At 61.1% G+C, this 56495-nt stretch carries 56 protein-coding genes and 5 pseudogenes (2 of these 61 cut by a window edge); 22 read left to right on the forward strand and 39 right to left on the reverse strand.

Going from position 1 to position 56495, the window contains the following annotated elements; translation table 11 throughout:
• Positions 1–850, forward strand: the 3' portion of a protein-coding gene (locus tag WMC41_RS29650) for a LysR substrate-binding domain-containing protein (protein WP_432350004.1). The gene continues 128 nt to the left of window position 1, outside the view; 850 of the gene's 978 nt are visible here — the last part of the coding sequence; its start codon lies off the left edge, out of view; the stop codon is at positions 848–850.
• Positions 851–981: 131 nt separating this feature from the next.
• Here WMC41_RS29650 and WMC41_RS29655 read toward each other — a convergent pair whose 3' ends face one another.
• Positions 982–1236: a hypothetical protein gene (locus tag WMC41_RS29655; RefSeq protein WP_432350006.1), complete on the reverse strand. Its 255-nt coding sequence runs from the start codon at positions 1234–1236 to the stop codon at positions 982–984.
• 123 nt (positions 1237–1359) lie between these two features.
• Between WMC41_RS29655 and WMC41_RS29660 the strand changes: the two genes are divergently transcribed.
• The 3 genes from WMC41_RS29660 to WMC41_RS29670 all read left to right on the forward strand — a co-directional run bounded on the left by WMC41_RS29660 (position 1360) and on the right by WMC41_RS29670 (position 3024).
• Complete coding sequence (locus tag WMC41_RS29660) at positions 1360–1701, forward strand: hypothetical protein (RefSeq protein ID WP_432350008.1); 342 nt, start codon at positions 1360–1362, stop codon at positions 1699–1701.
• A gap of 385 nt (positions 1702–2086) precedes the next feature.
• Positions 2087–2404 carry a PepSY domain-containing protein gene (locus tag WMC41_RS29665; RefSeq protein WP_432350010.1) on the forward strand — a complete coding sequence of 106 codons (318 nt, stop codon included), beginning with the start codon at positions 2087–2089 and terminating at the stop codon, positions 2402–2404.
• A 23-nt stretch (positions 2405–2427) separates the two neighbouring features.
• Positions 2428–3024 (forward strand): general stress protein, encoded by a 597-nt coding sequence (locus WMC41_RS29670; protein ID WP_432350011.1) that lies wholly within the window; start codon positions 2428–2430, stop codon positions 3022–3024.
• Positions 3025–3120: 96 nt separating this feature from the next.
• Here the strand turns inward: WMC41_RS29670 and WMC41_RS29675 are convergent, their stop codons facing one another.
• Entirely contained in the window at positions 3121–3420 is a 300-nt protein-coding gene (locus WMC41_RS29675; protein WP_432350013.1) for a hypothetical protein, read from the reverse strand.
• 370 nt (positions 3421–3790) lie between these two features.
• Here WMC41_RS29675 and WMC41_RS29680 point away from each other — a divergent pair.
• Positions 3791–4548: pseudogene (locus WMC41_RS29680) on the forward strand (IS5 family transposase).
• A gap of 51 nt (positions 4549–4599) precedes the next feature.
• On the opposite strand, the pseudogene WMC41_RS29685 reads toward WMC41_RS29680, so the two are convergent.
• The 8 genes and pseudogenes from WMC41_RS29685 to coxB all read right to left on the reverse strand — a co-directional run.
• Positions 4600–4845, reverse strand: a pseudogene (locus WMC41_RS29685) (hypothetical protein); the annotation flags it as partial.
• On the reverse strand, positions 4769–5176 hold the full coding sequence (locus WMC41_RS29690; RefSeq protein ID WP_432350015.1) for a GFA family protein: 408 nt from the start codon (positions 5174–5176) through the stop codon (positions 4769–4771). The pseudogene WMC41_RS29685 and the gene WMC41_RS29690, both read right to left, overlap by 77 nt.
• Positions 5170–5544 carry a GFA family protein gene (locus tag WMC41_RS29695; protein ID WP_432350017.1) on the reverse strand — a complete coding sequence of 125 codons (375 nt, stop codon included), beginning with the start codon at positions 5542–5544 and terminating at the stop codon, positions 5170–5172. The genes WMC41_RS29690 and WMC41_RS29695 overlap by 7 nt, the downstream gene beginning before the upstream one ends.
• 249 nt (positions 5545–5793) lie before the next feature.
• Complete coding sequence (locus tag WMC41_RS29700; protein WP_432350019.1) at positions 5794–6066, reverse strand: hypothetical protein; 273 nt, start codon at positions 6064–6066, stop codon at positions 5794–5796.
• 17 nt (positions 6067–6083) lie between these two features.
• Positions 6084–6773 carry a class I SAM-dependent methyltransferase gene (locus WMC41_RS29705; RefSeq protein ID WP_432350021.1) on the reverse strand — a complete coding sequence of 230 codons (690 nt, stop codon included), beginning with the start codon at positions 6771–6773 and terminating at the stop codon, positions 6084–6086.
• 6 nt (positions 6774–6779) lie between these two features.
• A complete protein-coding gene (locus tag WMC41_RS29710) occupies positions 6780–7097 on the reverse strand; it encodes a hypothetical protein (protein WP_432350023.1) in 318 nt (105 codons plus the stop codon).
• Positions 7094–9601 (reverse strand): cytochrome c oxidase subunit I, encoded by a 2508-nt coding sequence (ctaD, locus tag WMC41_RS29715; RefSeq protein WP_432350025.1) that lies wholly within the window; start codon positions 9599–9601, stop codon positions 7094–7096. Before ctaD ends, WMC41_RS29710 begins: the two co-directional genes overlap by 4 nt.
• Positions 9598–10167, reverse strand: coding sequence for a cytochrome c oxidase subunit II (gene coxB, locus WMC41_RS29720; protein WP_432350027.1), 570 nt, complete (start codon positions 10165–10167; stop codon positions 9598–9600). Before coxB ends, ctaD begins: the two co-directional genes overlap by 4 nt.
• Positions 10168–10329: 162 nt before the next feature.
• Here coxB and WMC41_RS29725 point away from each other — a divergent pair, with 162 nt between their 5' ends.
• Positions 10330–10830: a DUF2231 domain-containing protein gene (locus tag WMC41_RS29725; RefSeq protein ID WP_432350029.1), complete on the forward strand. Its 501-nt coding sequence runs from the start codon at positions 10330–10332 to the stop codon at positions 10828–10830.
• On the opposite strand, the gene WMC41_RS29730 is transcribed toward WMC41_RS29725, so the two are convergent.
• Genes WMC41_RS29730 through WMC41_RS29750 form a run of 5 tightly spaced genes read right to left on the reverse strand, consistent with a single transcriptional unit; the run spans position 10808 to position 15801 of the window.
• Positions 10808–11308, reverse strand: coding sequence for a CopD family protein (locus tag WMC41_RS29730; RefSeq protein ID WP_432350031.1), 501 nt, complete (start codon positions 11306–11308; stop codon positions 10808–10810). The two genes, WMC41_RS29725 and WMC41_RS29730, sit on opposite strands and share 23 nt — an antisense overlap.
• Complete coding sequence (locus WMC41_RS29735) at positions 11305–12039, reverse strand: cytochrome c oxidase assembly protein (RefSeq protein ID WP_432350033.1); 735 nt, start codon at positions 12037–12039, stop codon at positions 11305–11307. Before WMC41_RS29735 ends, WMC41_RS29730 begins: the two co-directional genes overlap by 4 nt.
• A 23-nt stretch (positions 12040–12062) precedes the next feature.
• The gene (locus WMC41_RS29740; protein ID WP_432350034.1) at positions 12063–13286 is read right to left on the reverse strand and encodes a cytochrome c; all 1224 of its coding nucleotides are present in this window, start codon (positions 13284–13286) and stop codon (positions 12063–12065) included.
• Positions 13283–15043, reverse strand: coding sequence for a GMC family oxidoreductase (locus WMC41_RS29745; RefSeq protein ID WP_432350036.1), 1761 nt, complete (start codon positions 15041–15043; stop codon positions 13283–13285). Before WMC41_RS29745 ends, WMC41_RS29740 begins: the two co-directional genes overlap by 4 nt.
• A gap of 35 nt (positions 15044–15078) precedes the next feature.
• The gene (locus WMC41_RS29750) at positions 15079–15801 is read right to left on the reverse strand and encodes a gluconate 2-dehydrogenase subunit 3 family protein (RefSeq protein ID WP_432350038.1); all 723 of its coding nucleotides are present in this window, start codon (positions 15799–15801) and stop codon (positions 15079–15081) included.
• A gap of 139 nt (positions 15802–15940) precedes the next feature.
• On the opposite strand from WMC41_RS29750, the gene WMC41_RS29755 reads away from it, so the two are divergent.
• Entirely contained in the window at positions 15941–16459 is a 519-nt protein-coding gene (locus WMC41_RS29755; RefSeq protein ID WP_432350040.1) for an MgtC/SapB family protein, read from the forward strand.
• Here WMC41_RS29755 and WMC41_RS29760 read toward each other — a convergent pair.
• A complete protein-coding gene (locus tag WMC41_RS29760; protein WP_432350194.1) occupies positions 16399–16665 on the reverse strand; it encodes a hypothetical protein in 267 nt (88 codons plus the stop codon). The genes WMC41_RS29755 and WMC41_RS29760 overlap by 61 nt on opposite strands.
• A gap of 440 nt (positions 16666–17105) precedes the next feature.
• Between WMC41_RS29760 and WMC41_RS29765 the strand changes: the two genes are divergently transcribed.
• From WMC41_RS29765 to WMC41_RS29790, 6 genes and pseudogenes are all read left to right on the forward strand, one after another.
• On the forward strand, positions 17106–18674 hold the full coding sequence (locus WMC41_RS29765; protein ID WP_432350042.1) for a sensor histidine kinase: 1569 nt from the start codon (positions 17106–17108) through the stop codon (positions 18672–18674).
• 215 nt (positions 18675–18889) lie between these two features.
• Positions 18890–20050 carry a GGDEF domain-containing protein gene (locus WMC41_RS29770; protein ID WP_432350044.1) on the forward strand — a complete coding sequence of 387 codons (1161 nt, stop codon included), beginning with the start codon at positions 18890–18892 and terminating at the stop codon, positions 20048–20050.
• Positions 20051–20646: 596 nt separating this feature from the next.
• A complete protein-coding gene (locus WMC41_RS29775; protein WP_432350046.1) occupies positions 20647–21444 on the forward strand; it encodes an alpha/beta hydrolase in 798 nt (265 codons plus the stop codon).
• Between the two features lie 9 nt (positions 21445–21453).
• A complete protein-coding gene (locus WMC41_RS29780) occupies positions 21454–21822 on the forward strand; it encodes a hypothetical protein (RefSeq protein ID WP_432350048.1) in 369 nt (122 codons plus the stop codon).
• A gap of 12 nt (positions 21823–21834) precedes the next feature.
• Positions 21835–24477 (forward strand): DNA ligase D, encoded by a 2643-nt coding sequence (gene ligD / locus WMC41_RS29785; RefSeq protein ID WP_432350049.1) that lies wholly within the window; start codon positions 21835–21837, stop codon positions 24475–24477.
• 32 nt (positions 24478–24509) lie between these two features.
• Positions 24510–24891: pseudogene (locus WMC41_RS29790) on the forward strand (DUF4112 domain-containing protein).
• Here the strand turns inward: WMC41_RS29790 and ligD (WMC41_RS29795) are convergent.
• From ligD (WMC41_RS29795) to WMC41_RS29805, 3 genes and pseudogenes are all read right to left on the reverse strand, one after another.
• Positions 24892–25950, reverse strand: a complete 1059-nt coding sequence (gene ligD / locus WMC41_RS29795) for a non-homologous end-joining DNA ligase (protein WP_432350051.1) — start codon at positions 25948–25950, stop codon at positions 24892–24894.
• A 52-nt stretch (positions 25951–26002) separates the two neighbouring features.
• Positions 26003–26815, reverse strand: a complete 813-nt coding sequence (locus tag WMC41_RS29800; RefSeq protein WP_432350053.1) for a Ku protein — start codon at positions 26813–26815, stop codon at positions 26003–26005.
• Positions 26816–26898: 83 nt separating this feature from the next.
• Positions 26899–27384: pseudogene (locus WMC41_RS29805) on the reverse strand (Ku protein); the annotation flags it as partial.
• Positions 27385–27588: 204 nt separating this feature from the next.
• Here WMC41_RS29805 and WMC41_RS29810 point away from each other — a divergent pair.
• Both WMC41_RS29810 and WMC41_RS29815 read left to right on the forward strand, forming a co-directional pair.
• Complete coding sequence (locus tag WMC41_RS29810) at positions 27589–27771, forward strand: hypothetical protein (protein ID WP_432350196.1); 183 nt, start codon at positions 27589–27591, stop codon at positions 27769–27771.
• Between the two features lie 18 nt (positions 27772–27789).
• Entirely contained in the window at positions 27790–28686 is an 897-nt protein-coding gene (locus WMC41_RS29815) for a hypothetical protein (protein WP_432350198.1), read from the forward strand.
• Here WMC41_RS29815 and WMC41_RS29820 read toward each other — a convergent pair.
• The 5 genes and pseudogenes from WMC41_RS29820 to WMC41_RS29840 all read right to left on the reverse strand — a co-directional run.
• Positions 28683–29210, reverse strand: a pseudogene (locus tag WMC41_RS29820) (exodeoxyribonuclease III); the annotation flags it as partial. The gene WMC41_RS29815 and the pseudogene WMC41_RS29820 sit on opposite strands and share 4 nt — an antisense overlap.
• A gap of 190 nt (positions 29211–29400) precedes the next feature.
• Entirely contained in the window at positions 29401–30456 is a 1056-nt protein-coding gene (locus tag WMC41_RS29825) for an ABC transporter ATP-binding protein (RefSeq protein WP_432350055.1), read from the reverse strand.
• 54 nt (positions 30457–30510) lie between these two features.
• The gene (locus tag WMC41_RS29830) at positions 30511–31380 is read right to left on the reverse strand and encodes a carbohydrate ABC transporter permease (RefSeq protein ID WP_432350057.1); all 870 of its coding nucleotides are present in this window, start codon (positions 31378–31380) and stop codon (positions 30511–30513) included.
• Positions 31381–31391: 11 nt separating this feature from the next.
• Entirely contained in the window at positions 31392–32297 is a 906-nt protein-coding gene (locus tag WMC41_RS29835) for a carbohydrate ABC transporter permease (protein ID WP_432350059.1), read from the reverse strand.
• Between the two features lie 71 nt (positions 32298–32368).
• A complete protein-coding gene (locus WMC41_RS29840; RefSeq protein WP_432350061.1) occupies positions 32369–33700 on the reverse strand; it encodes an ABC transporter substrate-binding protein in 1332 nt (443 codons plus the stop codon).
• A 199-nt stretch (positions 33701–33899) separates the two neighbouring features.
• Here WMC41_RS29840 and WMC41_RS29845 point away from each other — a divergent pair, with 199 nt between their 5' ends.
• The 3 genes from WMC41_RS29845 to WMC41_RS29855 are packed head-to-tail and all read left to right on the forward strand — an operon-like array spanning position 33900 to position 36545.
• Positions 33900–34607, forward strand: a complete 708-nt coding sequence (locus WMC41_RS29845; protein ID WP_432350063.1) for a FadR/GntR family transcriptional regulator — start codon at positions 33900–33902, stop codon at positions 34605–34607.
• 4 nt (positions 34608–34611) lie between these two features.
• Positions 34612–35817, forward strand: a complete 1206-nt coding sequence (locus WMC41_RS29850; protein WP_432350065.1) for a mandelate racemase/muconate lactonizing enzyme family protein — start codon at positions 34612–34614, stop codon at positions 35815–35817.
• Positions 35817–36545 carry a ribonuclease activity regulator RraA gene (locus WMC41_RS29855; RefSeq protein WP_432350200.1) on the forward strand — a complete coding sequence of 243 codons (729 nt, stop codon included), beginning with the start codon at positions 35817–35819 and terminating at the stop codon, positions 36543–36545. Before WMC41_RS29850 ends, WMC41_RS29855 begins: the two co-directional genes overlap by 1 nt.
• A 255-nt stretch (positions 36546–36800) precedes the next feature.
• Here WMC41_RS29855 and WMC41_RS29860 read toward each other — a convergent pair whose 3' ends face one another.
• From WMC41_RS29860 to WMC41_RS29915, 12 genes are all read right to left on the reverse strand, one after another.
• Entirely contained in the window at positions 36801–38288 is a 1488-nt protein-coding gene (locus tag WMC41_RS29860) for an FAD-dependent oxidoreductase (RefSeq protein WP_432350201.1), read from the reverse strand.
• Positions 38289–38313: 25 nt separating this feature from the next.
• Positions 38314–39312, reverse strand: a complete 999-nt coding sequence (locus tag WMC41_RS29865) for a Gfo/Idh/MocA family protein (RefSeq protein WP_432350067.1) — start codon at positions 39310–39312, stop codon at positions 38314–38316.
• Between the two features lie 20 nt (positions 39313–39332).
• Positions 39333–40433: an ABC transporter ATP-binding protein gene (locus WMC41_RS29870; RefSeq protein ID WP_432350069.1), complete on the reverse strand. Its 1101-nt coding sequence runs from the start codon at positions 40431–40433 to the stop codon at positions 39333–39335.
• 2 nt (positions 40434–40435) lie between these two features.
• Entirely contained in the window at positions 40436–41317 is an 882-nt protein-coding gene (locus WMC41_RS29875; RefSeq protein WP_432350071.1) for a carbohydrate ABC transporter permease, read from the reverse strand.
• The gene (locus WMC41_RS29880) at positions 41310–42269 is read right to left on the reverse strand and encodes a carbohydrate ABC transporter permease (protein ID WP_432350073.1); all 960 of its coding nucleotides are present in this window, start codon (positions 42267–42269) and stop codon (positions 41310–41312) included. The genes WMC41_RS29875 and WMC41_RS29880 overlap by 8 nt, the downstream gene beginning before the upstream one ends.
• Entirely contained in the window at positions 42266–43516 is a 1251-nt protein-coding gene (locus WMC41_RS29885; protein WP_432350075.1) for an ABC transporter substrate-binding protein, read from the reverse strand. The genes WMC41_RS29880 and WMC41_RS29885 overlap by 4 nt, the downstream gene beginning before the upstream one ends.
• A 109-nt stretch (positions 43517–43625) precedes the next feature.
• Positions 43626–44831, reverse strand: a complete 1206-nt coding sequence (locus WMC41_RS29890; protein ID WP_432350077.1) for an anhydro-N-acetylmuramic acid kinase — start codon at positions 44829–44831, stop codon at positions 43626–43628.
• Positions 44832–44890: 59 nt separating this feature from the next.
• On the reverse strand, positions 44891–45994 hold the full coding sequence (locus WMC41_RS29895; protein WP_432350079.1) for a LacI family DNA-binding transcriptional regulator: 1104 nt from the start codon (positions 45992–45994) through the stop codon (positions 44891–44893).
• Between the two features lie 149 nt (positions 45995–46143).
• Positions 46144–47001 (reverse strand): sugar phosphate isomerase/epimerase family protein, encoded by an 858-nt coding sequence (locus WMC41_RS29900; protein ID WP_432350081.1) that lies wholly within the window; start codon positions 46999–47001, stop codon positions 46144–46146.
• A 3-nt stretch (positions 47002–47004) separates the two neighbouring features.
• Positions 47005–47835 (reverse strand): carbohydrate ABC transporter permease, encoded by an 831-nt coding sequence (locus tag WMC41_RS29905; RefSeq protein WP_432350083.1) that lies wholly within the window; start codon positions 47833–47835, stop codon positions 47005–47007.
• Positions 47836–47843: 8 nt separating this feature from the next.
• Positions 47844–48746 (reverse strand): carbohydrate ABC transporter permease, encoded by a 903-nt coding sequence (locus WMC41_RS29910; RefSeq protein WP_432350085.1) that lies wholly within the window; start codon positions 48744–48746, stop codon positions 47844–47846.
• A 91-nt stretch (positions 48747–48837) separates the two neighbouring features.
• A complete protein-coding gene (locus WMC41_RS29915; RefSeq protein WP_432350087.1) occupies positions 48838–50127 on the reverse strand; it encodes an ABC transporter substrate-binding protein in 1290 nt (429 codons plus the stop codon).
• A 137-nt stretch (positions 50128–50264) separates the two neighbouring features.
• Here WMC41_RS29915 and WMC41_RS29920 point away from each other — a divergent pair, with 137 nt between their 5' ends.
• The 4 genes from WMC41_RS29920 to WMC41_RS29935 all read left to right on the forward strand — a co-directional run bounded on the left by WMC41_RS29920 (position 50265) and on the right by WMC41_RS29935 (position 54009).
• Positions 50265–51335, forward strand: a complete 1071-nt coding sequence (locus WMC41_RS29920; protein ID WP_432350089.1) for an ABC transporter ATP-binding protein — start codon at positions 50265–50267, stop codon at positions 51333–51335.
• A 105-nt stretch (positions 51336–51440) separates the two neighbouring features.
• Positions 51441–52586 (forward strand): Gfo/Idh/MocA family protein, encoded by a 1146-nt coding sequence (locus WMC41_RS29925; protein WP_432350091.1) that lies wholly within the window; start codon positions 51441–51443, stop codon positions 52584–52586.
• Positions 52583–53428: a sugar phosphate isomerase/epimerase family protein gene (locus WMC41_RS29930; protein WP_432350093.1), complete on the forward strand. Its 846-nt coding sequence runs from the start codon at positions 52583–52585 to the stop codon at positions 53426–53428. The genes WMC41_RS29925 and WMC41_RS29930 overlap by 4 nt, the downstream gene beginning before the upstream one ends.
• On the forward strand, positions 53425–54009 hold the full coding sequence (locus WMC41_RS29935) for a DJ-1/PfpI family protein (RefSeq protein ID WP_432350095.1): 585 nt from the start codon (positions 53425–53427) through the stop codon (positions 54007–54009). The genes WMC41_RS29930 and WMC41_RS29935 overlap by 4 nt, the downstream gene beginning before the upstream one ends.
• Before the next feature lie 65 nt (positions 54010–54074).
• Here WMC41_RS29935 and WMC41_RS29940 read toward each other — a convergent pair whose 3' ends face one another.
• The 3 genes from WMC41_RS29940 to aac(3) form a co-directional block, all read right to left on the reverse strand.
• A complete protein-coding gene (locus WMC41_RS29940) occupies positions 54075–55130 on the reverse strand; it encodes a LacI family DNA-binding transcriptional regulator (protein WP_432350097.1) in 1056 nt (351 codons plus the stop codon).
• Between the two features lie 655 nt (positions 55131–55785).
• Positions 55786–56328 (reverse strand): AAA family ATPase, encoded by a 543-nt coding sequence (locus tag WMC41_RS29945; protein WP_432350099.1) that lies wholly within the window; start codon positions 56326–56328, stop codon positions 55786–55788.
• A 12-nt stretch (positions 56329–56340) separates the two neighbouring features.
• On the reverse strand, positions 56341–56495 hold the final stretch of the coding sequence (gene aac(3), locus WMC41_RS29950; protein ID WP_432350101.1) for an aminoglycoside 3-N-acetyltransferase. 706 nt of this gene lie beyond the right edge of the window; 155 of the gene's 861 nt are visible here — the last part of the coding sequence; its start codon lies beyond the right edge, outside the window; its stop codon occupies positions 56341–56343.

The raw sequence follows: 56495 nt of genomic DNA on the forward strand, positions 1-56495 counted from the left end.
GGAACTCAACGTGTCCCGTGTTGCCGTCAGCCAGCAGATGCAGGCGCTCGAGAAGTTCCTGGGAGTATTGTTGTTTCACCGTCTGCAACGAGCAGTGAAGTTGACGCGCGTCGGTGAGCGTTATCATCTCGCGATTGCAGATGCCCTCGAGCGGGCCTTGCGCGCAACGGCCGAGATCAGCCGCAGGTCGGAGAGCAACATCGTCAACGTTGGAACGACACCTGGGTTCATGACCTACTGGCTTTCCCCGCGCCTGGGCGAATTCCGGACCCTCCATCCGGATATCGAGCTTCGCTTCATTGTTTCTGATGGAAATCTGGGGTTCGAGGATAATATCGACGTCGTGATCCGCTACGGTGTGCCGCCCTTCGAAGGGGCGGAGGCGACCTTCCTGGCACGACAGGCGATCGGCCCGACCTGTGCGAGTTCGTTCCTGCCGGAAGGGACCGTGCTCTCGCCTCGCGACCTGCTGGACCACCCCCTCATCAACCTGGAGGGGCCTTATGACGAGCACACGCGATGGTCGACGTGGTTTCGTGTCCAGGGCATCGACATGGGGAAAGTAAAGGCGGGGATCACCGTCAATTCCTATACCAACCTCGTCCAGGCGGCGCTTGAAGGCCAGGGCTTCGCCTTGATCGGACCGCCTCTCATCGAGCGTTTCCTGTCGAACGGGACCTTGATCCAACCGGTGAGCGCTCCGTTGGTCATTCGTCATGCTTTCCACTTGCTGGCACCCCAGAATTCCACACCGCCGATTGCCGCAGAGGCCTTTGCGACCTGGGTGAAAGCCGCGTTTCCCCAGTTGAAAATCAGCGGTGAGGAAGCGATTGAAGTGGATGAGGGCTGACAAGAGGATTTGACGTGTGGTGTAATCTGAGTTGTGCCGGTCGCTGGTTCAAATCTCCTCAGGAGCCCGTCCTATCCCGGTGCGTATACAACGCCGTTCTACTAGAAACCGTAGCCACGAGCCCACGAAAATCAGCCCCACGCCCGCCAGATCGCATCCAAGGCTACCAGTATCGTCGGATCTTGGGTGCGAGCCTCCAGGCAGAGAAAACTCAGCGTCGTGGAGATTTTGACGTTCTCAGCGATGACAAGACCGCGCGCGAGGTCGCGGAGCGCTGGCCGTCCGTCACGATCCTCGTCGCATCGGGCCGGATGAGGCCCGAGCCCGACGAGCTTCCGCCAGCCGCGGTCTTTATCCAAAAGCCCTTCAGCGCGGATGTTGTTCACCAGCGCCTGCTGGAACTGCTACCGGATGGCCTGAAGCCGGATCGCTCAAGCGCAAGCAAGTGTGACGCCAGACGCATCCACTGATCTAACCTCGGTGGTGGAGGGGCGGAAAGGGAACCGAGAATGACAGATGTAAAAGTCGCCTTCGATCTTTCGGGAAAGGTTGCGGTCGTGACCGGTGCGGCGCGCGGCATCGGTCGCGCGGCGGCAAGCGCGCTTGCGGATATTGCTGTTATCGACATAGCCGACCCCGTCAGCGCGACACTGAACTATGAACCGGCGACCGCTGCGGACCTTGCTGAGACCGCGCGCGCAATCGAGGCGCTCGGCCGCCGTTGGCCTACAAACTGGATCAGCGGGATTTTAGCGCGCTGCGAGAGGCGGTGGTCCATATTGAGCGGGAATTCGGTGGCGTCGACATTCTCTTTGCCAATGCCGACATCCAGGCGTTCAAGCCTATCCTAGACATGGAGGATGCCGACCGGACCGCTATGCTCAGGCGATCGATGTGGCTGGCGGCCAGCCGACAGGCAACGAGAGGGAGGATGAACGGACCGCACTGGCGGCTTTGGCGAAGAAGTCGCCGCTCGGTGTCCTGATGACTTAACCCGCAGACGTGGCGCCGATGGTGGTCTTCCTCGCTTCGGATGAGGCTCGGATGGCAACCGGCGGCACCTATTCGATCACTGCCGGTGACAGCGCGAACGCGCAAAGCTAAACGGCGTCAGATATTGAGTCGCCAACAACAGGCGCACGGTAAAATACTGATGCTACGGGATATTTTTAGGAACCAAACGCCGCCCTTTCCGTTTCTGAAATGCCTTTCACGGCCTGAAACGAGGACGACATCATGAACAAGCTACTGCTCGCCGCGGCCTTCGTCGGCGCATCAACCCTTGCTGCTTTCGCGCAGACTTCGACCGCTCCCGCCACCGATGGCGACACGCCGGCCATCGCAACTCCGGACGACACGAATGCCACCGCGCCTGTCGAAGGCGCCAACAGCTTCACTGAGGATCAGGCGAAGGAGCGCATTGTCGCGGCAGGTTATGCCGACGTCACGGGTCTCAAGCTTGATGACAAGGGCGTCTGGCGCGGTACGGCAATGAAGGACGGCAAGTCCGTCGCCGTCGCGCTCGACTACCAGGGCAACATCGTCACCGAGTGACATCTCAATTCGAGGAGCTTTCCATGACCAAGACCGTAACCGGACTCTATGACGATTATTCGGACGCACGCGCCGCCGTCAGCGCTCTTGAAGCGCATGGCGTTCCATCGGACGATATCAGCATCGTCTCGAACAATGCCGATGACCGCTACACGAAGGATACGAACGCCGCTGAAGGTGCTGGCACCGGCGCCGGGATCGGTGCGGCCGTCGGCGGTCTCGGTGGTCTGCTCACCGGCCTCGGCATCATGGCCATTCCGGGCGTCGGCCCTGTCGTGGCAGCCGGCTGGCTCGCCGCCACAGCAGCCGGTGCGGCCGCGGGTGCTGTTGCCGGTGGCGCAGCCGGCGGTCTCATCGGCGCGATGACCGAGTCGGGTGTTCCGGAAGAGCATGCCCATGTCTATGCCGAAGGCGTTCGCCGCGGCGGTACGCTCGTCACCGCTCGTGTCGACGAGAGCCTCTATGCCGAGGCGGAGGCGATCCTGCGCCAGTCGAACTGGGTTGACCCGACCGAGCGCCGCGCCGCCTATGCAGAACAGGGCTGGACGCACTTCGACGATACCCTCGATCCCTACGGCCCGGCGGAAATCGAGGAGGAACGGCTGCGCTATCGGCGCTAAGCAGATCCGATATCAATGTGAGAAGAGCGGCCGACTGGCCGCTTTTTTCATTTGCCGGGAGAGGCGATCATACCGTTGTCGTCTTCGACGAGACCTTTACGCCTCTTCGTCTGTGATTCCGTCGCCGGCTTGCGCGCCGCGCAGATCATGATCCGTGATATGGAGGAGATTGGTGCCAGTCACGCCGTCTCGCTCGTATTTTTCGCTCGCGAGGCGTTCGAGGAGCGGTCGGTGCCGTTTCAGCAATCCGACTGGACCAACCGGATCCGCATCGAACGCTTGAAGTGCGCTGGCAAAGATGAAGACGTCGATCGTCGCGCCCTCGGTCGTCTGCATTGGCCAGAACAGACCGAGTTCCTTCGGCGCCGATGCGCCGTTTTTCCTGATGAGAGACATTTGGTTTCCTGCATGCATGCCCACGTGTCGAGAAGGTCAAACGCAGCGGGGGCTACTCGGACCTTCCCCGTCCGCCCGCTTGAGTCGGACGGACGACGCTGATCTGGCGTATAACGACAGGAAGTCAATTGTCGCTTCGGTTAACCTCCGCGTCCTCCCGAAATGACGAAGGGCGCTCGACCCTTTCGGGGAGCGCCCTTCGAACCCGGACAACCGCGAACGCGCGAAAAGGCATCATCGCTGCAGGCAGTTATCGATCACGGGTAGTAAGCGTTAGGTCCTGTTGACAAAGTGGATTCCCAAATCAGCAGAAGCGTGATTCAAGACTGCTTTTTAGGAGGCAGTTTTGGCTCGCGGCGACCTGACAGATATGGAATGGCGGATCATCGAGGGGTTGTTGCCCACCGAACGCGGCAGGAAGTCCCGACCGTCGCACGATAATCGGCAATATCTGAACGGTATGCTGCATGTCCTTCGGGTCGGATGCCCGTGGCGCGACATGCATGAGCGATACGGAAAGTGGAATTCGGTCTATGTGCGCTTCCGCCGTTGGGCCGAACAAGGCGTTTGGGACGCCCTGCTTGAGACCCTCGTCGAACTGGGGCTGACGGATGACTGGCAGCACATGATCGACAGCACCACTGTTCGCGGCCATTCGCAGGCGGCGGGCGCAAAAGGGGGACTTATCAGGAGGCTTTTGGTCGATCACGCGGCGGCTTTACGACGAAAATCCACGCCCGAGCAGAGGGTCAGGGCCGCCCTCTTGGCTTCGTCCTGACAGGCGGCGAGGCTTCGGACTACAACGCCGTTCCTGACTTGCTGGCGATACCGGTCGGCAAGCCGAGGTTGTTCCTCGCCGACAAAGGCTACGACGGTGACATCCTGCGTGAAGAACTCCTGATCCACGGTATCCGGCCGGTCATTCCGCCAAAAACCAACCGAAAGAACCCGCCTGCCTGCGACTTTCGGGTTTACAAAGATCGAAACCGCATCGAGCGGATGTTCAACCGTCTCAAGCAGTTCCGGCGCGTCGCGACCCGATACGACAAGACACGAAAATCCTTCTCGGCATTCCTCGCCCTGGCAGCCGCAAAGATATGGCTGCCATACTTTGTCAACAGGACCTAGAACGGTCAGAGTATACATTCGAGTCGAAATTGCAGCGGTATCGCCGGTCTTGATGACCTTCAATGCCTGCGGAATGAAACTGCTCACCGAACAAAATGAGGCCAGGTAGCCAACGAATAAACCAGTATCCACAATACTCTCTCCGGTACACTTTGGATGAAAGCCACCATGCGGACATTTGACACGCGCGACCGCGCAATCCCGACCCGGTCTCTGGGGCTTAAAGTCGCTCTTTTGTCTCTTCTTCAGGAAGTCCGGGGCCGATATCAGCCCAAGCGAGCCGGCTTTCAATGCCATAGTGGCTTGCGGGTCGAATCCGCTCCGGTTGATCGAGCGAGCCCGCCGTCAATCGAACGAGGTCGTCACCGTCATACTGGAGGAAGAGCGGAGATCCGCACTCCCGGCAGAAGCCGCGTGTAGCTATTGGAGAGGAACGAAAGACGGCTGGCGCTCCGTTGATCCAGGTAAGCGACGCGCGAGGTGCCTGGACGAGAACGGCAAACCCGCCGCCGGTCGAACGCTTGCACATGTTGCAATGACAATAGCCGGAATGGGGCGGCTCGCCCTCGAATTCGTATCGACAGGAGCCGCAAAGGCATCCACCTGCCCAACGTTTCGCGGTCACCATCGGTCCTCCTCATATTGCTCCGCATCCTCGATCGGGTTAAGCCAATCCTCTCGTCGCTTAACCCAGAGTTCGTACGTCGGGGTGAGTGGGGTCGGTGCCTCGGAGAGGATGCCGAGCTTGATTTCCGCTTCCCTGTCATCAAAGGAGAACAGACGCGCCCCGCATCGGGGGCATAAGCACCGGCCGTCGAACTCGGCGATTTCGCCGTGATGTTCGAACCTCTTGATGGGCCAGATTGCAAAGAAAGTGAAGGCCGAACCGCTCTCCTGCCTACAGTCGGTACAATGGCAGATGCCAATGCGCAGTGGCTCACCGCGGACGGAAAGCTGCACTTGCCCGCAAAGACATTTCCCGGAAAGGATAGTCATGACCCGATCGCCTCGTCTGAATTCGATAGCGAAAAACGACCTTATCGCGTCTTCAGTTCCAACTCGCTGATCACTGAAATCCAGATCCTCGATCCGGCCATGTCGCTGCGAGATTCCGGCCTGAGCGCACGATACTCGCGTCAGCTCGCACTACTCTTGCCTCGAGGGGCGCATGATCACGAGTGCAACGTTCCAAGCGCAACGCGCCCAGCGTTCGTGTGCTGGGATCCTGTTAGCAAATGCCACGCCTTACCGTCGAAAAAGCCAAATGATCGTACTTCCAATCGGTCCGCCGAATAGTATCCCCATCCCTATGCCCGACAGTACCTTCAGGATTGCCGACACTTTATGATCAACGGTGAATTCCGGTAAGAACATTAGGCCTATGGCGCCGCCGATTGGCCCGAGCACCAGCGCGCCAAATGCCATGCCAGTATAAGGAACGGTGTGCCAGGATTTCCTATGTCGGACCGGCGGATCCTTCATCTCAAAACCCGCCTTTTCCTTCTGCGGCGATGACATGTGAACGCTCCTCTCGGTCAGGGCAGCTGTGCGTTGAAACTCTCCGTGGAAACCGGGGGACTGTTTACGACACGCAAGGAGGCAAGCTTGAAAAAGCCGGGCAAATCCAGGTTCTCGACCTCTTCAAGGCGGGCTAGCCTTTCCCTTTCGCACCAACGCTCGATACGGGAGAGGTGAAACGCTGCGCTTAGGCCAAAGTGCCTTGCAAGCGGCTGCAATACGCCCTCGACTCTTTTTTGAAGCGGGCCGCCGCGGCTTATGCGGCTCGCAACGAGGATAAGTCCACCCGGTCGAACAACCCTTGCGCATTCATACAAAACGACCTCGGGAGCTTCGACGAGCGTCAGGACGAACGGTAGCGTGACGACATCGAATGCGTCTGCCGGGAATTCGAGACGATGCGCGTCCATCACCTGAAGACTTTCGACATTTGGTAAAGACTGGCGCGCAGTCCTTGCCTTTGCCCTTTCGAGCATGTCCTCGGAGACGTCGATACCGGTAATCCGGCACGCCGGCGGATAGTAGGGCAGGCCGAGTCCCGTTCCCACACCAATTTCAAGGAGGTCACCGCCATGCCGGCCTGCCACTAGGGCCAGACGTTTGTGTGCCCGCTGCAGGATTCTGGAATAGATGGGGTCGTAGATCGGAGCCCATCGTCGGTAGATATCACGTTGTCGTTCTGTTCCTGACATTAAATCTTCTTTCATTCCGGGTTATGCGCACATGCTCAGCCCCAGAACGCCAGCAAAACACACGGTAGCAACGATTGCTGCGCCGTTTGCCAAGGCACCGATCCTTTCGAGGGGCGATGTCAATCCGTTTCGCCCTGTCTTCCAAGAAAGCAGGACGAGGACGAGGACGATTGCTGCGGTCGTCGCGATCAGCAGCAGGCGAAGCGTAGAGATCGGGCCAATCATGTGATGGTGCCAGTCCGCCCGGCATCCGGTCGCCTGAAGTGCATAAAGGACGAGGAAGCCCCCGGCCCAGCCGATCCAGACTGCGAAGAGGCCAAACAACGGCTTTCCGCTCATGCGCCAGCTCCACCGGCAAGGGTTTTGAGGATGAACGGGAAAGCCATGGCGGCAATGCCCGTGACCAGGGTGAATCTGTGCCAGAGCTGGGCGAGACGCAGGTCGAGATCCCTTCGGGTGGAGACGTATCCGCTTTTGACACGCCAGAAGCCGAATAATGAGAAGATAAGCCCGACGGCGATGTGAAGAGCAGCATAACTCTTGACGGCAAAGATGCTGGCAAAGGCGGCGTGTTGTGACGCCTCGCCGTGGATATCGATGAGAAAGATCACGAGGATACTCAGCGCGGCGCCATAGGCGAGCGCAACGCAGCACAGGCTTCTCGCTGCGCTGTCGTTCGCGGAAAGGGAATTGCGGCCGAACGCCGCCGCGACGATCAATGCAGCGGTGACCGCCAGGCACGTTATGTTGTCGACGGGGATGGCGAGGCCGGGCGGCCAATTGGGAGTGGACAGCCAGAGGAAGAGTGACCCGAAGAGGAGCGATGCATAGAGCGTAGCGTCAGCGGCGAGGGTGAAGACCATCGCCCAGTAGGATGGCGGTCTTTCGGCCTGGTAATGATGTGGCAGGTTCGGTCCATGCCCGACAGGCAGGTCGGCAAGATCGGATGTCAGGCCGCAATCGCGGGTCCATAGCATGAACAGCGCGGTGACGACGAGGAGAGCCAGCGGAGCGAGCCAATAGATCTTCAGGAGAAGAAGAGCAAAAACGCTGCCGCTCGCGAGCGCCGTCAGCAGAGGAAGATAGGATCTCTTCGGTAGGATGATGATCTGCTCAGGCAGACCGGTCACCATGTCGACGCCGAGAACCTCCATCCATCCGTGACGGGTGGAACCTAGATAGCCTTTTCCGGCCGCAAGCGCCGGCCCGAGCCGGTCTGGGTCGAGCTGGTCTGCGCGCGTCGAAATCTCGGGAAGCGAGGCGAAGGCATAGGCGGGCGGCGGGGTGGGCATTGCCCATTCCAGCGTTCCGGCCCGCCAGGGGTTGCGGCGGAAGGGCTTGCCGAAGACGGCAAGCAGCAGGAGGTCGAGCGCCACGAGGGCAAAACCCGTCGTCATGATGAAGCCGCCCATGGAGGAGACGAAGTTGAGCGTCTCCCAGCCGGCTTCCGGCGGATAGGTGGAAATCCGCCGGGGCATGCCGCGCAGGCCCGTGAGGTGCATGGCGAAAAAGGTCAGATTGAAGCCGACGAAGATCATCCAGAAGGCGGCGTGCGAGAGATGCTGCACGGACTGCCGGCCGAAAATGTGAGGCAGCCAGTAATAGGCTGCGGCGAGCATGGGGAAGACGACGCCGCCGACCAGCACGTAATGCAGGTGCGCGACGACGAAATGGGTATCGTGCGCCTGCCAGTCGAAGGGCACCATGGCGAGCATCACCCCCGTCAGCCCGCCCAGCACGAAGACGAAGAAAAAGCCGAAGACATGAAGCATGGGCACCGACATGCGTGGCTTTCCGTGCGCGAGCGTCGCGAGCCAGGCGAAGATCTGCACGCCGGTCGGAACCGCGACCAGCCCGCTCGCCGCCGAAAAGAAGGACAGGGCGACGTGCGGAATGCCGACCGTGTACATGTGGTGGACCCACAGGCCGAAGGAGAGGAAGGCGATGGCGATCACCGCTGCGACGACGACCTCGTAGCCTTCGAGCGGGCGGCGGGCGAGCGTCGGAATGATCGTTGACAGCGCGCCGGCGGCCGGCAGGAAGATGATGTAGACCTCCGGATGGCCGAACAGCCAGAAGAGATGCTGCCAGAGCAGCGGGTCGCCGCCACGGGCCGGATCGAAGAAGGGCATGCCGAAGGCTCGCTCGGCCTCCAGGAGGATGGAGCCGAGGATCAGCGGCGGAAAGCCGATCAGCATCATGCCCGCGACGATCAGCATGTACCAGGCGAAGATCGGCATGCGTGTCAGCGACATGCCGGGCGCGCGCAGCTTGAGGATGGAGACGAGGATCTCGACCGCCGCGGAAAGCGCGGAGATCTCGACGAAGGTGATGCCGAGCAGCCAGACGTCGGCGTTGACGCCCGGTGTATAGGTCGATGAGGAGAGCGGTGTGTACATGAACCAGCCGCCGTCGGGCGCGACGCCGGCGACAAGCGCGCCCACGAGGAAAATTCCGCCGAACAGGTAGCACCAGTAGCCATAGGCGGACATGCGGGGAAAGGCGAGGTCGCGGCTGCCCAGCATCTTCGGCAGCAGATACATGGCCAGCCCCTCGAAGAAGGGGATGGCGAAGAGGAACATCATTACCACGCCATGCATGGTGAAGACCTGCGCATAGGCGGCAGCGTCGAGGAAGGCACTTTTCGTCGTCGCAAGCTGCGTGCGGATCAGCATCGCCAGCACGCCGCCGATGGCGAAGAAGATGATCGCGGTCAGCATGAAGCGCTTGCCGATGACCGTGTGGTTGACCGCCTGCAGGCGGCCCCATCCCGGCGGCGTGGCCCAGATGTCCGTCAGTTCCCGGTGGAGACGCAGGGCCGTTTTGCGGGGGGCAGGGGTCATCGCGCCGCCCTCCGTTCGTCCGAAAGGCCGGCGAGCACCGCGTCGTATGCCTCGGCCGGATGCGCATGGACCTCGAAGCGCATCGTGTCATGGCCCGTGCCGCAATATTCCGAACAGACGCCGCCGTAGACGCCGGGGTGGTCGGCGAGGATGCGCACCGTGGCGGCGTGGCCGGGGATGGCATCGATCTTGCCGCCGAGCCGCGGCGCCCAGAAGCTGTGGATCACATCCTCGCTGGTCGCCGTCACCACGACCGTCCTTCCGACCGGAATATGAAGCACGCCGCGGCTTGCGCGCGCGCCGTCTGTATAGCGGAACTCCCAGTTCCACATGCTGCCGCGCGCCTCCACCTCGACGGGATCGCCGCCGATCCGCAGGTTGAGGATGTACTCGCCGCGCATCAGGCCGTGGCCGATGAGTGCGACCAGCGTAACGAGCGGAAAGACGACACCACCGACCCAGATCCAGCGGGAGGGCGATATCCGCCGTCCCGACCCCGGCCTGAAGATGACAAGCAGGAACAGCGCGAGGACGAGGAGGAAGATCGCCGCCCCGCCTGTCAGCATCAGCCACCAGAGATCTGCGATGGCGGCGGCGAAAGGGCCGGCGGGGTCGAGTGCGGAAAGATCGCCCGTGCAGCCGACGAGCGGGAGGACCGAGAAAAAGGCGAGCGCGCCGCGGAACCCGATGAAGCGCCGTATGGTTATCGGCCGGAAAGGAGAACGCGCATGGAAGAAACGCAGGATCAGGAAAATCCGGTAATCCAGAAGGTCGAGGAGAAGGACGCCAGTTCTCTGGTGGCGATCAGCGGCCATCCGCTGCATGCCATGAGCGTGCACTTCCCCATCGCATTCGTGTTCGCCACGTTCGGCGTGGACATACTCTACTGGTGGACCGGCGATGGATTCTGGCTTCGTGTCGGACTTTGGTCTTCCGGTGGCGCTTTCTTCCTCGGGATGGTCGCCGGTGCGGTTGGAACGGCGGAACTGTTGCTCGTCCCGGGCATCCGCGCTCGTGTTGCAAGCTGGGCACATGCCATTGCTGCCATGACCCTTATCGCCGTAATGGGCGCCAACTGGGGCGTGCGCGCTACCAACCTGCTTGACGTCCTGCCCCAGGGGCTGTTCCTGTCGGGGCTTTCCGCAGTTTTGACGGGTATCGCCGGCTGGCACGGTGGCAAGCTCATCTTCGATCACGGCGTCGGCCTCATGGTTTCCTCCAAGGACTGAACTCGTCAAAGAGGCGCTTGAGACCACCCGGCTCGGCGAGCACATCGAGGACGGCAAGGTCGACGGCCGGCTTGGCGAGGACGACGACGAAGATCGCGATCACGACACCGCCGCTGAGGACTGTCGCGGTGACGAAGCGCCAAACCGGATAAATCTCCCCCTCGCGGAAGAGCCGGATAACGACAAGCCCGGTGAGGACGTGCAGGATGGCGAGAATACCGACGAAGGCGAGCTTGACCGAAAACCATGGCTCGAATGTCTGGCGCAGGAAGATCAGCGCCGTTCCCGTTACAACAGCTAGAAAAGCGGCTGGCGAAATGATGGCTATGTATGCAAACCGCACCAGCCGCTGCAGTCGCAGAAGTGCATCCTCGTCCTTGACATGGGCTCTTTGCACGTAAAGCCCCGGCAAGCTGATCACGCCTGCGCTCCAAACCGCGATTGCTGCAATGTGCACGAACTTGACGAGCGCTATCATGGAGCCCGCCGATCAAGAGTGCGTCCCGAGAGGACGACCCTGATGCGCCACAGCACCGCGAGAAGATAGGGTCCTGCCGCCGGAACCCACATCAGGACGCCGGCAAGCTGCTGGTCTTCCAGCGGCGTCAGGCCGAAAGCCGTGGTCGTTGCGAAATGCGCCTCATAAAGCGGCGCGCGGGAGAAGGTGAGGAGGGCGGCGAGCATGCCCATCTGGAGCACGGTGCCAAACAGAAGGGCGCATGCGTTGCCGGCCGAAGTGCGGGAGTTGAGAGCCACCGCCCAGAGCCACATCGCCGAGCCCAGCAGGGAAAGCTGCATCAGCCAGTAGGCGGCATAGGAGGAAAGCGCAAATCCGTAGGCGGAAGGCGAATGCCAAAGCCAGAACAGAAGCGTATGAGCGGCGAAGGCGAAGTGCGGCGCGTGCGAGAGCCAGGGCGCACGGTTAAGCGACAGCACCAGGAAGGGTGATGCGGCGGCAACGAGAAGCACATGATGGAAAACACGTGCGGAAAAAAGCGCCGAGGCCAGCGCGCAGAGCGGCGAGATGAACGCGACGACGAGGACGGCAAGTCCCAACGCGGCAAAGGCGCGCTCGCTCTTGTCCCGAAAAACGACGAGCGTAAAGATGGTCAATGCGGCAAGCAGCACCGGGTCGAGGTTCCAGCGCCACGGCAGGGACACAAGATCAGGGGCGGGACCGCAATAGATCTCGTAAACGGTCTGCGGCATCGTCGTCTCCGCCAAGGTCAACATCATGGCAGCCCTTCGGCAAGCAGGTCTCGCAACTCGCGCACCTCGTCCGCCTGTACCTCACCGCCGGAATTGCCCCAACTTGACCTGACATAGGTCGCAACCGCTGCGATTTCATCATCATCAAGTTTCCAGCCGAAGGCGGGCATCGTGAGCGGCGAGGGGTGCGTCTTCGTGGGTACGGTCCGCGCACCTTCGAGCAGGACGCGGATGACCGTCGTAGAATCCGGGTTGTTCACCTTGCCCGAGCCCGCAAGCGGCGGGAAGAAGCGGGGAACGCCACTGCCATCGGAAACGTGGCAAGCGGTGCAATTGTCGAAATAGATCGCCGCACCCGCCTTCATCACGCCATCGTTCGGCGTCTCCGGCGCCGTGCGTTCGTCACCCTCAAGATCCTTGAGATAGGTGGCGATCGCCTTCAGGTCCGTCTCGGCCATATGCTGTGTGGAATAGGAGATCACTTCAGACATGATCGAGAAGGCGGCGCTGTGGGCGTTGCGTCCGGTTCGCAGGAACTCGACGATCTCCTCCGTCGACCATTTCTCAAGCCCGCCATGTCGCCCGCCGCGAATATCCGGCGCTGCCCAGTTCTCCAATTTGCCTCCAGCGAGATGCTTGCTCTTTTTGTCGGCCCCGAGCATGTTCTTTTCTGTGTGGCAGCCCGAACAGTGCCCCGGCCCCTCGACGAGATATGCGCCTCGGTTCCATTCTTCCGATTTCTGGGGATCGCGCCGAAAGACGCCGGGCTCGAAGAACGTCATGTTCCAGCCCTTAACGGTGAAGCGCCAGCTCAGTGGGAATGGCAGTTCGTTCTCCGGCTTCTTCTTGCGGAGCGGTTGGAGCGTCGCGAGATAGTCGTAGATCGCATCTACATCCTCACGTGGCATCTTCGTGAAGTGCGGATAGGGGAAGGCGGGATAAAGCTGGGAGCCATCCTTCGCTTTGCCCTCGTGCATCGCCCGCCAGAAATCGTCCTTGCTCCAGCGGCCGAGGCCGGTCTCAGTGTCGAACGTGATGTTGGGGGTATAGATCACGCCGAAGGGTGTCTCCAGCGGGCGGCTTCCTGCGAAAGCTTCCTCACCCGGAGGCGTATGGCAGCCTTGGCAATTGGCGGCTTGCGTAAGGTAACGCCCGCGTTCGATCTCAGCAAAATCGTTCGCACGACTAGGCTCGGCCGCTCCGAGAAACGCTGATCCTGCTATGAGAAAGGGAGCGCTTTTCCTCATGCCTGCACCATGGGGCCGGGATTTGAAAGATAGCGGGATTTGATCGCGTCGGCCGCCCAATAGGTCAGCGCGGCGACGGTTCCTGTCGGATTGTAGCCGGCGTTCTGGGGGAAGACGCCCGCGCCCATGACGAAGAGGTTCGGCACATCCCAGCTCTGCAAATAGCGGTTCACCACGCTGTTTCCCGGGTTGCTGCCCATGATCGTGCCACCCGTATTGTGTGTCGTCTGATAGGGCATGGAATCGTAGGCGCCCTCTCGAGCATTGACCTTGATTTCCCTGCCGCCCATCCGCTCCGCGATCTCCCTGGCGCGTTCAGTCAGATAGGCCGTCATCGCACGGTCGTTCGGCGTGAAATCGTAAGTCATGCGCAGCAGCGGGCGCCCGTAGACGTCGGTATAGGTCGGATCGAGGTCTAGGTGGTTCTGCGCGTAGGCCATGGATGCGCCATGGGTCGATACGCTGGTCGACTTCAGGAAGTTCTCCTTGACGGCCTTCTTCCAGCCCGCGCCCCATTCTGGCGTGCCTTCCGGCGTGCGGTGCGTCTCGATGGGGCGTGCATTGGTCGTCCAGCAGGCGAGATAGCCGCCGCCGATGAAGCCAAGCCCGGCATGGTCGAAATTGTCGCCGTTGTATTCGTCGATTACCATGCCAAGCGCACCGGCTCCAACGAACTGGTTGGTGTATTTGTCCTCGTAGAAGATGTCGAGGGACGACACCACCTGATAGCAATAGTTCTTGCCGACGAGGCCTTCGCCGCTACGTGGATCGTAGATTTTGCCAATGCCGGAGAGCATCATCAGGCGGGCGTTCTGCAAGGGATAGGCGCAGAGGATGACGATCTCTGCCGGCTGCTCGAAGACCGCGCCGTGCACGTCGATATGTGTAACGCCGGTCGCCCGCCGCCCGCTGCGATCGCGCTTGATTTCAAGAACTTCGTTATGCGTCTTCAGGGTGAAGTTCGGCTTTCCCATCAGGACCGGCAGGATCGTCGTCTGAGGGATGGCCTTGGAATAGTTGCCGCAGCCGTATTTCTCGCAAAACCCGCAATAGGTGCACGGCGCAAGCTGGACGCCGAGAGGGTTTGTATAGGGCCGGCTCATGTTTGCCGATGGTGCGGGAAAGGGTTGCAGGCCGAGTTGTCCCGCCGCTGCGGCAAACTGCTTCTGCGCGAAGGTCATTTCCATGGGTGGGTTTGGATACTCATCGCTGCGCCGGCCCTCGAAGGGATTGCCGCCAGTCTGCAGCGCGCCGCGCAGGTTGCCCGCCTTGCCGCCGATGCCGCAAAGCTTCTCGAAGCGGTCGAAATGCGGTTCCAGCTCATCATATGTGACGCCATAGTCCTGCACCGTCATGCCCTCAGGCAGAGGACCGTAGCGGTCGGCATTGTGGCTCGCGGCGACGAAGTCTGACGGCAGGAAACGGAAGGTCTGCCCGTTCCAGTGCACGCCGCTTCCCCCGACGCCGCTGCCGGGCAGGAACGATCCCCATCGACGCATCGGAAGGGCGGTCTGAGCATGGTTGTTGCGGAAGGTCAGCGTCTCGCGCGCCGTGTCTTGGAACATCTCATGTCGCCAGTAGAAGCGCAGTTCGTCGGGCGCTAGTGTCGTTGGAAAGTGGGTCGGCGTATCGCGCCAGCCGCCGCGTTCCAGCGCCAGCACTTCAAGTCCGGCTTCCGTCAGTTCCTGCGCCATGATCGCGCCAGTCCAGCCGAAGCCGACGAGCACCACATCCACTGGCGGCAATACTTTCGCCATCTCTCACTCCTCTGCAGACTGCGCCAGCTCCCTTCCTATGGAGCTTTCCATTCCGGCCGTCCGGCGAGGCCGACAGGAGGAATATCGAGGCGCTTGCCGTCGTGATCGAGGTAATCGCGGTAGTCGTAACGCGCGCCGGGAAAACCGACGAGCCGCCAGCCGATCATGTCCCGGTTGCCGCCATAGATCGGATCGCTGAAAAATCCCTCGATCGTGTTGTCGAGGATGAGTTCGAAGAACGCCGACGCCGACAAGCCCTCGAAGTCGAGCTTTCCTTCCTCCATGGCGCTGAGGGTGTCATCCTGAAGGCTGGTGTCGAGTTCCGCAAAGGTCTTGTCGCCGTGGGTTCTGCGACAGTGCTCGTCCAGCGCTGCGATCGCCATGCGGTAGAGGCCTGCCGGCGGTCTTTCGAACTGGTACCCCTGTTCGTCTGTGCCTTCCAGGAATGGCCCCTTCATGTACCAGCGCTGTCCACGTCCGTAAAACCCGGCAAGCTGTGTGTCGATGAAGGCGACGACATTGGCTTCGTCCGCGCCCGGGCCTGTTTCATCCGAAGGTATCAGGCGCGCGGTAATGGCTCGTACGCATGCGCGCTCAGCCGCAGTGAAAAACGTTTGCGTGGAATCAGGCAGGGCCGGCTGATCCGCCAGACCTGGAGACCATGGAATTCCGGATATCGTCCTTCCAAAAGCCGCTGGCGCAGCGATCGCGGCGCTTGCGAACAAGATCGAATGAATAAACTGTCGACGTGTCGGCAACCTTTCCTCCCTCAGCCTCAGGTCGAACCATGGCGCGGTGGAATGGTTCCAAAACAAAGATGTGACCGGCGGTTACCTTGTCGTGATCGATCAGAAATCTATCTCGCTGCGCAGCGAAACCTGAACCTCGGAACTATCCATGCAGTGGTTGCAGTCTATTGGCGTCGATCTCGACGTCCTTCCTCATCTTGCGTCATTGTTGACCGCCTACCTGTTGGCGCTGCCGATCGGGTGGGACCGTGAACGTCATGAGCGAAGCGCGGGACTAAGAACATTTCCCCTTGTAGCTATCGCGAGTTGTGGTTTCGTGCAGGCTGCCGAACCCCTTCTTCAGGGCAATGCAGAGGCCACCGCGCGTATCGTGGAGGGCCTCATCACGGGGATGGGCTTCATCGGCGGAGGAGCCATCCTCGTCGTGAAGAGCAGTGTGCGTGGAACAGCGACGGCCGCAAGCCTTTGGGCGACTGGGGCGATCGGCACAGCCGTTGGTCTCGGCTCTTATGATACGGCAATCGTGCTTTCTATCGTGACTTTCGTGACGCTTCGCGTGATGTCGACGTTCAAGGACGATCCGGACGATGCTCCTGACCGGAAAGATCAGCCCGCCAATTCTCCCCATCGAGGGTCCCATTCGACATCTTCAAGCAGTTCAACGTAAATCGGGGCGACTCCATCACTGTGAGATGCCGCGAGCTTGAGAGCTGCTTCAGGCGTCATTTCCTCTCCGGGAAAAATCGTATCGTCCTGACCTCGGTCGGCGATCTTGCGCACATATCCCCTCACTGTCCCGCCGGACGAGTAAAGCTTGACAACGATAGCGTCAGGGACTGTAGTATTACTTTTAAATCGCTGATATAGCATCATATTTTCCTGTATTGGGACGAGCAGCGAGGGTTTTAGGACCATAATTATGGGGCCTGGTCGCGGCTCCTCGTTCGATTCCGCTGCCGCTTTGCCCATCCCGTCTCTGAATAGAACTGCGGCTTTGAATCAAAGTTCCGCAGCGCGGTGCTCTAACGCAGGGAACGACAGATCGGCGAGGCCCTTAGCCCGTGCCCTGGGGTATCGTATCCGCACGACAGCATTCTGCGAAATGCACCCAAAAGCTCTCCACGGAGTCATGGCGAGCATGGTGTCTCGATGCCCGCGATCGGCGAACCGAGGGCTGAGAACACTTTCCTCATCTCGCCAGCGCTGCCTAGAACAGCTCAACTCCTCCGCTGCATTGCTTTTGTTCCTCGCGCAAGAGGAATACGTTGTCCGTCGGGTCGGCCGGGTAGCGTGCGCGACGAGGAGGAGGACGCGTGTCAGGTGAGAATTCCCGATCACGGCGCTGGGGCTTTACAATCGGTACCCCGTCGGTCGCAATCGGATTTGCTTCGTTCCTGCTTACGGCCATTGCCGCTCTGGCGGCACTGATGATCTGGGAGGGTTATTCGAGCGCGTTGAGGGCCGGGGAGGCGAAGGCCACGTCGTCTGCCCAGATCGTGGCGGCGCATCTGGAATGGATGATCGAGGCGAGCGACCAGGCTCTCCGTCGCGTCGACTCCGCACTTGGCAACGATCCGATCCGAGTCTCCGCCGGTGCCATCGCCGACATCCGGCAGGCCGTTGGCGACCTGCCGGAGGGGTTCCAGTACTCTGTTTACGATGAAACCGGGCGCCTGAGGCTATCAAGCGTACCGGAGGCAGTCGGCATCGACGTCTCCGATCGTGAGTATTTCAACCGGCTGAAGGCCGGAGAGATGCTCGTCATCTCGCCGCAGCTCGAGGAGCGCTTGAGCGGGGAGCAGGTTTTCGTCATTGCGCGCCGGATCTCGCGCGGAAACGAGTTTCATGGCGCGGCAAGCATCGCCATCCCGACGCGAACCATGGACGAGTTCTGGAGCGCGATGGAGCTGGGGCCGAACTCGACGGTCGCCGCCATTCGCACCGACGGCTGGCTGGTCGCCCGCCATCCCCAGCTCGACCGTTCGATCGATTTCAGCGGCGCCGCGTGGTTTGCCGAACTGCTCCCTCAGCGCCCCAGCGGTTTCTATCACAGTTCGGTATCTCCCGCCGATGGGATGTCTCGCATTGTGGGCTACCATAAGGTGGAGAGCTGGCCTCTCGTGGCGACGACGGGCGTGGAGCGCGGCGAAGCGCTGCAGCATTTCCGGGACAGCATGATCGGCGGGCTCGTGGTGGGTGTGCCGACCGTCGTGATCATGGTGCTCGGAACGCTTTGGATCGCGCATCTCCTTCGCAACGACGTCATGCGCCGCGAGAAATTGGAGCAGGCGCTGGAGCGCAACGCTTTCCTGTTCCGCGAGATCCATCATAGGGTAAAGAATAACCTTCAGGCCGTCTCTTCGCTGGTGCGGCTTCAGCCCCTGCCGGAGGAGAGCAAGGCGGACATGACGCGTCGCATCGCGGCGATGATCGCGGTTCATGAGCAGATCTACGAGTCCGATCAGTTCGACCAGCTCGATCTCTCTGCCTATGTCACACGTCTGGTGACCGAGGTCGCAGCCGGTTTCCCTGGCAATGCCGAAATCGAGTTCGAGCTACAGCCGGTCAGTGTCGAACGGGATCATGGCCTTCCAATCGGTCTCATCGTCACCGAAGTGGTATCGAATGCGTTCAAATATGCGTTCGGAAAAGGCAAGGGGCATCTGTTGGTGCAGCTCTCGGCCGATGCCGCGGAGGCACGGCTACTGATCAGCGACAACGGACCTGGCTATTCTCGCGGAGATGTGCGGAAGGGAATGGGCAGTAAGTTGATCGCAGGATTTGCAGTACAGATTTCTGGCAGGCTGGAGATCGACACGACTGCCGGCACAACTGTCATCCTGGCCTTCCCGATCGCGAGGCAACCCGATCGACGGCGATGAACGACCAGAACAGTAGCAAGACTGCTTTGCTGATTGGTTGTCGAAATTGAGTTTCTCATCTGCAAGTCCGCGGTCGATTTTGTTGAGGCTGCCGGCTCTGACGCGATCAAGGCGTGCGAGGCCCTGAAGGCAAAAGTTTTAACGATCGGTTGAATTGAAATGCAAACATTCCCCCTTAGCCTCCTGAGCACGATTGCTATCGGGGGATAATAGCCTTGGCGCTGGACTTGCGGACGATCTATGTCGTTGCATCGGTGACGCTCATTGTCCTGGGCGCACTCCAACTGGCAGCCTACGCGACCGGACGGTTCCAGCGCTGGCCGCTCTTGTGGAGCGCGAGCAACATCCTCACTGGTCTCGGTTGCCTCTGCATCGCCTTGCGCGATCTCGCTCCCGATGTTCTTTCGATCGATATCGGCAATGCCGTCACCATTGCCGGCTACGTCCTGATGCTCGTCGCAATCCGTGTCTTCGCAGGGCGTCCCGTCGACCTGCGCTATTCTCTCGGAGCGATCCTCGCCGGCAGCGTGGTGGTCATCGTCTTCCTCGGCGGCAGCGCCGACGCGATGGGCCGCGTCGCCTTCGGCTCGGCGGTGTGCGGCCTGATCGATCTCGCGATCATCCGCGAGGGATTCCGGCTGGGCAGGCGGGAAAGGCTCTATTCGGCCTGGCTCCTGGTCGCGCTCTATATCCCGACCGCGATGATTTTCGCGATGCGCGGCACACTGGCGCTGACGGGCAATCTCGGAGGAGCGGGACTGTTCGAGAACGCCGGCAACTACGCGCATGTCTGGCTGGCGCTCACGGCCGTGATGTTCCTGCTGCTGCGCAGCATGGTCATGCTGATGATGGCGGCCGAGCGGAGCCATTGCGAACTGGCGAGACTCGCCCTGCACGATCCGTTGACGGGGCTGCTCAACCGCGCGGGATTGTCGCGATCATTCGAGCGGCTGGGCCGGCAGCCGGCCGCTCTTCTGTTCGACCTTGACCATTTCAAGACGCTGAACGATCGCCATGGCCATGCGGCTGGCGATGAGGCGCTTCGGCTTTTTGCCGGCGCCGCGTCCAGGCAGCTGCGCTCGGGCGATCTTCTCTCCCGCCTCGGCGGCGACGAGTTCGTAGCGATCCTCGACGGGGCTTCCATCAATGAAGCCGTCCTAATGGCAGACGGGATCCAGCGCGCCTTTGCCGATGCGATCGCCCTGCGAACCGAGCTCACGATGCATCCGACACTCAGCATCGGCGTAGCCCGGGCGTCCTCGACGGAGACGCCGTTGGCGCTGCTGTTGCAAGAAGCCGATGCCGCCCTTTATCGCTCGAAGCAGGGTGGACGCAACAGGGTTGCCGTCAACGACGGAAATCTCCGCGCCGCATGAGTGCGCCGTCTGTCGATTGGCCCGCTCTTCCCGTTCACGGAGGCGCGCCTCATCGTCAGCATAGCGCTTCGCTTCGATGGTACGCTACGTGTCCTTTCCGATTTCCGATTTGAGCACAAGGCGACCGTGGAGCCTTCCATTTTGGTGTGCTCAACTCAGAAATCCCGATCAAATCCAAGTGCGGTCCCGAGATATCCTAACGCAAAAGCTGCGCCCAAAGCGTATATAAAGAGCAATGCTTCGATCATCTCCATGGCACCTCCCAACGCCTGTGAACTGACACAAAGGATAACGACGGCGCTCGCCGTTCCCAGTGCGAAGCCAATGCCGAGGTGTAGGAGCATGAACCGAACAAGGATGGGCACAGCCTGAGCCTCCCGATGGTGATACCCCCGAACCTCGGAGACGTGCATATGTTCCGTCGAGCTATCTGATATGCAGGACGATTGTTCTGAATCGGTCTCTCGTAGGTTTAGCGCTCTCACAAATGTGACCCCGGGGCCGGGCTGTGCCAGAAGCCCATTCTTGCACGCTCGCGAAGGAACAACCATTCTGCGCGCGGGTTCTTCATCCCGACTCCAGCAAAGGATTTCCTGATGAAGACGATCGTTTTCGTGCATGGCATGTTTCAGAACCCGAAGAGCTGGGAGGGCTGGATCCGGTTCTTCAGCGAGCGCGGCTACGATTGCAAGGCGCCTGCCTGGCCTCTGCACGAAGGCGAGCCCAGGACGCTTCGGCAAAATCCGCCGCCCGGGCTTGGCGAGCTCAGCCTCGACGAAATCTATGCCAGCATCGAGACAACGGCCTCGTCGCTCGACCGGCCAATCGTCATCGGCCATAGCGTTGGCGGCCTGATTGCGCAGAAGCTGCTGGCGCGCGGCGCCGTATCGGGCGCAGTGGCAATCGCGTCCGTCGCTCCGAACGCCATGCTCGACTTCGACTGGGGCTTCATCAAGAACAGTGCGATTATCACCAACCCATTCAAGGGCGATGAGCCGGTCTATATGGACGCAAAGACGTTCCACAGTTCCTTCGCCAACACCCTGTCCGAGGAGCAGGCCGCCATCGCGTTCGAGGAGACCGCGACCCATGACAGCCGCAATGTCCTGCGTGACTGCATGGGATCGTCCGGCAGGATCGATCTCAGCCGGCCGCATGCGCCGCTGTTGCTGATCGCGGCCGAGGAGGACGAGATCATCCCGGCCGACCTCTGCGAGAAGAACTTCGATGCCTATGAGGACGCCGGAAGCCTCTCGGATTTCAGAGCCTTTACAGGACGCAGCCATTTCATCTGCGGCGAGCCTGGTTGGGAGGAGGTCGCGGCTTTCGCCTCCGACTGGCTCGAGCGGAACGTAAACGACTTCGTTCAGACACAGCATGCAACTCTTCGGTAGGAGGGCAGGATGACCGATATTCGAACAAGAGGATTTGATAGCCCCGCACAGCTTCGGGAACATCTCGCCGAACTCGACGAGGAAAGCCCAGCAGCCGATCCCGGCGTACCAATCGGCGATCCATCCGCCGAGCAACAGATTGCTGCTCTTCGCCGGGAGGTGCAGGATTTGCGCAAACGATTGGCAGCGATCCGCATAGAAACGGAAGGACTGGATACTGGTCGGCCGCGCGCCAAACGCCATCCCTGGCTTAGGATCGGCGCAACGATTGCAATGACCTATCTTCTCGGCCGCCTCGTTCAGCGACTTCGTCTCGGCGCACCTGGCGCCGCAGCCGTTCCGGTGCTCGCGGCGCAACTCGACAAAAGGCTATGGTGATCGGAGCCGATGATGGCGCCTGACAAACTCTCAACCTACAAGAAAAAGCGCGACTTCAAGCTGACAAAAGAGCCGAGCGGATCGACCCACGTCAAACCGTCGAACCGGCCGCGCTTCATCATCCAGAAACACGATGCCACCCGTCTCCATTACGATCTTCGCCTCGAACTCGATGGCGTGTTCAAATCCTGGGCGGTGACCAAGGGACCGTCGCTCGACCCAAGCGACAAGCGGCTGGCCGTCGAGGTGGAAGACCACCCGCTCGACTATGGCGATTTCGAAGGCACGATCCCGAAAGGACAGTATGGCGGCGGCACGGTGATGCTATGGGACCGCGGCTATTGGGAGCCGGAGGGCAATAAGTCTCCGGAAGAGGCGCTCAAGAAAGGCGACTTCAAATTCGTGCTGCACGGCAAGCGCCTACGCGGCAGCTTCGTGCTGGTTCGGATGCGTCATGACCGCGACGGCGGCAAGCGCACCAACTGGCTGCTGATCAAGCATCATGACGACCATTCCGTTGAGGAGAACGGCGCGGCCATCCTCGATGAGAACCTGACCTCCGTCGCATCGGGCCGGACCATGGAACAGATCGCCGCCGGCAAGGGCCGAAAGCCAAAACCGTTTATGATGGCAAGTGGCGATGTCGAGGCCGATGCTGTTTGGGATAGCAAGACCGGCCTTGCCGCCGACGAGCGCAAGAAAAATCGATCCAGCAAAAAGGTGGCGACGTCGACGGCCGCTGACCTTCCAGATTTCATCGCGCCGCAGCTCTGCGAAACACTCGACCGCCCGCCGGCCGGCGAGAGTTGGTTGCACGAGATCAAGTTCGACGGCTATCGCATCCAGATGCGGGTCGCCGATGGAAAAGCTACACTGAAGACCCGCAAGGGCCTTGATTGGTCCGCCAAATATCCCGAGATCGCCGAGGCTGCCACTTCTCTTCCCGATTGCATCATCGACGGCGAGATTTGCGCCCTCGATGACAATGGCGCCCCGGATTTCGCCGCACTGCAGGCAGCGCTGTCGGAGAAGAACACCGGAAACCTCGTCTATTTCGCCTTCGACCTGCTGTTCGATGGCGGCGAGGATTTGCGGGAGAAGCCTTTGGCCGAGCGGAAATCGCGGCTGCAGGATCTCCTGGACGATGCCACAGACGATCCGCATCTGCGTTTCGTCGAGCATTTCGAAACCGGCGGCGACGCGGTGCTGCGCTCCGCCTGCAAGCTCTCCCTGGAAGGCATTGTATCCAAGCAGGCGGACGCGCCTTATCGATCCGGCCGGACAGACACCTGGGCGAAATCGAAATGTCGCGCCGGCCATGAAGTCGTGATCGGCGGTTATGCCAAGACGAACGGCAAGTTCCGCTCGCTGCTGGTCGGCGTCAACCGCGGCGACCACTTCGTCTATGTCGGCCGCGTCGGCACGGGCTACGGCGCCAAGAAGGTCGAGACCCTGCTGCCGAAGCTGAAAGCGGTCGAAACGGAAAAGTCCCCGTTCACCGGGATCGGCGCGCCGAAGAAGGAGAGGGAGGTCGTTTGGCTGAAGCCCGAACTCGTCGCCGAGATCGAGTTCGCGGGCTGGACCGCGGACGGCCTTGTCCGTCAGGCCGCGTTCAAGGGTCTGCGGGAGGATAAGCCGGCGGCCGAGGTCGAGGCGGAAAAGCCGGCTTCGCCCGCAACGACCGAGACGCCCGAGCCTGCGGCTGCCGCGACGACAAAACCCAGCCGCCGCAAGGGCGCGAAAGCCGAGGTCATGGGCGTGCTCATATCCAACCCGGACAAGCCGCTCTGGCCCGACGCCGGCGATGGCGAGCCCGTCACGAAAGAGGATCTCGCCCGCTATCACGAGGCGGTCGGTTCCTGGCTCATCGACCATGTGAAGGGCAGGCCGTGTTCGATCATCCGAGCGCCCGATGGTATCGGTGGCGAACAATTCTTCCAGCGTCATGCCATGCCCGGCACGTCGAACCTGCTGGAGCTGGTCAAGGTCTTCGGCGACAAGAAGCCCTACCTGCAGGTCGATCGCGTGGAAGGTCTCGTCGCCATCGCCCAGATTGGCGGCATCGAGCTTCACCCGTGGAACTGCGAGCCCGGCCAGCCCGAAGTTCCTGGCCGGCTTGTATTCGACCTTGATCCCGGCCCGGACGTAGATTTCGCCACGGTCGTCGCCGCGGCGCGAGAAATGCGCGACCGGCTGGACGATCTCGGCCTCATCAGCTTCTGCAAGACCACCGGCGGCAAGGGGCTGCATGTCGTGACGCCACTCGCCGTCACCAAACGCAAGCCTCTGTCCTGGGCCGAGGCCAAGGGATTTGCCCATGACGTTTGCCAGGAGATGGCCCGCGACAATCCCGAGCTCTATCTGATCAAGATGACGAAGAGCCTGCGCGGCGGGCGGATTTTCCTCGACTATCTGCGCAACGATCGCATGGCGACCGCCGTGGCGCCGCTTTCGCCGCGGGCTCGGCCCGGCGCCACCGTGTCGATGCCGCTGACCTGGACGCAGGTGAAAGCCGACCTCGATCCGAAGCGCTTCACGGTCCGGACTGTGCCGGCGCTCTTGAAGAAAACGACGGCTTGGGAGGACTATTGCGACAGCCAGCGTCAGCTGGAGCAGGCCATCAAGCGGCTCGGCAAGCAGAAGGCCGCGGCATGAGTGCGAGACAGAGCAGGGGACCGCGATCTGGTATGAAGCATGACATTCCGATCGAGCACTTGATGCGTCTTCGTCGGATCCGCGGCCTGGCCAGGTTGATGGACACGGCGTTGCGGATTCCGGGCACCCGCTTCTCCGTCGGCGCGGACTCGGTATTCGGGTTGATCCCCCGGTATCGGCGATTTCGGCGCCGCGGCGGTCAGCCTCTTCATCATCAACGAGGCACGTCGTCTCGGCGTGCCGAAGGAGACGCTTTTCAAGATGCTGATGAATGTGGGCTTCGACACGGTCGCAGGAAGCGTCCCGGTCATCGGCGATGTCTTCGACGTCTACTGCAAATCCAACCGACGCAATCTGCAGCTCGTGCTCGATCACTTCGGGCTGGACCATGCCGATCTCGACCGCAAGTCCTGATCATTGGCTCTGGGAAATCGGGGCCATATCGAACACCGCGGCATTATCCTGGATTTCGCGCAACCCCTTGTAAGAGGCGTGCCGCAGATTTCCGTCGTCCGTCCAGCCACGAAACTCGATCTCTGCGATGAGCGTCGGCTGCGCGAAGACGTAGTTCTTGCCCTTGAGCGGCACGACCGGCCTCTTGGTCTTCAGCTTGTCGAGTGTCTTGCGCAGATATTCCGCATCCGCTGCCTTGAACCCTGTTCCGACCGAGCCGACCGATACCCAGCCATCGCCCTGGCGCGCCGCCAGCAGCAGGCTTCCGATCCCGCCGCGCGCAGTGTCCGAGTGCTCATAGCCGACAATCATGAAGCTTTCGCTCTGGATGCACTTGATCTTGATCCAGTCGCCGGTGCGGCCGGATCGATAGGGACGATCGCGATGCTTGGCGATGATGCCTTCAAGCCCCATCCTGCAGGCGTTTGCGAGAAGCTCCGCCCCGTCACCATGGGCTTCTTCCGAGAGCTGCACCGCGCCGACCGACCCGTCGAGAAAGTCCTCAAGCAGATGCCGGCGAACGGCAAGTTCCGTCTTGGTCAGATCATGACCGTCGAAATAGAGGAGGTCGAAGGCGAAAAACACGGCTTCAGTCGAGGCGCGCTTCCCACCACGCCCGCCAAGCGAGCGCTGCAGCGCCCCGAAATCGGAATGCCCCTCCTTGTTGAGCACCACGGCCTCGCCATCGAGGATGGCGGTCCCCACCCCGAGTTTGCCGGCGGCATCGGCAATCCTGGGAAAACGATGGGTCCAGTCATGCCCGCCGCGCGTGATGATCCGCACGCCCTTCGGCTCGACATGGATCGCCAGGCGATAGCCGTCCCATTTGAGTTCGTAGAGCCAGTCCGGTCCGTCTGGCGGCGTGGGCTGGAGCAGCGTGAGACACGGTTCGACGCGGTCCGGCATCGGGTCGAACGGCAGGCTCGGCTGCTCGGGGTCGCGTTTGCGAACCGGACGCGACTGCAGCGTGTCGCGGGACTCGTCGTAAAGGGGGATGGCGGATTGGCGGTTTCGTTTCATCGGTGTCCATCACATCAGGAGAGTCCGAACATAGGTGTCTTGCGTGAAGAATTCAGGATGCGCGCTTGCCTTTCTCGCCGGCCGCCAAGCTTTTGCGGAGCGCATCCATGATGTCGATAACATTACCGCCGGATGGGCGATCTTCTCCCTTGGCCTTGCCCTTCCGAGACGGTTTCAGCGCCTTCTTCTTCTTGGCTATGATATCGAGCAGGGCCTCCTGCACCGGATCGGACACCATCTCGGGCGACCATTCCTTCGTGTGCTGCTTGATGAACTTCTGCACCAGGGGGATAAGCTCGGGGTCCACCTTGTCATCGATGTCCTCGAAGTAGGATTCCTCCGGCCGCACCTCGTCGCCGAAGCGCAGCGCCCAGAGCACGATGCCCTCGCCGCGCGGCTCCAGCACGACGGCGCGCTCGCGCCGGCCGATCACCAGCCGCGAAACGCCGAACACCTCGTCGGCCGACATCGCGTCGCGAATGACCGCGAAAGCCTCGTGTCCGACCGGATCATCGGGCACGAGATAATGTGGTTTCTCCAGACAGACCCATTCGATGCTGTCGCGCGCCACGAATTTCTCGATATCGATCGTCTTGACGGTATCGAGTGCGACGGCGTCCAACTCATCGTCGGTGAGGAGCACATAGTCGTTCTCGCCGCGGGCATAACCTTTCATCTCGTCATCATCCTTGACAGGTTTGCGCGTGACGGCATCGACATATTGCGAGACGACCCGGTTGCCTGTCACCTTGTTGAGGGTATGGAACCGGACCTTCTCGCTTTCGGACGTCGCCGGCGACATGGAGACAGGGCAGGTCACGAGCGAGAGCTTGAGGTATCCTTTCCAGTAGGGGCGGGGCGCCATCGTCGTTCTCCTCAACCGGCTTTTCGCTGGGCGGCTGCGTTACGGTTCGACTTCGAGGCCGGCGTACGCGCCGCCGGCATCCTGCCTTTGCCGTGCGTGCGGATCAGCACCGTGCGCATCCGCCGGAACAGCACCGTGCGCGCAACCGCGACAACCTGGGATTTCTCCATGGCATCGCGGAGCGCCGTGAAAGCGTCGGAAGACACACGGTCTGTCGGGACGAGATAATAGGGCTTGTCGAAATAGACGTCGTCGACATCGGAGCAGGGGATGAAGGCTTCGACCGTCAGCGTCTTGTTGCTCTCCGGGATGGTGGCGGCGACCTCCTCGGGATCGATCATGATGTATTGGCCGTTTTCGATCTCGAAGCCCTTGGTCTGGTCCTCGCGCTCGACTTCCTTGCCCGTGTCGCTGTCGACGAAGATGCGGTTGACGCGGTTGCCGGTCTTCTTGTTGATCGTATGGAACGAGATGCGCTCGGAGGTGCTGGCGGCCGTGTACAGACCGACCCCGCAACTGACCTCGCCGAATTTGATGAAACCCTTCCACTGGGCACGATGACCGGCCATCTCGAAACTCCCGACTCGACGCAACCAAAGCGAGTCAAGCGAATCACTTGCGAATTTGTTCCGAATCAAAAAATGAATCGGAAATCAATGGCTTAGGCAATGTTTCGCACGGCCATTGCGAGTCTCGAATATGCCTTTGATTCGCTGCATCTTTTTCATGCCGCCGTGCGTTCTTCCGAGACCGCAACCGATAGGAAGAACGTCATGACGAAGCGTGAGACGATCGATACCGGGACCGACAAGCGCTATGTTCGCCGCGACGAGAAAGGCCAGTTCAAGGAAAGCGTTGACATCGGTCGTTCCCTGTCGGCCGACCGTCGACACAAGGCCAAGAACGAGGCCAAGCCGGGCGAAGGTGACCGCGGCGACCGGCATACCAAGCACTGACGAATGGCGAATGCGCTGCTGGATGAGACGATGGGCGACGACGCCGAACCCGAGATAGTCGATGGAGAAGACGGCGACGAGCGTGCCGCCGTCTCGTTTCCGTTCGACCGGATGACGGTCCAGCGTTTCCGGCAGGAATTTCCCCGTGCCCGTTGGAGCGATAGGCGCAAAGCCTGGCTCGTCCCTGGAAAGACCGCCCGGCTGCGCTTCGACCGCTGGAGAGCCAAGGAAGAAACCCGCGCCGATCCGTTTGCAGAAGAAAAGGGAAGGGACGCCTTCGCGTTCGAGCCGATCCTCAGCCCCTATCTGAGTGTCGACAAGGACGGCTTTCGCATCAGGACGCCGTACTCGCGAAAGCTGGTCGAGGAAATCCGGCAGGTGCCGTTCGCGCGCTGGGATGGGGATCGTAAGGTCTGGCGCGTTCCGTTCGCCTCCTATGACGAGCTTCTCCATCATTGGCCGGCGATCGAGGCCGAGGCGCAGCGTTGCGAACCGGAGGAGCGGCGCAAGCGCGCCGAAGCACGAAAGGGCACCGAGGATGAGCGCAAAGCCCGCCGCCGGTCGGCCGAGCGCCGGCGCCGGCGCATTCCCCTTCCGGCCGACGACCTGCCGCCGCTGGACCGGCTCATCGCCACTGCCGCCTACGGCATCATCGTCGTCAGCGACATCACCGGCGAGGTGGTCGAGCATGATGAGATCGCCGATCTTTATCCGGACGTCGCGGACGACCAAGTCTGGGGATTGTGGCGCGTTCCCTCGCTGGAGGAATTGGTGCAAACGTGGCCGTCGAAGGCCGCACCTCAGGACGACGAGCGCCAACGCGGCTGGTGGCTTGCGACCATAGAGGAGCTTCGCGAAGCACGACAGGCTGCGCGGTCGCGCGAACGACGAAGCGCACAGCAGGCCTCAGCCTAGCCCGCATCGGCAGGCGGATCGATCTCGATTATGACCGGAGCATGGTCGCTCGTATGCTCCCAGCTTCGCGGGCGTCGGCGCACGCTCGCAGACCGTAGTCACCGGGTGACCGCGGGGCTGAGGAGGAAATGGTCGATCCGCAGACCTGCGTCACGCTCGAAGGAATTCCGCCAGTATTTCCAGAACGTATAAATCCGCTCCTGCGGATGCAGATGGCGGATCGCATCCGTCCACCCTTGTGCGACCAGATCGGAATAGGCCTTTTTGACCTCGGGACGAAAAAGTGCATCGCCCCGCCAGCGCTCCGGTGCATAAACGTCCAGATCCGTCGGCATGACATTATAGTCGCCCACCAGCAGGGCGGGAACGTTGAGTTTGATGAGCTCGGAGGCATAGGCGTGGAGACGCTTGAACCAGCGGAGCTTGTAATCGAATTTTGGGCCGGGCGCGGGATTGCCGTTGGGGAGGTACAGACAACCGATCAAGATGCCGCCGATGGCCGCCTCGATGTAACGGCTAGCCGTGCAAAGCATGCAGGATCGTTATATCATTGTGGCCTGATAAGGTCGTCAGCCTCGAGCCCGTGCAGAGCGACTAATAGTTCGCGACGTGAACTTCATTAAGACGCGGCTCGTTGGCCAATCGCGAAGCTGGCATTGGCTGCGACGAGTGCTATAAGGGGCGGATATCCCACAGTTCTTGCTGAGGCAAAGTTCATTCAACTCGGTCCCCGGTTCTGTCGTCGAAAATGTGGACACTTTTTGCTTCGGGCCGCACACGTACCTTGTCCCCCGCACGGAGCGCGACGCGCTCGCGGAATACGCAGGTCAAGTCGGCGTGGCCGACGCGTGCAAGTACATGACTTTCAGAGCCTGTTGGCTCTACAACCGCGATCTCCACTTCGAACCCATCATCCGACAGGGTGAGATGCTCAGGTCGGATGCCATAAACAAGTGCGCGTCCCTCAAGTCCCGCCCGTGCCTGCTTGAGCGGCAGGTAGTGCCCGTCTGTTGTGACGAAGTGCGAACCTTCGGCCCTTCCACGCATGAGGTTCATAGAGGGCGACCCGATGAAGGACGCGACGAAGAGATTCTTGGGGCGGTCGTACAGATCAAGTGGCGCGCCGATTTGCTCGATGATGCCGGAACGCATGACGACGATCTTGTCGGCCATCGTCATGGCTTCGATCTGGTCGTGCGTGACATAGATCGTCGTTGTCTTCAGCTTCTGATGAAGCTCCTTGATCTCCGCACGCATCTGGACGCGAAGTTTGGCGTCGAGGTTCGAAAGGGGCTCGTCGAAGAGGAACACTTGGGGATTGCGCACGATGGCGCGTCCCATCGCCACGCGCTGGCGCTGTCCGCCGGACAGCTGTCCCGGATAGCGGTCGAGCAGGGCGGTCAGCCCGAGGATGCCGGCGGCCTTCGCCACGCTGTCGGCGATCTCACCCTTCGGGACCTTCGATAGCCTGAGCGAGAACCCCATATTGTCCGCGACGGTCATATGCGGATAGAGCGCATAGTTCTGGAACACCATTGCGATGTCCCGCTCCTTGGGCTGCAGATTGTTGACGACACGGCCGCCGATGGCGATGTCGCCACCGCTGATCGCTTCCAGGCCGGCAATCATGCGCAACAGCGTCGACTTTCCGCATCCGGACGGTCCGACGAGGATGACGAACTCGCCGTCGGAAATGTCGAGGGAGACGTCGGGTATGACCGTGGCGGAACCATAGGTCTTCCTGACATTGGCGATGGTGACCTCAGACATGCAATTCTCCTTGATTTCTAGCTGGCCGCGGGCTTTCGCAAAGCCGGGCGACCCTCATCCCTTGACGGCACCGCCGGTCAGCGCCTGCACGATGTAGCGCTGCAGGAGCACGAACATGGTGAGCGCCGGCAGCATCGCGATCACCGATGCGGCAGCCAGGTATGGAATGGTGATCTCACCTTCGGTCTGTCCGGGAGCGAAGTTCAGGACACCGATCGAGATCGGCAGCTTCTCCGCCCGCTGGATGAGGATGAACGGAATGATGAACTGCGACCAGCCGGCGATGACGTTGAAGATCAGCGCCGCGGCGAGGCCGGGCTTGGCGAGCGGCAAGATCACGATCCGCAAGACTTGCAGCCGGCTGGCGCCGTCAATTCGCGCCGCTTCGTCGAGAGAGGGCGGGATCGCGTCGAAGAATCCCTTCAGGAGCCAGACGGTGAAGGGGATCTCCACGGTGATATAGACGAGGATCACCCCCATATGGCTGTCCAGCAGGCCCAGCGCTTCAAAATAGCGGTAGAGCGGCAGTGCTATCACCATCGATGAGATCATCTGGTACACGAGCAAGAGCAGCAACAGCGGCTTCTGACCGCGGAATTTCAGCCGCGAGAATGCATAGGCGGCGGGGGCCGAGATGAGGATGCAGCCAACCGTCGAACAGGCCGTCAGGAAGACGGAGTTCCACAACATCCGTCCGATCGTCGTTTCGGTGAGGATATAGACATAGGTGTTCAAGTTCAACGTCGCGGGAAGGAAGGTCGGTGGCCAGCTGAAGACTTCGCTAGGCTGCTTCATCGACAGCATGACGACGGCCAGGATGGGAAATAGGGCGAAAAGCACTGCAACCGCATAGGCGGTATACAGCCCGGCATTCGCCAGCCGCCGTCCGCCCGCCGAACCGATGTCAATATTCGCATGCGTCATTGCCTGGGTCCTCAATCGGTTTTGCGGTTGATGCGCAGCAGCCGCAGGTAAATCAGCGTCATCAGCAAGTTGACGGCCAGCAACAGGACCGCGAGTGCGGCGCCGCGGCCGAGGTTCATGAACTGGAACACCTGTTGATAGACGCGCAGGCCGACGACCTCGGTGGAGCGCGCAGGCCCGCCTTCGGTGAGCGCCATGATCAGGTCGAACGTGTTGATCCCGCCAATCGTGATCAAAACGAGGGCTATGAAGATGACGGGGGCGAGCGTCGGGAGCGTGACGAATCGGAACCGCGCGACGGCGCCTGCCCCATCGACCCGTGCGGCTTCATAAAGCTCGGGCGGAATGCGCTGAAGGCCTGCATAAAGCAGGATCATCGTGAATGCGACACCGCGCCAGACATTGGCGAGGATCGCGGTCGAGAGGGCGATGTCAGGATCCGTGAGAAAGCCGACGCTTTTGCCGAAGGTGGTCTGTATCCAATAGTTCAACAGGCCGTGGCTGGAGGTTGAAAGGAGGATCTTCCAAAGCACGCCGACGACCACGCCCGGGATGACCCAGGCGGCCAGAACGGAGGTGCGCACCAGGACAATTCCATGCAGGCCGCGCTTCACCCCCGCATCGATGGCAAGCGCGAGGCCCATGCCCAGCACGAGCTTGAGGACCACGGACCCGCCGGCGAACAAGAACGTCACTTTCAGGGTGCGCAGGGTCGACGGGTCACGGAACACCCGACGGTAACTATCGAACGTGTAGTCGTAGTCGGGCGTGATGAGGCTGGCATTCGTGAAGCTGAGCCTCACCACGTCCAACAGGGGCCATGTGTAGAATACGAGCAGGAACAGTCCGGCGGGCAAGAGCCAGAACCAGGGGCTGTCCTGTACGCGCATCCAGGCGGAAGAAGACGTCGACGTCATCGCGAAGGTGGTCCAATCGGTTGAGAAGTGGATCGGAACGAGGGCACGGCGACGCCACGCCCTCGTGTTGATCAGCGTTCGGCGTCTACGGTCGCCCACGCTTCGTCGACGGCCTCTTCCGGTGTCCCCGCGCCCAGGATAACCTGCTGATATGCGTTGTTGACCGCGTTATCGACGACGTCGCGCAATTTGCCCTTCGGGAACGGCTGGGCAGTGGCAAGCGCGTCCGCGAACGACTTGTCCAGCCCTTCGACTGCAAAGGCCTGGTAGTTCTTGAGAGCGGAAATGCGGGTCGGGGTGTAGCCGCCTGCCTCGCCCCAGCGCGCCATAGCCCATGGGCCGGTGTAGGTTTCCATCAGGAGATCCGTCAGCAGGGCCTGCTTCTGCTTGTCCTTGGTGAAAAGCCCCCAGGACCACCCGCCCTGAAACGGAACCGGTGCGCCGCCGTCGAGGGTGGGCATGGGCGCGAAAGCCCATTTGTCTCCTTGAGACGTTCCTCGAATGCCGCCGCCCATGAACGTTCCGCCAAAGGCAAACGGCATTTCACCCGCTTCCACGCGGGACACGACATCTCCCGTGGAGGCGAAGCTTACGACATCGGAGGGCATCAGGCCGCGGTCCACCATATCCTTGTGCCAGGAAAGCACGCGGATCATCGCTTCGCGGTTCGAAGGCTCGTCGAATACCGGGGTTGCCTGCTCGTCCTGGTTCATGATGGAGGCGCCGATGCCGGCCATCTGCGGCATGAGGATGTAATTCATCACGCCCGGTCCGCCGAGCAGGAACATTCCGTAACGAAAGCCGTGCTCGTCCTTCAGCTTTTGCGCCATTTCAGCAAGCTCCCCAAGGGTTTTGGGAGGCGTCTTCATCAAATCGCGGCGATACCACAAGCCAGTAGTGTATGAGGTGATCTGCAAGTACTTCACCTCGCCGGTCGTCGGGTGCTTCATGCCTTCCAGCACACCCGGCAGAAAATCCGATTTCTCCGTCTCTGTTAGGAACGGGTCGATGGACGCCGTCAGGTCGTAGAACTTCCCGTAGTCGAGATCCTCCACCATGATCGCATCGGCGGCCCGGCCGGCGGCGGCATCCTGAAGGCGCTTGGCAACGATCACCGCATCGTCGCCCTGCTGCACCTGCACCTCGATCTTCACGTCGGGGTGGCGGCGTATCCAGGCCTCGAACGCCTCCGTCAGGACGGCGCGGCGGTTCTTGTCGTTCGATTGGTGCGAATAGGCAAAGCGCGGCTGGATCGTCAGGGTGATCGGCGCATCGGCCCTGCCGATCAGCTCGGGCGTGACCAATGCCTCCTGCGCGAGGGCACCCGTCGTCGCCCAGCCGAGCGCGGTGGCGGTCAGCAGCCCGAGGCAGGCCTTCCTCGTCGTTTCGTTGGACAGAAACATCACATTACTCCTCCGGTTTGTATTGCTCTGGGTTGCTCGGCGGCTTGATCGATCTGGCAGGCTTCCTCGATGCCGTGGAGCCGGTAATCGTCGCCGCAACGCCGCCACTTCAAGGATGTTGTAAGACTACATCCAGAATTTGTCAAACAACTTTTAATATCGTTTGACAAATCGTCGGATCGACCCTAATCTGCGCCGCATGGAACAGCCTTTCTCTTCGTCCGATCCAAAATACCTTCGCCGCAGCGATTTCATCTACGACCAGCTCGTCAGGGAAATTGTTGGCGGTGCCATGCAGATCGGCGACCGTTTCGAAACGGAGACACAGCTTGCGGCCCGGTTCGAGGTTTCGCGCCCGATCATCCGGGAGGCGCTTGCGCGTTTGCGGGAAGACGGGGTGATCGCGTCCCGCCAGGGCTCCGGCACTTATTTGTCGCGGCGGCCGGAAGCGAAAGTGTCGCAGATCGCGCCATTGGCCAGCGTGAATGACATCCAGCGTTGTTTTGAGATGCGGATAAGCGTGGAAAGCGACTCGGCATATTTTGCGGCTTTGCGCGCCGAGAAGGATGATATCGCCGACATCGCAATGCGCTGCGAAGCGCTGGAGCGCGTCAACATGGATACCAATCTTGGTGGGGAGGAGGACTTCCTGTTCCACCGCGCTGTGGCGATCGCCAGCAAGAACCGCTTCTATGTTTCGATCATAGACCAGATCCGTGAACATCTGCTCCAGGGCATCATGATCAACCGCGCCTTGAAGGTGGATGGCGGGCAATCGCGGATTTCCAAGGTGATCGTGGACCATGCCGCTATCCTGGAATGCATCCGCAAGGGCGATGCAGAGGGCGCAAAAAGGTCGATGCAGACCCACCTGCTGAACGCGAAATCTCGAATATTTGAAGGGTAGGCACGTGAAGATCGCCTCGGTTGAAACATACCTCATGCAGGCAGGCAGTCCTGCGGAAACCGCATGGGCGGCAGAGTCCGGTGGCGGCATGAGCATCGGCGGGACCCGCCAGTGGCTCTTCGTTCGCATCATCGCGGAGGACGGCACCTACGGTGTGGGAGAAGGCTCCGGCTGGCCGATTGCGGTCGAGGTGGCAGTCCGGGATCTCGCGCCCCTGCTTGTCGGCCAGGAGGTGTTCAATATCGACCGGCTCTGGAGCCGTTTGCACCTGGCCCAGATGGGGCACGGGCTCACCGGGACCGTGGGAGGGGGAGCTCTCAGCGCTCTCGACATGGCGCTGTGGGACCTGAACGGCAAGCTTCTGGGCGTCCCGGTCTGGCGGTTGCTCGGAGGCAAGTTCCGGGACGTGGTTCCCGCATATGCCCATACCAGCAGCGTCGAAACCACCAAGCGGCTGATCGATCTGGGCTATCGTGCGTTCAAGACCGGCGGTGTCTCGACTGCACTCGACAAGGCCGTCGCCCTGCGCGCCACCTTCGACAACAAAATCGATCTTATGGTCGACCTGCACGGTCCTCCTTGGCTGACCCCGGCGGATGCGCGTCGGATGTCACGGGAGTTTGAGCCCTTGAACCTGCTATTCCTCGAGGAGCCGGTTGCGCCGGAGCACCCGAGCGAGTTGCTGCGCCTGCGTGATGCTTGCCATGTGCCGGTGGCGGCTGGCGAGCGGACGGCCAAGATCTGGGGCCTGGCGCCGCTGATCACCAGCGGATCGATCGATGTCGCCCAGCCTGATACCGGTCGCTTCGGCGGCATCAGCCAAATGAAAAAGCTTGCAGCGATTGCCGAAGCCTTCGGCGTGACTATAGCGCCGCATGCCGGTACGCTAGGCCCGGTGGCGGAATTTGCCGCGATCCACCTGATGGCTGCGATCCCCAATGCTCTCATTCTCGAGCGGTTCGGTTCCGACTGGCCCGGACGCGAGCGTGTGATTTCCGCGCCACCCGTTTTCCGCGATGGTGGGCTCGAAGTGCCGGACGCACCCGGACTGGGCGTCGATCTGATGCTGGACGAAATCGCCAAATATCCCGCGCAGCGCAACACCGGCATTCCGAACGACGCGCACTACGCGCCGGGAACGACGAACGAGCACCTCTACATACAACCCCGGTTCAACGCGACCGGCTTGCGAGCAAGGACCGCCGAATGATCCAAAACCATACGCTTTCGCCCGAAACGCTGCGGCGTCTGCAAAATGCCAGCACCGCAACCATCGCGACGCTGCTCTATAAGCAGGGCTACACCAATTGCTATATTCAAGGGGTTTCCTGCCTCAACGAAAAGCGGGCCAAGCTCGTGGGGCCGGCATTCACGTTACGCTATATTGCCTCGCGGGTGGATACGGATCAGCTGGAGGCATTCCGTTCCGCCGACCATCCGCAGCGCGTTGCGGTCGAGACATGCCCCGCGGGCCATGTGCTGGTTATGGATTGCAGACAGGATGCGAGTGCAGCGTCTGCCGGGTCGATCCTGCTCACGCGCCTTGAAGTGCGCGGTGCCGCAGGTTGCGTAACGGACGGCGGTGTAAGGGACGCAACGGGTGCGGGACAATTGTCGATGCCTGTCTTTGCCGCAAAGCCTTCGGCACCGACCAACCTGACCAAGCATCATGCCGTCGATATCAACGTGCCCATAAGCTGCGGAGGGGTTCCTGTCTATCCTGGGGACGTGCTTGTCGGCGATGGCGATGGGGTCATGGTCATCCCGGCGCATCTCGTCGAGATGATTGCGGAAGCTGCCGAGCCGATGGAACTCTTTGAAGAGTTCGTGCTGCAGGAGGTCAGGCACGGGGTTCCGATAATTGGCCTCTATCCGCCGACCGATCCAGACACTTTGGTGCGTTTCAATAACTGGAAGGCGGTTCACGGAGCGAACTAGTGCTCGTGGACAAAGGGTATCCATAGTTTGACTGCGGCTATGGCGACGAAGCCGAGGTAGGATTCCTTGGTTTTGTCATGCGGGATCGGTTCGCGTCTGTTTCTCTTTCGCCAAAAGCCAGAAGAAACATCACTGATCGGAAATCGATCCAGCCGCGGCCTTCGCCGTATGCTTACTCTGCATCCTGGCCTGGCGGGTAGGGGCGATCTGACCTGACCGAAGTATCGATCGTGCATCGATGGCTCTATAGGTGTTTCAGAGACTCTTCCCAATATGCGCCGCAGCGCGAAGAGCGAGAGCGGCGACGGTCAATGACGGGTTGACTGCTGCCGAAGTCACGAGACAACTGGCGTCGGTGACGTAGAGATTGGGATGGTCAAACGACCGACAATTGGCGTCGAGGGGCGCACGCACCGGATCGTCGCCGATCCTGATGGTTCCGCATTGATGAGAGGTCGTATTACGGTCGAAGGGGCGCGATAGGGTGAACGAGAAGCCGGTTGCCTTCAGCAGCTCCATCATTTTCCGCCGCAGCAGATCGTGCGCTTTGATATTCGATCGCTTCCAATGAAGGACGAGTTGATCCCCATCGAGCGTCACGCGACTATCCAGATCGGGAAGGTCCTCGCTCATCAGCAGGAGATCGGCGGAATGGTGGCTCCAGAGATCAAGCAGCCATTCAGGCGCCCATCGCGCCATGCCCTTCATAACGGGCGCGCTGACCCGACCGAAGAGCTGGACATGGCCGAGCGGTGCCTCTCCCGCGTCGCTGCGCAGATAGAAATCGTTCAGGCCGAAAGTCTTCTGATAGACGCTGTCGTTGTGGAAGCGTCGGTCATAGGCGAGAAGGGCCGTCAGATTGTGGTTCATGAAATGGCGGCCGACGGCACCCGACCGGTTGGCAAGACCGTTTTCGGCGGAGGCAAGCAGGATCTTGGCCGACCGGACGGCACCCGCCGCCAGCACGATCGTCCCGGCGGACACACGCTTGATGGCGTCGGCCTGCCGGTACTCGACGGCGGCAATCGTGCGGCCGTCCGGGCCGGGAATGAGGCGGAGGACCTCCGCCCCGCTTTCGATCCGGACGTTGTCGTGCACCAGAGCGGGAAGCAGCGCGCAGGTTTCGGCGTCCATCTTTCCCGACCGCGCATCCGGGAATGCGTCCCAGGGTGTTTTTCCCCCAGCGAGCCAGGCGTCGATGTCGATGCCAAGGGGCAAGGAAGACGGATTGAGGCCAACGGCCTTCAGGCGGGAACGCAATTCCGCGATCGCCGGCTCGTCCGGCACGGCGCCGTAAGGATAGACTCCAGAATGCCGCGGTTCCGTTGCATCGACGCCAAGGGAGCCTCGGACCTTGAAGAGCTCCTCCGCCCGTTGATACCAGGGTTCCAGCTCATCATAGCGGAAAGGCCAGGGCGGGGCGGTTCCTTCAAGATGTTCAACTCCGTCGAAATCCTCCGCACGGTACCGCATGAGAACCGCGCCGTAGAACTTCGTGTTGCCGCCGTGATAGTAGTAGTTTCCCGGCCCGAACGGTTCGCCTTTGCTGTCGTACCAGCGCTCCTGCGTCCGGAAAAATCCTTGCTGGAAGATTGCGCGGGCATCGCGGTTTTTGGCGTGGGGCGGCAGCTGGTGTCCCTGCTCTAGGATCAGGATGTTCGCGCCGGTGGCAGCAAGGCCATAGGCGACGCAGGCGCCGCCCATGCCCGACCCGATGATGACGATGTCGGGACTGGTCTTCATGTTGATCATCGGGCTCTCTCGCGCATTAGATGTGAACGGCGACCCGCTGCCCGCTGCGGCCGGATTCGACGGCGGCAAGGCCCGTCGCGAGTGACCAGAGCCCGTCGACGCCGCTTGCGGACGGTTCGCCTGTGCCTGCCACGGCACGCCCGAACGCATGCAGGCTGCGTTCGTAGAGATTGGTCCGGTCGATCGAAAGTGTCTCTTCGCCCGCCGCGGTTCTGAGCACGACCTCGCCGATCGGGTCCTGGGTCATGCAGTCCGTGCCGAGCAGAGAGCCGTCCGTGCCGTGGATCTCGAGGCTGGTCGATGCGAACCTGGTGGTAAAGGCATCGTGCGTCTGGGCGATGAGGCCGCTGTCGAATTCGATAAGGCTCATCGCGCCATCCTCGATGGCGCCGGTTGCGAGCGTTCCCGTCTGCGTCATGCAGAGAACCGATTTCGGGTTCTCGCCCAGGATATGGCGCAGCGAATCGACGTCATGGGTGGTGATGTCGAGGATGACGCCGGCGCCTTTTTCGGGATTGGTCAGCCGCCAGCCTTGCAGGAACTCCGGCAGATAGCGCGCATGCGCAACCTTGGCAAAGAGCGGACGCCCGATCCGGCCGGCGACAATCGCCTCGCGCATGGCGCGGTGCGTGCCGGAATTGCGCAGATGATGGTTCGTGGCAAAGACCAGCCCCGCCTTTTCGGCCGCATCCACCATTTCGCGCGCGCTGGCGAAATCGACCGCGAGCGGCTTTTCGCAGAGCACGTGCTTTCCGGCCTTGATGGCGGCGAGCGCCTGCGGGACATGCAGTTCGTTCGTCGTGGAAATGTAAACGGCGTCGATCTCGCCGGCAAGCAGGGTGTCGAGATCCGTCGTGCCGACCGGGATGTCGTTTGCCCTGGCGAAGTCGGCAGCCCGTTCCGGTGACGATGAGAGGATCGACGCGATCGTGCCCCCGGTGTTTCGGAAGGCCGGGATCATCCAGTCGCGCGCGATGAATGTAGCGCCGATCAGTCCCCATCGAAGTGCATGCATGTTTCCGGTCTCCGTCCTGCTCATGTGATATTGGCCTGCGTTGCGGCGTCGAAGATCATCGCCTGGTTCATGTCGAAGAGAAATTCCGCGGATGCGAGCGGCCTGCGGTCGTCCTCGCGGCCAAGGCGGGCCGTCAACTCGCGGTTCTGCCAGCGCAGGATGGCGAGGGTATCCGGTCCGGTCGGCTCCAGTACCTCCACATCGGCCTGGACGCTGGCAAAGTCCGGTTCGCCGGCGCGCCCGGCCGTGTGCGTCTCGATCGCCTCCGGGCGGAGGCCGAACAGGATTTCGCACGGCCCCTTCACCGTTGCAGCGACGTGATCCGGAAGCTTCAGGGTAACGGGCGAGGGGCCGTCGATCTCGATGGTTCGCTTCGAGGGATCGAGCCTGCCCGGCACCAGATTGATCGCGGGCGAACCGATGAACGTGGCGACGAACGTGTTGGCCGGCCGGTTGTAGACTTCCTTTGGCGTCCCGACCTGCTGGATGATGCCGCCCTTCATGACGACGATGCGTGAGGCCAGTGTCATCGCCTCGATCTGGTCATGTGTGACATAGACGATCGTCGCGCCCAGGCGCTGGTGCATCTTCTTGAGTTCGGTGCGCATCTCGACGCGCAGTTTCGCGTCGAGGTTCGACAGCGGCTCGTCGAACAGGAAGACCTTCGGGCTGCGCACCAATGCGCGGCCCATGGCGACGCGCTGGCGCTGGCCGCCGGAAAGATGGGCCGGCTTGCGGTCGAGATAGGCCGTCAGTTGCAGCTGTTCGGCGACCCGCTCTATCATCGCGTCGCGCTCGGCGCGGGGGACATTCTGCATTTCCAGCGCGAAGCCCATGTTCCGGCGGACGGTCATGTTCGGATAGAGCGCATATGACTGAAACACCATGGCGATGTCGCGGTCTTTCGGGCGCTCCTGCGTGATATCGTGATCATCGATCAGCAGGCGGCCGCTTGTAATGTCGGAGATGCCGGCGATCGCGCTAAGCAGCGTCGACTTCCCGCAACCCGACGGGCCGATCAAGACGAGGAATTCTCCGCTTTCGACCTTGATATCGATGTTCTTCAACACCGGCAGCGAGCCGTAGCTCTTGTTTACATTCTCGATATGAAGCGAGGACATGTTCAACCTTTCACCGCGCCGGCCATCAGGCCACGCACGAAGTGCCGACCGGCCAGCACGTAGACGAGGAGTGTGGGCACGGCGGCAATCAGGGCCGCCGCCATGTGGACGTTGTATTCGCGCACGCCCGTGGAGCTGTTGACGAGGTTGTTGAGCGCGACCGTCAGCGGCTGCGTTCCGCTTGCCGAGAAGGTGGCGCCGAACAGGAACTCGTTCCAGATATTGGTGAACTGCCAGATCACCGTCACGACGAGGACGGGGATGGAGTTTGGCATGATGATCTTCGACCAGATCTGGAAGAAGCCCGCACCATCCACCGTCGCCGACTTCACGAGTTCCTGCGGGAAGGCCATGAAGCTGTTGCGGAAGAAGAGCGTCGTGAAGGCGAGGCCATAGACCGTGTTGACCAGGATGAGGCCCGGTGTGGACGAGGCGAGCTGCAGGACGCCCAATGTGCGCGCCATCGGAAGGAGCACGATCTGGAAGGGGATGAAGCAGCCGAAGAGGATGAGCGCAAAAACGATGCTGGCGCCCTTGAACTTCCACAGCGCCAGCGCATAGCCGGTAAGCGCACCGACGGCCGTCGAGATGGCGACGGCTGGGACCACCATCTTCACCGAGTTCCAGAAATAGGGCGCCATGCCGCTGCAGCTCATGCCGATGCAGGCTTCCGACCAGGCCTTGAGCCAGGGGGCGACGGTCGGCGCCGTCGGAAGCGAGAGCAGATTGCCCGCGCGCACCTCGTCCAGCGTCTTGAACGACGTGATGACCATGATGAAGAGCGGGATCAGGTAGATCGCCGCGAAGAGCCCAAGGATCAGAAAGAGGATCATGCGGGCGATTGGGAGGCGACCGCTTCGGCGGTGGAGAGCGAGGTCAGCCATCGCGCTTGTCTCCTCTCAGTTCGGAATAGAGATAGGGCACCATGATCGCGGCGACCGTCGCGAGCATCATCATGGCGCTGGCCGCACCGACGCCGATCTGGTTGCGCGAGAACGTGCTCGAATACATGAAGGTCGAGGGCAGCTCGGTCGAATAGCCCGGCCCGCCATTGGTGAGCGCGATCACGAGATCGAAGCTCTTGATGGCGAGATGGGTCAGGAGGACGATCACTGTGATGAAGGCGGGACGGACGATCGGAATGATGATCTTGAAATAGATGGTGGGAAGGCTTGCGCCGTCGAGGCGGGCGGCGTTGATGATCTCGTCACTGACACCGCGCAGCGCCGCCAGGAAGGTCGCCATGACGAAACCCGAGGCCTGCCAGACGGCCGCGATGACGAGGCAGTAGATCGCCATGTCCGGCCGCACGATCCAGTCGAACGTGAAGCCCGCCCAGCCGAGGTCGTGCATGAGCTTGGGGATGCCGAGACCTGGATCGAGTATCCATTTCCAGGCCGTGCCCGTGACGATGAAGGAGATTGCCATTGGATAGAGATAGATCGTGCGCAGCAGCCCCTCGATGCGGATGCGCTGATCGAGAAGGATCGCGAGAAGCAGGCCGATCGCTGTCGAGAGCAGGATGAAGAGCGGGCCGAAGATCGCGATGTTCTCGACCGCGACATGCCAGCGCGGCGTCGACCAGAGACGAATGTAGTTGTCCAGCCCCACGAAGGTGTAGTTGGGCATCATGCGCGAGGCGCTGACGGAGAAATAGGCCGTCCAGAGGATGTAGCCGTAGACGAAGAACAGCGAGATCGCGAAGGTCGGTGCGACGACGAGCTGGGGCAGCAGCCGGTCGAGGCGGAACCGCCGCTGTCCCGATCGTCCAATCCGGGCTGGATCCGGCGGCGACGCCGCCGAATCCTTTGCCACATGGTTGTCGATCGCCGTCATTGTGCGTTCGCAACGGCTTCGACGAGTGCCGCGGCAGCGTCCTTCGAACTCTGGTCCGAGTTGAAGAAGTTCGTCACGACATCGAGATAGGCGCCGACCACGGCCGGCGGTGCGGCGTGGTTGAACGTCATGCTCGGCATAAAGCCACCCTTTTCGAGCGCGACCTTGCGATCGTCTATCGACTTCTGACCGCAGGCATCGATGCCGGGCACGACGGCATCTGTCCGTGCCGGGATGTTGCCCTTGATCAGGCTGTAGGCAGCCTCGACCTTCGGATCCATGATGACGGAGGCAAAGGTGTCCTGAGCCTCCGTATCGGACTTGGAGCCGTCGAACATGACGAATTGGTTGGTGAGGAAGACGACGCCTTCCTGGGTGCCCGGATAGGCGATGCAGGTAATGTCCTTGCCCGGCGTCAACCCGGCACTGGCGAACTCGCCCTTCGCCCAATCGCCGATGATCTGCATGCCTGCCTTCTCTTGGGTGACCATCGTGGAAGCGAGGTTCCAGTCACGGTTGGTGAAGTCAGTGTCGGTGAGACCACGCAGCGCCCTTAGTTGGTCGAAGGCCTTGATCATGGTGTCGCTGCCGAGCGCTTCCGGTTCGAGCTCGACAAATGCTTTGCGATAGAAGTCCGGACCGCCAACGGCGAGCACCGCACTGTCGAAGACCACGCCCTGCTGCCAGGCCTGGCCGCCGATCGCCAGCGGCACGACGCCGGCCTCCTTGAACTTCTGGCCAAGCTCGATCAGCTGCTCGAAGGTTTCCGGAGGCGTGCCGCCGACCTTCTCCATGAGCTTGGTGTTGATCCAGACCCAGTTGGCCCGGTGCATGTCGAGGGGGGCCGCGACATAGCTGCCGTCATACTTCGAGAAGGCCTGAAGTTCCTTGGGGATCACGGCGTCCCAATTCTCCTTCTTCGCGATGTCGTCGAGCGAGCGAAGCGAACCGGCCTCGGCCCAATCCTTGATGGCGAGGCCCAGCAGTTGGACGGAGCCCGGCGGGTCGCCGGCCTGTACGCGGGCACGCAGCGCCGTCATGGCGGCATCCCCGCCACCGCCGGCCACGGGCGCATCGCGCCATTCGACGCCCCGGTCCTCGACCGCTTTTTTGACAACGGCAAGGGCCGCCGCCTCGCTGCTCGACGTGTACCAATGGGTTACCTCGACGGATGCGGCACTGGCCGCGGATACCATCATGGTCGAGCCCGCAAAGAGGGCTGCGACGGAAAAAGTTCTGAAATTCATGTTCTCCACCCTTTATCCTGCGCTGAGCGCTTGTTTTGCCGGACGGATTGTCCGGCCCTCCGATCGCGACGCAATAAACGTTTAGCTTTCGCCGCCAATTCCAATATCCTCAAAGGACTTTCGCCAGCCGCGGCGGCTGGACGGTCTTGCCGAGGATCGTGAAGCTCGATGCACCGCCTGCGGCGGGAATGTTGTTTGCGAGGCTGTTGACGTTCGCATAGGCGAGCGTCGCGAACTTGATCGCTTCCTTGAACTGCGGCGGGATGCCGTAGTCGTCGGACGTAACGAGTTCCAGGCGGTTGAGGTGACCCGCCAGCCGCTTCATCAGGAAGCCGTTGCGCACGCCGCCGCCGCTTGCGATCACCGTCGTCACCTCGTCTACGCCCACGACATGTTCCCGGATCGAGCGGGTGATCGAAATGGCGGTGAACTCGGTAAAGGTCGCGAGAATGTCCTGCGCCGACAGCGACCTGTTCTGCGCCAGGATCTCGTCTGCATATTCCGCGCCGAAGTCGCGACGCCAGGCGCTTCGCGGAACGGGGCGCTTAAAGAAATCGTGCGAGAGCAGCTGGTCGAGCAGGGGCTGGTTGATCGTGCCCTTTGCGGCTTCCTCGCCATCGGCATCGTAGGATGTGCCGAGGAGAACCTTGGTGGCATGATCGAGCATGACATTGCCAGGCCCCGTATCGAAAGCCATCATCTTTGAGCGATCAGCCTGGGCAAACTGGCAGTTGGCGATGCCGCCGATATTGAGCGTCAGGACAGGGCCGATATCGCGGAAGGCGACGAAGTCGAGATACTGCATGAGCGGCGCGCCGGCGCCGCCGAGCGCGTGGTCCGACGGGCGGAACTGGGTGACGGTCGTCACGTTGCAGGTGGCGGCGACGATCGCCGGCTCGCCGATCTGCAGGCCGCAGGGGAAAGGGCCGTCCTGCCAGCGGCCGAGGACGTCCTCGCCGTCGGAGAAATTCTTCAGTTCGGAAAACTGGGCGGGCTCCTGGTAGATGGTCTGCCCGTCATAGCCGATGACCGCGATGTCTTCCGGCTTCCATCCCTGCTCGCGCATCAGCGAGCGGGCGCATTCGGCATAGACGGCGCCCGTCGTGTAATTGAGGCGGCACAGCTCGAAGATGCTGAGCTTGTTGTCGAAGGCGCGAAGCACTCCCTTGGCGACGGCTTCCGGCCAATCGTAGCTTCGGCCCGCGATGAACTGCGGGCGCGACGGATTGCCATCCTCTGCGAGATCAATCTCGACAGCGACGACGTCAACCCCGTCGAAGGAGGATCCGCTGTTCAACCCAATTGCTATCACCATAAACGTTTAGCTCCCTTTCAAAAAAAATGAGACGCCGGCTGGCGCCCAACATCGGCCGGCTATCGGCCGGCGAACCCCTTGATCCTCCCGCAGCCGCACGACTGCCTCACCTTGAGGGTCGGCTTCAGGATTAGCTCTTCCCCGACGACATTTGCGGATTTTATCTGCTGCAACAACCGCGCCCCGGCAGCGCGACCGATCGTGACGATGTCCTGGTCGACCACCGTTACCGGAGGATCAATCATTTCTGCCCATTCAAAATCATCGAAGGCAACAACGGCAAGGTCTTCCGGCACAGACAGGCTGCGTCTGCGAAGCGCCTCGAATATCCCATGCAGGAGCACGGTATTCGACGCGTAAAAAACCTCCGGCCATTCATGCCGTGGCTTTTCGATGAGATAGGCGCTTACGGCTTCGCACGACGTTGCGCTCGAATTCATGCCTTCGATGATATCGACGCTGCATCCGGTGGAAGCGGCGGCGGCCTCGAAGCCCGCCTGCCGAGGCTTGCGCGAACTCCAGGTGTTGGTGTGGCCGACGAATGCCCAGCGCTTGTAGCCATGACCCGCCAGATGCATCCCCATGTCGTGGCTGCCCTGGAAGCTATCGGTCGTGATCGATGAGTATTGCGCGTAACCGTTCGGGACCGAGCAATCGACGAAGACCATGGGGATCCCCCAACTCGCCAACGCCCGCATATTGCCCTCGCTGAGATTGTAGGTCACCACGACGGCCGCAACACGTTGCGCCATGATCGAGGCGACAAAACGATCCTCACGGGCTTGGGAGTGCACACCGTTGAGGATGGCGTCCATGGTGACGCAATCGTAACCGCCCCCTTCGATCGCAGCCTCCAGGCTATTGACGAGGACGGAATAGTAGTGATTGGCGATGTTGGCCGTAAGCACAGCAACTGCGGTGCTTTGGGGGCTTTTAAGACTGCGAGCGTGCTGATTAGGGACATAGCCGAGCTCGGCCGCAATTTCGATGACGCGCTTGCGCGTCTCGGCGCCAACACCGGGGCCACCGCTCAATGCGCGGGAAGCCGTATAGGTCGAAACCTTCGCGGCTGCGCTAACATCGTGAAGTGTTGGCCGTGATTGCACCTGTTCATTCCTCGCAAAACGTTTAGGTAAAAAAGCCGAAAAGGCGGAAGAAGTCAAGTTGCCTTCGCTGAAATCGCCTCCGTCGCCGTGGGGTGCAAGGTGATGAGCCCATGCGCCCTGCAGCGTGGTCCGGCCATGCCGTCTTCGGACAATCGGGATTTCCTTTCTGAGCCTCTCCGCCTTCCGATGGGCGAGTGAACGCGAATTCATGTGCAATGCGCGATAAAGCGCTCAAGGCAGGTACGCAGCACCAGTTCTCCAGGTCGTGACCACCATTCCGATGAGAATATCTCGACTTCGTGTGAACCTTCGTAGCCCATGCCGGATAACAGCGATCTCATGCGGCAGAAGTCGATTACGCCGTCTCCCATCATGCCCCTGTCAAACAGGAGGTGGCGTGTCGGCACCAGCCAGTCGGAAACATGATAGGCGAGGAGTCTGCGCTTGCCCGCGCGAACGATCTGCTCCTCGAGCTTAGGATCCCACCATGTATGATAGGTGTCGAAGGCAATACCCGTGCCTTCGCCAAGCAGGTCACAGATGTCGAGGGCTTGCTCCAAGGTGTTCAGGCATGCTCGATCGGCGGCGTACATTGGATGGAGCGGCTCCAAGGCCAGCGGAATGCCGGACAACAGCGCGTATTGATGCACGGCGAACAAGCCTTCGCACACCATTTCACGGGCGAACGCCAGATCGCGTGTTCCCGCCGGTAGGCCGCCTGCCAGGATGATGAGGCATTCAGCACCAAGAGCCGCCGCCTCGTCGACTGCGCGTTTGGTGTCCGAAATCGCCTGAGCCCGTCCCTCGGGCAACGCCGCGGGGAAAATGCCGCCCCGGGCCAGGCCGGTGACCCGGACGCCGTTGTCTTCCGCTATACGCACCGCTTCCGGCAAGCCGACGGCGCGCATCTGATCTGTCAGGAATCCCAGCGAGCGGATGCCGAGGGCGGCACACGCTTCGACAGCCTCCTTCAGGCCGAATTGTTCCCGCACGGTCGCCAAGTTGATGGCGAGTTCCGACGGTACCTCGCGGTCGTTCCCCCAGTTGGCGGCGACGGCTTGCACGGGTCAGCCTTTGACTGTCCCGGCGGTGAGCCCGGCGACGAACCAACGTTGCGCGACCATGAACAGAAGCACCACGGGGATCGAGGCGACTATCGCGAAGGCCATGAAATAGGACCAGGAGATGCCGATCGAGTCGAAAGCCTGGTTCACGAGCGCCACCTGCAACGTGCGGGCGGCCACGTCGGGTGCGAAGACGGCTACGGTGACATAGTCGTTCCAGGTCGTGATCACGCCCATGACGGCGACGGCGGCGATGCCGGGCTTGATGAGCGGGAGCACGAGCTTCCAGACAACCTCCAAGCGGGATGCGCCGTCGATGAACCCGGCCTCTTCGACCTCGATGGGAAGCGCCGACACGAAGTTCTCGATGAACCAGATGGTCTGCGGGACCAGCCGCGCCGCAAGGATGACGACGAGGACGATGTGGTTATTCAAAAGCCCCAGTCCATCGAGAAGGATATAGGTGGGAACCAGAAGAGCCACGCCCGGGACCATCGACGTCGCCAATATGGTGAGCATCAATGCCCTCTTACCGGCGAATTCGAAGCGTGCTGCCGCGTAGCCGGCGGGCACGCCGACGACCAGCGCAAGCGCGACCGCGCCCAGGGAATAGATCACGGAGTTCCAGAGGTCAGAGGCGAAAGTCTCGGACCTGAGGACGCTCGCGAAATTTTCAAACGTTGCGGGTGACGGCCAGAATGTCGGTGGGAAGGATATTGCCAGCGTCTCCTGCTTGAGCGAGGTTATGACGGCCCAGAGGATCGGGGCGGACATGACCAGCACGACAATGCCCGCGCTGAGCCACGTGAGTGGGCTTCGATGTGATCTGTTCATGGTCCTTCTCAGCCTGTCGCGCGTCCGGTGGATCGGACGTAGATGTATCCGAGTATGAGGTTGGCAATGAGGACGACCACCGAATAGACGGCAGCCGGGGCGATGTTCACCGTCTGCACGGTACCGTTGAAGACCTGGTAGCTCCATGTGGCGGTCGCGCCGAGCGGACCTCCACCCGTGAGGACCAGGATCAAGGTGACGATCGTGAGGTAGAGGATCGCCAGGTTGAGCGCGGTACTTCCAAGAGTAGGGAGGAGATGCGGAAGCGTGACGAACCGGAATTTGACGACGCTGTTGCCGCCGTCCATGTCCACAGCCTCGTAGAGTTCCTTTGGAACGGACTGAAGCGCCGCGGTCGTCATCACCATGACGTAAGGAAATGACCACCAGGCCGTCGTGATCACCAGGAGCCAGATGGCAAGGTCCGGATCGCCGAGCAACAGGCTTTGCGGCAGGCCGAGTTGGGACATCGCGTAGCTGATCGGGCCGTAGGAGGGGTTCAGCAGCCAAAGCCACAGACTCGCGACCACGCCCATCGAAAGCGTCCATGGGAGCAGAGTGACGACCCGGAAGAACGAGGCGTAACGTCCGAGGGAGTTGAAGACGACCGCAGCGAACACGCCAATCGGGACCGCGAGCGACAACGAACCTGCAACGAAGATGAGGGAGGCGATCGAGCTGTCGATGAATTCTCGGGATGAAAACACGTAGGCGTAGTTTTCAAATCCGACGAAACCGGCGAGTTCATAATATCTCGTCTTCTGCAAGCTCATCCAGAGCACGTAGGCCAATGGATAGAGCGTCACGACGAGGAGCAGCACGAGGGCGGGGGCGAACCAAAACAGCGGCTGGTCCTGCAACGGCTTTCGGGGCTTCGGCTCCGACGTCAGATGTTCGGTTGTGTCGCTCAAGGGCGGGCTTCCGACGAGAGAATTCATTGGCAATCTTCCTGTGCGGGCCGGGGCGGTCATGTTGGCCGCCCCGGCGGTTGGCCGGATTGCGTTACTGGGCCTGGTCCATTGCCCGCTGGTAACGAGACTTCACTTCCTCATAGGCTTCCTTGGGGGTGGCGTCGCGCAACACCATCCGCTGCAGGGCCTCGCCGAGGGCGAGATTGTACGCGGTCAGGCTGAGCGGATACGAAGGAAGGAAGCCTCGCTCCTTGATCAGTTCGGACCATGCCGCCTGGCGCTTTCCCGCGTCGGTTTCGAAGTAGGGGCCGCCCTTGTAGACGGACGCGCGCGCGACAACCTCGCCTCCTTCGAGCGCTATGGCCTGCGCCTCCGGGCTACCCAGAAATGCGATGAGCTTCTTTGCCTCATCCTTGTGCGCGGAGTTTTTGTTGAGCGCGACGACATAGCCGTAGACGGCCTGCTTGCCGTTCGGCTCGTAAGCCGGACCAGGAGCCCACGCGAGATCGTCGCCCGCGCCGGCCGTCACGATCGCACCGAACCTGTAGAGACCGAAGGTCGCCGACGCGACAGTTCCCGCGCGCAGGCCATCGTGGATTTCGTTGTATCCGAACTGCAGCGCCGCGGTCGGGACGTTGCAGTTCGTGTAGAAGTCCTTGATGGTCTGGGCGGCGCGTACGAAATTCTCCTCAGAAACGAGGAACTGCGTGCCGGTAGCGTCGAAGTAGTCCGACGCGCCCTCCGTCGCCATCGAGCTGAACATCAGTTCGCCGAAGGCCTGCGCGCCACCAAGTCCGCCGCCCGCGCCGACGCCCACGGCGTAGCCGATCTTGCCATCTTTCGACAGCGCTTGACTGATCTTGCACGCTTCATCCCAGGTCTTGGGAGGCTGTAGTCCGGCGACTTCGAGGAGGCTCTTGCGGTAGATGAAGATCGGAATGCGGTAGTCGAGCGGCAGGCCATAGAGATGCCCATCGATCTTCGCCTTCGAGAGCGGGACCAGCCAATCGTTCTCGTCGATTTTCTCGCTCGCCACGAGATCGTCGAGAGGTTCCAGCGACCCGGTGGCCGCGTATTCCGGGACGCCGAAGCCGATCACCTTCACGACGTCCGGGCTCGCCGATTTGCTCTTGAGCGCCCGGAGATACGAGGCCTGCGTCGGATCGACGAGCACCTTCACCTTCACGCCCGGATTGGCCTTCTCGAACGCTTCAAGGATTTTCTGTTGGGCGGCGACGCGGGGATCCTTGTTGTTGGCGGGGTCGAGATTACTCGCGTAAACGATCTCGGTGTCGGCGAGCGCGGCTCCCGCCATCCCTGCGAAAGCGGCTAGCGCAGCGGCTGCCAGCAACGATCTACGATGGATGTCAAACGATATCATGGTTCTCCTCCAGGTTCGGAAATGGAGCGCTTCACCTCCAATGAAAGCGCTTTAATATTTTCCTTGCATGGCGCAATTCTGTTGTCAAGATAGGGCCAGTCCACGAATTGATCGTGGTGGCAAGGATGGAGGAGCCAATGGCCAACGTGATGGTCAACAATGTGAAGAAGTCGTTCGGGGCTGTGACGGTAATGAAGGACGTCTCGGTCGAAATCGAGGACGGTGAGTTCGTGATCCTGGTCGGACCGTCCGGTTGCGGAAAGTCGACGCTCCTGAGGATGATCGCGGGGCTCGAGGAGGTTTCCGGCGGTAGAATCAGGATTTCCGACCGCGACGTCACAAGGCTTCCTCCCAAGGAGAGGGACATTGCGATGGTGTTCCAATCCTATGCGCTCTACCCGCACATGACTGTGCAGGAGAACATGGGGTTCTCGTTGAGGATCAAAGGCTCCGCCAAGGCGGAAATCGACGCGAAGGTACGGAAGGCTTCTGAAATCCTGGGCCTTGACGAACTTCTGCATCGATACCCGAGAGAACTGAGCGGAGGGCAGCGTCAGCGGGTGGCCATGGGCCGGGCGATCGTACGCGATCCCCAGGTGTTCCTGTTCGACGAGCCGCTCTCTAACCTCGACGCCAAGCTGCGTGTTCAGATGAGGACCGAGATCAAGGCGCTTCACCAGCGCCTGAAAGTCACGACTGTCTATGTCACGCATGACCAGATCGAGGCGATGACCATGGCCGACAAGATCGTGGTGATGCGGTCAGGAAACGTCGAGCAAATTGGAGCGCCGCTTGAATTGTACCAGCGTCCGGCGAATGCTTTTGTCGGTGGATTCATAGGCTCTCCGGCGATGAACCAAATAGAAGGAAAGGTTTCCGGCGGAGAATTCATCGCGCCGGATGGGGTTAGGCTGCCCATTCCCAAGGAGCTGCTTTCCGTCGCCAAGGTGTACGAGGAAAAGAGGGTCATCTACGGCGTCCGGCCGGAGCATCTCATGTTGGGCGAGCAGGGGGTGATGGCCACCGTCGACGTAGTCGAGCCATCGGGCGCGCAGACAGACGTCTTCCTCCATCTCGGTCAAAGCAGAGTGGTCGCTACTCTCCATGGATCGCCCGACGTCAAGCCTGGCGACCAGATTGCCGTCAGCCCCAAGGAGCGGTCCGTGCACCTGTTCGACGCGTCGACCGGGTTGCGGATCTCCGCATGATTCCGGCGCTCGACCGTCGCGCTTGACATGGGGCAAGTTTGTGTGCAGTCCTATTAAAGCGCTTTCATTAAGAAGCCTTTCGCCAAATTTACCGGAAGAAGTGACATGACAGATCAGAACTGGAACCTCGGCGTTCCCTACGGCTACTCGCCCACTTGGGCCGAGAAGGACAAATATGATGTGAAGCGGCCGATCGAGGACGCTCGTGAGGTGAAGCTCGCCCTGGTCGGCCTCGGCGGTATTGCGGTCGCGAAGCACCTGCCGGCAATCCGCCGCCTGCGCGACACGGGCGTCAATGTCAGGGTCGTCGCCGGAGCCGATCCTGACGCCGATGTCCGGAGCAAGGTGGAGCGAGTGAACGGGTTCCGGTGCTTTGCCGACGCCCATGAGATGTTCGAGAACAGCGAGATAGATGGGGTTCTCGCGCTCACCGATCCGGGTGAGAGCCGTTACTCCGTGATGAGCGAGACCATCGACCGGGGCATCCATCTATTCGCCGAGAAGCCTCTGCTCTTCTTTGGGGTCGACGACATGGCGCGCAGCCTCAGCCAGGCCAAAGACCTTGTCGCCCGCGCCCGCCGCAGCAAGTTGGTCATGATGACCGGCCTGGTGAAGCAGTTCTCTCCTCCCTATCAGGTGGCCAAGAAACTGGTGGACCAGGGCGCGATCGGCGACATCTCGCTCATCGCCGTCAAAATGTGCCAAGGCTGGTCGCGCCACATCCTCCTCGAGGGCCAGGCGTGCCACGTCCTTCACGTCGTCAGGCGGCTCGGCGGTGAGATCAAGGGCCTTCACGCGCTCGGGATCAACCGCTTCTCCGAGCCCAACTATCCCCACGACAACATCACCGTGAACGTCGAATTCGAGTCGGGCGCGATCGGCACTTTCTATTTCAATTCGTCGTCTCCTTCGCTCAAGCCGTGGGAACGCATCGAGGTCTTCGGCGAACGGAAATGGATTCAGGTCGAGGACGCCGCGACGATCACGCTGCACGGCTCTGAAGAGGGGCCCTCGCAGGTCTGGTCGCCCGTGCTGCCGCATACGCTGATCTTCGACGAGGAGTTCGGGGGGTTCGTTGGCGAGCTGAAGAATTTCATCCGATCGATCCGTGGCGAGGAGGAGCCGGCGGTGACTGGCGAAGACGGTGTCGCGGTGCTCGAGATCGCGGACATGATCCACACATCGATCCGTGAGCGCCGCTTCGTGAATCGTTCCGAATGGAGCGACGTCGCGGAAAGGCTCGCATCATGAGTGCATTCAAGATCAGCGCCTGCAGCGCCAACTACGGCAAGGAGGACCTCTACAAGGTCGTCGATAGGCTGGCAGAGCTCGAATTCGACGGCGTCGAAATCACGGTGATGTACCATGCTCGGCCTGACGAGACCGATGCGGCCAAACGCCGGGAAATCCTCAAGCGTGTGCGAGACGCCGGCCTGAAGGTCAGCGGGCTCCATTTCATTTTTCCGGGCGGGCTGTCGATGGTGTCGCAGGAAAGGAGCGAACGCCAGAGGGTGGTCGATCATGTGGGGTCGGTACTCGACCTCGCGCACGATCTCGAAGCACCCATCGCCATGGTCGGGGGAGGCGGGATGCGCACCCCGACGCCTGGAATGGACCGCACGGTCGCCGTCGAAAACGTCTGCGATACATTCAGGGGCATCGGCGAACGAGCGGGGCCGACGGGTGTTATCGCGTGTTTCGAGGCGCTCAACCGCTTCGAGACTGTGGTCGGCCGAGGCTTTGCGGAAACCTGCGGCTACCTCGACCAGATCGACCTTCCTGCTCTCAAGCTCGGCGGCGACACGTTCCATATGAATATCGAGGAACCGTCGATGCCCGCCTCGATCGAACTGGCGGGCGAGCGCCTTGCGCACTTGCATCTCCCCGACAGCCACCGTCTTGCTCCCGGCGACGGTCATATCGACTTCCCTCCGATTCTGCGGGCGCTCAAGAAGGTAGAATACCCGGGCTACCTTTCCTTTGAGCTTTTCTGGATCGCTCCGGATATCCCGTATCTCCCGACATACGAACTTTGCGATGCGGAGACCGCCAAGGCCATCAGGCACATCAGAAAGCTGGAGGAGACTTTATGAAAGGTCATCAGGACAAGGTGCTCATTATTGTCGGCGACGCGACAGAGACCGTCGACACGCTCTACCCCTACATCCGACTCCAGGAGGAAGGCATCCTTCCGGTCGTCGCGGGACCGGAAAAGCGGCGATACAACATGGTGCTGCATGAGATTCCGGAGAAAGGCTGGGACATCACGCGCGAGTTCGAGGGCTACACGATCCAGGCGGATATCGCTTTCAAGGAGGTCCGGCCTGAGGAGTATCTCGGGATATTCTTCAGCGGCGGTCGCGCGCCGGAGTACATTCGGGAAGACCCCCACCTCATCGAGATGACGCGGCATTTCTTCGACAACGGCAAGCCAATCGCGAGCGTCTGCCACGGCGTCGAAATCCCCGCGCGAGCGGACCGCGTCCGCGGCCGCCGCATGGCCTGTGTGCCGAAATGCCGTTTCGACCTCGAAGTTTGCGGCGGCATTTATTCGGAAGAGCGCCATTGCATTGATGGCAACCTCTTCAGCGGGCGGACATGGCACGATCACGGACAATACATCGGCCCGTGGATTGCCATGCTGAACGAACGACGCATCCGTACTGCAGCCTGAGCTGCAACAAACAGGAACCAAGAGGGCCGAGTGCGACGCATCCGGCTCTTTTCGTTTGTCTCGCGTCAGACGTTGACAGCTGCTGTCGAGCCCCTAACGACCAGGGTGACTTCGAATTCCACCGACGCCAACGGTTCGTTTTTCTCCAGATGGTCGACGATTCTCTGCGCAGCGCTCTCGCCGATCGCCCGTGCGGGGACCTTCACCGTCGTCAAAGGTGGCACCGTGTGCGCGGCGATCTCGAGGTCATCAAATCCGACGATCGAGAGGTCGTCAGGCACACGGAGGCCATGTCGTTGACATGCGCTAACCGCACCGACCGCGTGGTAGTCGTTCGTGCACAAGAGCGCGGTCGGCATCGTCCCGGTGCGGACCAGTTCCGATATTGCATCGTACCCGGCCTGGATACTCCAAGGCGTCTCGATCACCCGCCTGGCCTCCGCTGGAATGCCCCGGTCACGAAGCGCCTCCGTGAATCCGTAGAGGCGGGCGGCCACACGGTCGTTGTTGTCGGCGCGCTGTCCAAGGATCACGAATTCGCGATGACCCAAGTCGAGAAGATGTTCTGCCGCTTTACGGGCCGCCCGAACGTTGTCGATGCCGACGAATTGCCGCGCGCCGGATGAACGGAACGAATAGATGATGAGCTTGGGGACGCGCTGAACCTCAAGTAGGTGCCAAAGGGCATCCGAGAAATTTTCGCCGAGCAGGATGAGGCCATCGACTCCGCGCTCAAGCATCGAGCGGGTACCGAGCAGCGCTTTCTCTGGGTCGTAGTCGGAGCAGTTCAGGAGCAGCGTGTACCGCTCGCTTAAAAGCTTGTCCTGGATCGCCTGCATCATCTGGGCGAAAACAGGGTTCTCGAGATTGGGGATAACCGCACCGATCGTCCGCGACCGATGACTCGCGAGTGTGCGGGCTCCACCGTTAGCGACCCAACCCAACTTGTCGATTGCCTCGCGAACAGCTCTCGCGGTCTCTGGCGCGACCAGATGCGGTGCGCTGAATACGCGGGATACGGTTCCCGCCGACACGCCGGCGAGTGCGGCGACGTCGCTCAACCGCGCGGGGGCTTTGCTCGGCGCTCTGGTCCTGCGCTTCTTGCGTCCGTCAAGCTCCACTCACTCTCTCCTTGAACTCATTTAACAGGACTTGATGCCCTGAAGACAAGGCTAACATCGCTTTCATCTAGCCAGTGTTCTTTAATGTTGCAACCAGGACCAAGGGCACGTACGCGACGATCGCGATGCTAGCTGATATTGTTTCCAAGCCACCTATTTTGTTTGGAGATTTTACTCCAGTGCACGGTACTCTGAGCGCCGCACAACAACGTTGGAAGACCGAATTAAACCGCTTTCATCGCAGAAATACAACATTGGGATTCGCGAAACGAAGGAGGGCTGTCCCCCGCGGTTTGATCCCCGCCAATATCCGCGCAAGCATAGCACCACCTGCTAACTGGATTTCGTTCAGTTCCATCGGAAGTTCCATAATCGCGGCTTATGCCTCACCGCGGGTCCGCATGCATTGAGTATTTGAAACTGCCGTTGTTGGAGGAAGCCGACGAGCGGGTCTATGGTTCGATTCCATTCAACTGCAAAGGATTGTGGAATAGCGTGTCGTCGGTTCTTATCCCTTCAAGGCGGAGGCTTCGGCAGCTGGCGCCTCTATGCCGTGGTGGTGCTTTTCCTCAGGCGGTACGGCCTGGGAAAATAATCGCAAAGCAGACTGAGACCACCGCCCTCGCGCTACCCTTTGCGCAGGCGTCGAAGGCCATCAGGTGCCCTCCTCGAGTCTGCTGAGCACCATCGCTGCGAGTTCATCGCTGGTGTGTGCACCACTATCGAGAACACGGGTTGTGGATGGAAGCCGTTCCCTTGCGACCAAGCATCGGGTGACATTCGCTAATCGCCACTCTCGAATCTCCGCATTTCGATTCGGGTCAGGATGCATGGTCTGGTTCGAGATCCGGTGACGCAATAAGTCCTCGTTAAGCGTCAGGAAGATGTGCAGCAGCTGATCGTCAATCCGCCTTACCCCGTCGAGTATCTCAGTCAGATAGTCTGGGTGCACGAGCGTCATTGGGATGATGATGTCTTGCGAGTAATTCCTTCGAATCTCCCTGACCGCCGCGATCGTAAGTCCCCTCCACAAGGGGAGATCCTGATAGTCTCCGCTCGCTGGCATAGGGACTGTTTCTTTTACCACGAACCCGATTTCCTCCGGGTCAAAGATCAGCGATTCCGGACGCCGGTCGCGCAGCTGCTCAGCGAGAGTCGTCTTTCCGGCACCGAATGGTCCGTTGATCCAGATTATCATTGTCGACTGCCTCTAACCTGAAGGCTCGCAAGAGCGCCCGGCGGCTTCGTGTGCTGGCACGGTCGGAGTGGTTCCGAAATGCTTCTCAAGATAGGTTACGCCGAACGTCACGATGTCCTGCGCGTCGAACAGGTAGCACCGAGCAAAGCCCACGACACCTTCTTGAT

This window comes from Shinella yambaruensis, assembly GCF_050859155.1.
GTDB classification, from domain to species: Bacteria; Pseudomonadota; Alphaproteobacteria; order Rhizobiales; family Rhizobiaceae; genus Shinella; species Shinella yambaruensis.

Coding starts and splice junctions, on each gene's coding strand:
- WMC41_RS29660 (WP_432350008.1), top strand. CDS start 1,360: ATGACAGATGTAAAAGTCGCCTTCGATCTTTCGGGAAAGGTTGCGGTC.
- WMC41_RS29665 (WP_432350010.1), top strand. CDS start 2,087: ATGAACAAGCTACTGCTCGCCGCGGCCTTCGTCGGCGCATCAACCCTT.
- WMC41_RS29670 (WP_432350011.1), top strand. CDS start 2,428: ATGACCAAGACCGTAACCGGACTCTATGACGATTATTCGGACGCACGC.
- WMC41_RS29675 (WP_432350013.1), bottom strand. CDS start 3,420: ATGTCTCTCATCAGGAAAAACGGCGCATCGGCGCCGAAGGAACTCGGT.
- WMC41_RS29690 (WP_432350015.1), bottom strand. CDS start 5,176: ATGGTGACCGCGAAACGTTGGGCAGGTGGATGCCTTTGCGGCTCCTGT.
- WMC41_RS29695 (WP_432350017.1), bottom strand. CDS start 5,544: ATGACTATCCTTTCCGGGAAATGTCTTTGCGGGCAAGTGCAGCTTTCC.
- WMC41_RS29700 (WP_432350019.1), bottom strand. CDS start 6,066: ATGTCATCGCCGCAGAAGGAAAAGGCGGGTTTTGAGATGAAGGATCCG.
- WMC41_RS29705 (WP_432350021.1), bottom strand. CDS start 6,773: ATGAAAGAAGATTTAATGTCAGGAACAGAACGACAACGTGATATCTAC.
- WMC41_RS29710 (WP_432350023.1), bottom strand. CDS start 7,097: ATGAGCGGAAAGCCGTTGTTTGGCCTCTTCGCAGTCTGGATCGGCTGG.
- ctaD (WP_432350025.1), bottom strand. CDS start 9,601: ATGACCCCTGCCCCCCGCAAAACGGCCCTGCGTCTCCACCGGGAACTG.
- coxB (WP_432350027.1), bottom strand. CDS start 10,167: ATGCTGACAGGCGGGGCGGCGATCTTCCTCCTCGTCCTCGCGCTGTTC.
- WMC41_RS29725 (WP_432350029.1), top strand. CDS start 10,330: ATGGAAGAAACGCAGGATCAGGAAAATCCGGTAATCCAGAAGGTCGAG.
- WMC41_RS29730 (WP_432350031.1), bottom strand. CDS start 11,308: ATGATAGCGCTCGTCAAGTTCGTGCACATTGCAGCAATCGCGGTTTGG.
- WMC41_RS29735 (WP_432350033.1), bottom strand. CDS start 12,039: ATGCCGCAGACCGTTTACGAGATCTATTGCGGTCCCGCCCCTGATCTT.
- WMC41_RS29740 (WP_432350034.1), bottom strand. CDS start 13,286: ATGAGGAAAAGCGCTCCCTTTCTCATAGCAGGATCAGCGTTTCTCGGA.
- WMC41_RS29745 (WP_432350036.1), bottom strand. CDS start 15,043: ATGGCGAAAGTATTGCCGCCAGTGGATGTGGTGCTCGTCGGCTTCGGC.
- WMC41_RS29755 (WP_432350040.1), top strand. CDS start 15,941: ATGCAGTGGTTGCAGTCTATTGGCGTCGATCTCGACGTCCTTCCTCAT.
- WMC41_RS29760 (WP_432350194.1), bottom strand. CDS start 16,665: ATGATGCTATATCAGCGATTTAAAAGTAATACTACAGTCCCTGACGCT.
- WMC41_RS29775 (WP_432350046.1), top strand. CDS start 20,647: ATGAAGACGATCGTTTTCGTGCATGGCATGTTTCAGAACCCGAAGAGC.
- WMC41_RS29780 (WP_432350048.1), top strand. CDS start 21,454: ATGACCGATATTCGAACAAGAGGATTTGATAGCCCCGCACAGCTTCGG.
- ligD (WP_432350049.1), top strand. CDS start 21,835: ATGGCGCCTGACAAACTCTCAACCTACAAGAAAAAGCGCGACTTCAAG.
- ligD (WP_432350051.1), bottom strand. CDS start 25,950: ATGAAACGAAACCGCCAATCCGCCATCCCCCTTTACGACGAGTCCCGC.
- WMC41_RS29800 (WP_432350053.1), bottom strand. CDS start 26,815: ATGGCGCCCCGCCCCTACTGGAAAGGATACCTCAAGCTCTCGCTCGTG.
- WMC41_RS29810 (WP_432350196.1), top strand. CDS start 27,589: ATGACGAAGCGTGAGACGATCGATACCGGGACCGACAAGCGCTATGTT.
- WMC41_RS29825 (WP_432350055.1), bottom strand. CDS start 30,456: ATGTCTGAGGTCACCATCGCCAATGTCAGGAAGACCTATGGTTCCGCC.
- WMC41_RS29830 (WP_432350057.1), bottom strand. CDS start 31,380: ATGACGCATGCGAATATTGACATCGGTTCGGCGGGCGGACGGCGGCTG.
- WMC41_RS29835 (WP_432350059.1), bottom strand. CDS start 32,297: ATGACGTCGACGTCTTCTTCCGCCTGGATGCGCGTACAGGACAGCCCC.
- WMC41_RS29840 (WP_432350061.1), bottom strand. CDS start 33,700: ATGTTTCTGTCCAACGAAACGACGAGGAAGGCCTGCCTCGGGCTGCTG.
- WMC41_RS29845 (WP_432350063.1), top strand. CDS start 33,900: ATGGAACAGCCTTTCTCTTCGTCCGATCCAAAATACCTTCGCCGCAGC.
- WMC41_RS29860 (WP_432350201.1), bottom strand. CDS start 38,288: ATGAAGACCAGTCCCGACATCGTCATCATCGGGTCGGGCATGGGCGGC.
- WMC41_RS29865 (WP_432350067.1), bottom strand. CDS start 39,312: ATGCATGCACTTCGATGGGGACTGATCGGCGCTACATTCATCGCGCGC.
- WMC41_RS29870 (WP_432350069.1), bottom strand. CDS start 40,433: ATGTCCTCGCTTCATATCGAGAATGTAAACAAGAGCTACGGCTCGCTG.
- WMC41_RS29875 (WP_432350071.1), bottom strand. CDS start 41,317: ATGGCTGACCTCGCTCTCCACCGCCGAAGCGGTCGCCTCCCAATCGCC.
- WMC41_RS29880 (WP_432350073.1), bottom strand. CDS start 42,269: ATGACGGCGATCGACAACCATGTGGCAAAGGATTCGGCGGCGTCGCCG.
- WMC41_RS29885 (WP_432350075.1), bottom strand. CDS start 43,516: ATGAATTTCAGAACTTTTTCCGTCGCAGCCCTCTTTGCGGGCTCGACC.
- WMC41_RS29890 (WP_432350077.1), bottom strand. CDS start 44,831: ATGGTGATAGCAATTGGGTTGAACAGCGGATCCTCCTTCGACGGGGTT.
- WMC41_RS29905 (WP_432350083.1), bottom strand. CDS start 47,835: ATGAACAGATCACATCGAAGCCCACTCACGTGGCTCAGCGCGGGCATT.
- WMC41_RS29915 (WP_432350087.1), bottom strand. CDS start 50,127: ATGATATCGTTTGACATCCATCGTAGATCGTTGCTGGCAGCCGCTGCG.
- WMC41_RS29920 (WP_432350089.1), top strand. CDS start 50,265: ATGGCCAACGTGATGGTCAACAATGTGAAGAAGTCGTTCGGGGCTGTG.
- WMC41_RS29925 (WP_432350091.1), top strand. CDS start 51,441: ATGACAGATCAGAACTGGAACCTCGGCGTTCCCTACGGCTACTCGCCC.
- WMC41_RS29930 (WP_432350093.1), top strand. CDS start 52,583: ATGAGTGCATTCAAGATCAGCGCCTGCAGCGCCAACTACGGCAAGGAG.
- WMC41_RS29935 (WP_432350095.1), top strand. CDS start 53,425: ATGAAAGGTCATCAGGACAAGGTGCTCATTATTGTCGGCGACGCGACA.
- WMC41_RS29945 (WP_432350099.1), bottom strand. CDS start 56,328: ATGATAATCTGGATCAACGGACCATTCGGTGCCGGAAAGACGACTCTC.